Below are 57,170 nucleotides of genomic sequence, written 5' to 3' on the forward strand. Positions count from 1 at the left end.
TTCGCGCCCTGTCCGCCGGACGGCGGACCGATCCGGCTTTAAGCCGTAACTTGAAGCCACCGCCTTTAGGCGGTGGAGTATTCACGAGCAGCAAATGCCGCAATTCACCATCGAGACGACGTACCACCTGCCAGTGTTCCGGCATTCAACCTATTTGGCTGAGACACCCGACGTCGCGTGCCGATTTGCCATCGAGGACACTGACTGGTCGGGTCAGCGGGAGGATTGCGAGTCCTCGGGCGAAACCCATGTCACCGCCATATGGGAGGGTGCCGGTGCCGCGTATCGTGGACAGGCCATTCCGGTTCCTGCACATTTTGGGGAAGCGGTGCAGCGCAAGGCCGCACAATTCGAACTCATGCTGGGCTTGCTCAAGATCATTGTCGGCGATGCTAAGGCCCGCCGACCGACGCCGCCGGGGTGGCTCGGCAAGGCCGAATGGGCGATCGCGCGCGGCGAAGCGATCCTCGCGGGCGCCCGCGATCCAGTTGAACCCGGAGATGCGAAGGACTTGCCATGAGCATTTCCGACCATGCCCGCAGCAACTTCCAGACGCTGCTTCGTGCCGCCGGCGACGGCAACCTCGCGTTGATGGAATGCGCCGACGCGGCGACCGGGCAGCGGCGTTATGTAATCTGCGCGGTCGGGCGGGAGGGCGCGGACTACGTGTTCACGCCGTTCGGTCATCTTGCCGACGGCAATCCCTATGATGCCTACCTGCCGCCCGATCCCGACGACGCCAAAGGTTTCCGAGAGACGTCGGAGCCTGACGGCGGAATATGATCGAGATCGGTTGATACCGGCAAGCGCTCCACCTCATGGCGGGGCGCTTGTTTCATTTTAGCTTCGGCGGGACCTGAGAGGGAGAGGCGGGCCGGGATGGGTTTGAATCCGTGCGGTCCAGAGAGAGCGCCGCGCGGCTCGGTCCTGTCCCGCTCTCCCGAGGTTCACACCATGTACATGATCTCGCCCGCTGCGACGGTTCCAACCGCCGCGCCGCTCCCGCTCGCCCAAACCCGTGCAGCCGGCGCTATCTTCGCCGCCGCCGGCCTGCTGCTTCCCCGTCTCGAACGCGGCGAGTGCATCGACGCGACAAAGCTGCGCTCGGCGATGGAAGCCGCATTCGGCGCCTCCGACGCCGCCGGCGCCTGGGACTGGAAGCAGGCCTACGATGCCTGCGAGGCCGCAACGGTCCTTTTCCTCCGCAAGTACGGAAAGGCGCTCTCCCGCAAAGCCGAATCTCCGGCTGCACGGCTGTCCGCTTTGTCGAAGATCGCAGGGCTCATGCCGACGCATACGCGCCGGTCCGAAGAAGCACAGACCTTCCAGCAGTTCTCGACGCCGATTCCGCTCGGCCTGGTCGCCGCAACGGCCGCCGCCATCACGCCCGGCGACCGTGTGCTGGAGCCTTCCGCCGGCACCGGGCTGCTCGCCATCCTGGCCGAGATAGCCGGCGCCTCGCTCATCCTCAACGAGCTTGCCAAGACGCGCGCGGCACTTCTCTCCCGCCTCTTTCCGGCCGTCTCCGCCAGCCGCTTCGACGCCGCCCAGATCGACGACCATCTCGATCCCGGCGCCGTGCCGAGCGTGGTGCTGATGAACCCGCCCTTTTCGGTCATGGCCAAAGTCGAGGGCCGCATGGCCGACGCGGCCTTGCGGCACATCGCCTCGGCGCTGGCGCGCCTTGCGCCCGGTGGGCGGCTGGTGACGATCACTGGGGCGAGCTTCGCGGCCGACAGTCCGGCCTGGACCCCGGCCTTCACTCGCCTGCAGGAACGTGGCCGCGTCGTCTTCTCCGCCGCCATCGACGGCTCGGCCTACGCCAAGCATGGCACGACCTTTCCGACACGCCTCACCGTCATCGACAAGCTGCCGGCGGACGATCCCACCGTCTTCCCGGATGCTCCCGGCATCGCTCCGGATGCGGCAACGCTCCTCACGTGGATTGAGGAGCGCCTTCCCGCGCGGCCGCCGGTCGTGATGGCCGCCGTTTCGAGCGTGGCATCGGCGGTCGCCGCGCCCCGCACCGTGCACGGCTATCTCAAACGCTCGGCGAGAACCACGCCACGCATGTCGATCGCCGAACCGGAAGCCATCGACCTCGCTTATGAGGCTGTCGACTGGCAGGCGGCCGAGGGGGGTCAGATCAGCGACGCCATCTATGAGGCCTACCAGCTTCAGGCGATCCGCATCCCCGGCTCGCGGGCTCACCCCACCCAGCTCGTTCAATCGGCGGCCATGGCCTCGGTGGCGCCACCCAAGCCGAGCTACCGGCCGCGCCTGCCGAAGAACGTCCTTGACCTGCTCTCGGACGCGCAGCTCGAGACCGTCATCTATGCCGGCGAGGCTCATGCCGAGTATCTCGCCGGCGCCTGGACGTTCGACGATACCTTTGACGTGGTTAGCGCCGCGGCCGATGACACCGCGGGTGCCGTGCGCTTCCGGCAAGGCTTCATGATCGGCGACGGTACGGGGGTAGGCAAGGGCCGCGAATCCGCCGCCGTAATCCTAGACAATTGGATGCAGGGCCGTCGTAAGGCGGTCTGGATCTCCAAGTCCGACAAGCTCATCGAGGATGCGCAGCGCGACTGGTCCGCGCTCGGCATGGAGCGCTTGCTGGTCACCCCGCTCTCCCGCTTCCCGCAAGGCAGGCCGGTCACGCTGGTGGAAGGCGTCCTATTCACCACCTATGCCACGCTACGCTCAGACGATCGCGGCGAGAAGGTTTCGCGGGTCAAACAAATCGTCGAATGGTTGGGTCCGGATTTCGATGGGGTCATCATTTTCGACGAGGCGCACGCCATGCAAAACGCCGGTGGCGGCAAGGGCGAACGCGGCGACGCCGCTCCCTCCCATCAAGGCCGTGCCGGCCTGAGGCTACAGCACGCCCTGCCGAATGCCCGCATCGTCTATGTGTCGGCGACTGGCGCCACCACCGTGCACAATCTCGCCTATGCCCAGCGGCTCGGCCTCTGGGGCGGCGAGCATTTTCCATTCTCGACCCGCGCCGAGTTCGTCGAGGCGATCGAGGCCGGCGGCGTGGCGGCTATGGAAGTGCTGGCACGCGACCTCAGGGCACTCGGCCTCTATTCGGCCCGCTCGCTCTCATTCAACGGCGTCGAATACGAACTGCTCGAGCATGAGCTGACGCCCGAACAGGTCCGCATCTATGACGCGTACGCTGGGGCCTTCGGCGTCATCCACAACAATCTCGATGCGGCGATGCAGGCGGCCAACATCACTGGCAGCACCGGCACGCTCAATGCCCAGGCCAAGTCGGCCGCGCGCAGCGCTTTTGAAAGCGCCAAGCAGCGCTTCTTCGGTCATTTGTTGACCAGCATGAAGACGCCGACCCTGATCCGCTCCATCACCCGCGATCTGGAGGAGGGCCATGCGGCCGTTGTCCAGATCGTCTCGACGGGCGAGGCGCTCATGGAACGGCGGCTGGCCGAGCTGCCGACTGAGGAATGGAACGACGTCCGAGTCGACATCACGCCGCGCGAATACGTCCTCGACTATCTCGCCCATTCCTTCCCGGTGCAGCTCTATGAGCCCTTCACCGACTCCGAAGGCAATCTGTCGTCGCGCCCGGTCTACCGCGATGGCCAGCCCGTCGAGAGCCGCGAGGCGGTCGCCCGGCGCGACGAGCTGATTGTCAAACTCGCCAGCTTGACGCCTGTCCCCGGCGCGCTCGACCAGATCGTCCAGCATTTCGGCACGGACATCGTGGCCGAAGTCACAGGCCGCTCGCGGCGCATTGTCCGCAAGGGCGAGTGCCTGATCGTAGAGAACCGCGCCGGCTCGGCCAACCTAGCCGAGGCACAGGCCCTCATGGACGATCACAAGCGCGTTCTGGTCTTCTCCGATGCCGGTGGCACCGGCAGGTCGTACCATGCCGACCTCTCGGCCCGGAACAGGCGCCTGCGCGTGCACTACCTGCTCGAAGCCGGCTGGAAGGCCGACACCGCCATTCAGGGCCTGGGCCGCACGCACCGCACCAATCAGGCGCAGCCGCCGCTATTCCGGCCGATCTCAACCAATGTGAAGGCGGAAAAGCGCTTCCTCTCGACGATCGCGCGGAGGCTCGATACGCTCGGCGCAATCACGCGCGGCCAGCGCCAGGCGGGCGGCCAGGGCCTGTTCCGACCAGAGGACAATCTGGAAAGCCACTATGCCCGCGATGCGCTACGGCAACTCTATCTGCTGATCGTACGCGGCAAGGTCGAGGGCTGCTCGCTCGAGCGTTTCGAGGCGGCGACGGGTCTCAAGCTGATGGATGCCAATGGCATCAAGGACGAGTTGCCGCCGATCACCACCTTCCTCAATCGCCTGCTCGCACTGACCATCGAGTTGCAGGGCGTGCTGTTCGGTGCCTTCGAGCAACTGCTGGCGGCGCGCATCGAGGGCGCGATCGCGTCAGGCACCTACGATGCCGGGCTGGAGACCCTGCAGGCCGAAAACTTCGTCGTCACCGATCGGCAGGTGATCTACACCCATCCGCGCACCGGCGCAGAAACGCGCCTGCTCACGATCACCGAACGCAAGCGCAATCGGCCAGTCACAATCGATGCGGCGCTCCATCACCTTTGCGATCCGCGTGCCTTACGGCTCATCAACGAGCAATCGGGCCGCGCCGCCGTGCAGATCCCGACCCCCAGCGTCATGCTCGACGATGGCGAGGTTGAGCGACGTGTCCGCCTGATCCGGCCGATGGAAGGCCAGAACATGCCGCTTAAGGCCATGGGCGAAACACGCTGGATAGAGGCCGACCGCGAGGCGTTCATAACTGCCTGGACGGCCGAAATCGCCGGGGTGCCGGAGTTTTCGGACTCGGTCTTGCACATGGTCACCGGCCTGCTGCTGCCGATCTGGAAGCGCCTGCCCAGCGAGTCGACCCGCGTTTATCGACTTCAGACCGACGAGGGCGAGCGCCTCATCGGCCGCCGCGTCTCGCCGGCATGGGCCGCCAACGCCTCTGCGACGAACGTGGTTGCGCTATCGCCGGAGCAGGCGTTTGCGGCTCTGATGGACGGCTCGACCATCCTCGATCTTGCCGAGGATCTCCAGCTTCGCCGCAGCCGCGTCATGGGCGCATGGCGCATCGAATTGTCCGGCTTCACCGACATGATGCGCGAACGCCTCACCGCCTACGGTCTCTTCCACGAGATCATTTCGTGGAAGCTCAGGATGTTCGTGCCGATCGACGCCAACGGGCTCGCCGTGCTGGAGCGCGTGCTCGACCGCTTCCCAATCGAGCGGGTCAATGAGCGGGAGGCTGCATGATTCCGCGTCACGCTGCATCCGACCTCGCACACCGCCTCGGCGAATATGCCGAGGCGGTGTGCCGCCACTACCTCTCCAATGGCCGTCGCCAGGGCAACTATTGGACCGTCGGCGACGTCCGCAATTCGCCGGGCCGCTCGATGTTCGTGCGTCTGCAGCCATCCCCGAAGGGACCGCCAGGCAAATGGACCGACGCCGCTACCGGCGAGCATGGCGACCTGCTCGATGTCATCCGTGAATCCTTGGCTCTCGTCGACTTCAAGGACGTGGTCGGCGAGGCGCGGGCCTTCCTCGCCATACCGCCTTCTGAGCCACTACGGCCTAAAGAGGCGACGACGCGCCTTCCAACTCCGATCGGATCTCCGGAAGCGGCTCGCCGACTTGTCGCCATGTCGAAGCCCATTATCGGCACCCTCGTGGAAACGTATTTGCGTGGACGTGCCATTACGACTTTGCACGGAACCGCAGCCTTGCAGTTCCATCCACACTGCTACTACCGGCCCGACGATCATGGAGCTACCGAGACCTGGCCGGCGATGATCGCCGCGGTTACCGACCTCGATGGACGTCTGACCGGCGCGCACCGCACCTGGCTAGCCCCGGACGGCACCGGCAAGGCACCCGTCGACACGCCGCGTCGGGCAATGGGTGACCTTCTCGGTCATGCCGTCCGCTTCGGCGTACCCGGCAGCGTTATGGCGGCAGGCGAAGGCATCGAGACGACGCTATCGCTCAGATGCGTCTTGCCCGACATGGCGATGGCGGCAGCACTCTCGGCAGCCCATCTTGCTGCCATCCTGTTCCCGCCGAACCTGCAGCGGCTCTATGTCATCCGCGACAACGATCCGGCCGGTGACGGTGCCCGAGACAGCCTGTTCGAGCGCGCGACGGACGCCGGAATCGAGGCAATCGTGCTGTCGCCGGAGACGGAGGACTTCAACGAAGACCTCCGCCATTTCGGACTTGCCGACTTCCGGGCCTCGATTGCGGACCAGCTCATGCGCAAAGATCGTATCCGCTATCTGACACAGGCGGCATGAGCCGTGAGGGGAAGCGCGCGGCGCACGGTGCCGGTGCGGCGCATGGATGCGTAGCCCGCCGGCAGAGAACCGCGACCCGGCCTTCGAGAGGGCGATCGGGCCCACGAACTGGCCGGCCAGGCAATGGCGGCGGCCGACTATTTTCCGGCGGCGCACGACTACTCGCGAATGGCAGCGATTGGGCGCGACGCCTTTCCATCGCGATGCAAAATAGCCGGCCGCCGCCATCCTCCGCTGCGCTCCGGCCCTCCGCTTCGCTTCGGGTGTCGGGCCAACCCGCCCGTGGGCTCTCGTCGCCATGAAGGCCGCGAGGGTCGCGGTCAAACCGAAGGGAGCTTCCCATGAGCGAGCACGACGACATTGAACCGCACCACGCCGCTTCTTCAACCGATCACATCCTCACCGAACTCCAGCTCTATGGCTGGCGCCCATTTGCGGACGAGCCCGATCCGCGACCGCTCCCCGGTGGCGACCACGTGGCCGGAGCCGTGGCCGACATCTTTGACGCCCTCATCGGCACCCTGGCCGACACGCGCCTCGAACCCGACCTTGATGACCTGCTCTGGTCCGTCACCAATGTCTTCCACCGAGCTGCACAACGGGTCGAGCGGCAACTGGACGACAACGAGCAGGCCCAGCGCCGCCTGCAGCGCGAACAGGACGGCAGCGAGATCAAGGCGGTTGAACTCGAGACACTCACCGCCCAGGGCCAAACCATGATCGAACGGCGCGATGCCTTCGAGCTTATGCGTGACCAGGCCGCCGACCATTACGATCAGTACACCGGCTCGGCCTGGCGACCGCGCACGGGATCGATGATCAACCACCACCATCTCACCGCCGCAATGATCGATAGCCGCGACTTCCTCGCGGCCAGGCGGCGCGCGGAAACCGAGGTCATGTTGCCCGCTGGCCCCAAGATCGCCTTCTCCGGCGGCGATACCGCCGATCACGAGCTGATCTGGGCAAAGCTCGACCAAATCCGTGCCAAGCACCCCGACATGGTGCTGATGCACGGCGGATCACCGAAAGGCGCCGAAAAGATCGCCGCCCGCTGGGCCGATCATCGCAAGGTTCCGCAGGTCGCCTTCAAGCCCGACTGGAGCAAACATGCCAAGGCGGCTCCTTTCAAGCGCAACGACCAGATGTTGGCGGTCATGCCGATCGGCGTCATCATCTTTCCGGGCACCGGCATTCAGGAGAACCTCGCGGACAAGGCCCGCAAGCTCGGCATCCCGGTCTATCGATTAGGCGGCTCGTGAGCGCCGCCTTTTTGACCCACCGAAATCTCAGTCCAGGTTTGGTCACCGCTATTCCACAATCTCACCGAAGTGGAAGTACGTCTTTCACGACGCGAACGGCGGCTTCGCGCCCAATCTCAGTCATAGAGGCAACCTTTGCCATAGCCCATAAGCGGACATCGCGGTTGACAATGCTGGAGGTCATGTTCGCGCCATGTTCCGACCTACGCGGGGACAAGGGTGAACGTCTCATCTCAACCATTCCGATACATTCCAGTCCAAACGGACGAACGCGCGTCTCGGGTTCGCAATGAGCCTAGCTTGCATCAAATCGAGGCAAACTACGTTGTCGGAACCGACGCTGATGGTGCGACCTCAACGGCTCAGGGCATCCAGCGCCCTTTGTGCCGCGATGAGGTCGACGATTGGGTACCTAGTGTTAAATGTGTGGACCACCGCTTGCAGACGCCTCGCGGCCTCATGGACACGACCTTGACGTGCCAGAACTGGTGCTAGTTGCGTTGCGGCGCGAAGCTCGAAGAGTTTCGCTTGCTGCCGACGGGCAGTGGCAATTGCTGTTTCGAATAGGTGCGCGGCACCCGTCAGGTCATCTCTGGCCGCGGCGATTTGGCCACGAAGGCGAATACATTCTGCTAGGTAGCTCGCCTCGTCGGTATCGAAAACGAGGGTATCGACATCATCAAGCATTTGCGATGCGTCTTCGATGCGACCGGCCCGCAGGAGAAGATCACAAAGTTCGCATGTTTTCTCAGGCGTATGAAATACGACGCCCTGCCCACGCCAAAGAACCATGCTCTCCCGGACGTCATCGATGCCGGCATCCAGTTCACCTAAATGCGAGCGGGCATGGCCACGCCACCTTATGGCGCTACTTCGACGCGCGGTGTAGCCATGTCGTTCGCAAATCTCGATGATCTTCGTAGCGTTCTCAAGGAGTTCCTCGTATTGACCGACCAGTGCACACAAATCGCACTGAGCGAGAAGATGCCAGGCTAAGTCGAAGGGCCTGTCGAATTGGTCAACATTTCGAAGTAAGCGCTCGTTCTCTTCGACTGCAACATCGATGAAGCCCAAAATGATCAGCGAACCACTAAGATAGTCCTGGGTAGAGACACGTTGATCCGCACCGGCGAACAAAATACGACGACTTGGGTCAACACGATCAATCAGATCTAAGGCATTCCGCAAAGCCTCCGCTGCCTGCGGTTGTTCTCCCCGGTTGAAATGAGCAATCCCCTTGGTTGCCCAAAGACCACTCAGATAGGCCGTTGGAAGGAGATCGGCACAGTTTGCGAGCTGCTCTTCGGCCAGGGTCAGGTAATCGTGATTGCGCCCAGTGGCATAAAAAAACGGAGCGAGTGAAAGCGCAACGTCACATTGCAATTCGACCAAAGCAGTGTTCGCGGCGGCAAGACGTGCATCTTCAAGCGTCTTCCCAAGGCGCTCAGAACGATACCCTTCAGCCTGCATCAAGGCATTGGCCATCGCAAGGTGGAGACGTGTCATCCGTTCGGCGCCGCCGGACACATCGCCAAGTCTCCTGCTGCAGTCAATGGCACTGGCAAAGTGCGACACGGCTTCCCGAGTGGCAGCTCTGGCCACGGCGGCCCCTCCCGCTTTTTGCCAGTGATCGAGCGCGCCCGCCCAATCCCCAGCTTCCTGTAGGTGGTGGGCGAGGAGCTCGGGTTGCGCTTCAGTGATCTCGGGCCACTTTTCCTCCAACACGTCTGCGACACGCTTATGTATCTCCTGGCGCTTGCCGCGCAGCAGCGTGCCATACGCTGCGTCCTGAACGAGCGCATGCTTGAAGAGGTAAGTGGCCAGTGGCCGTGTCCCTCGGCAGAACACCAGACCGGCGCCGACGAGTTGATCCAGTGCGCCATTTAGATCAGCGGCATTTCGCTGTGCGACCGCTGCCAGCAATTCGTAGGAGAACTCCCGACCGAGAACCGCGCCGACCTGAGTGACTTCCTTGACGGTTGAGCCGAGGCGATCGAGCCGCGCCATCAACGAGGCATGCAGCGTGGCGGGAACGTTCGACGCCGTCGCAGCAGCACTTGAGAGCACTGTCCTGGCGTTGCCGCCCTCCAACACCGCCTTGGTCAGCTCCTCGACGAACAGTGGCACCCCATCAGTGCGCTCGATGATCTCCGCGACAACGTCGCTCGGCAGCTCCCCGGTGCCGATGACCCGCTGGACCAGCGCGGCGCCGTCACGACGGTCGAGCCGGTTGAGGACAAGAACAGTGACGTGCGCCTGCCCGGTCCAAGGCGGTTGAAACTCGGGGCGGAACGTGAGGAGAAGCAGCACTGGCAGGCGCTGCACCCGCTCGACTACCAGGTCGAGCAGCTCGCGCGAGCTGGGGTCGATCCAGTGGACATCCTCGAAGAGCATCAGCACCGGACCTTGTCGCGCTAGGTCTTCGAGCTGCCGGAGCAGCGCATCGAAGGTCTCCTCTTTCTTACGCTGGGGCGTCAGTTGGAGAGGCGGGAAACGGCCTTCGGTCGGCAACGACAGCAGCTCGGCCAGCAGCGCCACGTCCTCCGGCGAGGCCGGGGCAAGCAGCGCCGCAAGCTTATCCAGCTTGCTCTCAGGTGGGTCGTCGCGCTCCAACCCGGCGGCACGTTCTAGCTGCGCAATGGTCGGGTGGAGCGCGCTGTCTTGATGGTGCGGCGAACAGAAATAGCGCAAGCGCGTGTGTGGCTCCTTCTGGATCCGCTCCTGCAAGGTGACGGTGAGGCGCGACTTTCCGATGCCGGGCTCGCCTGAGAGCAGCACCACACGACCTTCACCACTTTTCGCGCGATGCCAGTGGCGCTGTAACAGCTCAACTTCCTCCTCACGCCCGACCAGCGGCGTGGGCGTCGTCCCATGCAGCGCCTCGAACCGGCTTTCGACAGCGCTTTCACGAAACACTTGATAGGGATGGATCGGCTCCGGAAAGCCTTTCACCTCGACCGCGCCAAGATCGCGATATTCGAAAAGATCGCCGACCAGCTGCCGCGTTTGCGGCCCGATCACGACCGCGTCGGGTTCGGCAAGAGCTTGCAGGCGAGCGGCGAGGTTCGGGGTCTCGCCCACGACGCCGCGCTCTTGCCCTTCGCCGGCGGTGATCAGATCGCCAACGACGACCTGTCCGGTGCCAATGCCGATACGAACCCGCAATGGCTCGGGCTCTGGCAGTCGCCTAACGGCATTGACGAGAGCAAGGCCAGCGCGCACCGCCTGCTCGGCGGCGTTCTCGTTCGCCTGCGGGTAGCCGAAATACACCAAGATTCCGTCGCCCATATATTTGGCGACAAAGCCGCCGAAGTGGACGACCGTATCGGCGACGCAGCGGTGATACGCTCCGATGGTCTCACGCAGATCCTCGGGATCCAGACGCGTCGCCAGAGCCGTCGAGCCGACGAGATCCACGAACATGACGGTCAGCTGTCGACGCTCCGCGCTTGGCTCTCGGGTGCGGCTCTGAGCCGCGATGTCATCGGTGCTCGTGTCGGGATGGCTCGACGATGGCCCCAGCCCCACTACCGCCTTGCGGAATCGCTTGCGATGACCGAGGAGCATACCGAGCTTCTCGAGGTCGGCATCAGTCAGCTCTGGCAGGACTTCCGCGTCAATCGCGTTGTCGCGAAATGCCTGCTCGTATTGCTGGAGGCCGAGGCCTCGCAACCAAGCGGCAACATCCACACAGCTCTCCCAAGGCTGAATTCGGGTCCCTCAGCCGCAATATTAACTCAGATGCCAGGGAAATGCTGTAGACTCGGATTTCCGTCGAAGCTGGAGGTCCCTTTCGAAGAATTGGGGGCTTGGAGTCCGACATGGTTACCGCTGCGGTGACGCTTTTGACAGCAAAGCGTTAGGTGATCGCGGAAGCCCATGGGCTTAGGCCCATCGGTCTCGCTGTCGTCGTCTAACTCGTGAACGGGCAGATAGGCGTTCTGGCATACACGCGGCAGTCGAGGGCTTCATTGCGTTCGCGAAGCTTCTGCCGTTCCAGGGCGAGAAGCCCCGTCTGGTGCGCACCGTGACCAACTGCTCACCGACGAACTGCTTGCACCAGTCGCTATCCCCAGGGAGGGAGATGGACAGTTCCTGCCGGGTGCCTGGCCCAGCCTCCAGCTCCTCGTCCGTTGGTTGGGGCAGGCGACGGAAGCGATAGGTCTCGGCCTTGAAGGTCGAGCCTGCGACGGTCCACAGCTTTGCGCCGCGCCGCACTCTGCCAGTGCCAGCCGGGAGGAGGAGACGGCGCTACTCGCCATCTGCGGCTTTGGCATCCTCCTAGTCAGCGTTCATCCAATGGTGCAAACTCAACGTGGGTTCGTCGCCAACGTCGATTTGGAAGTAGATGCCGTCGTAAGCTGAGGGCTTAGTTCGAGGGAAAGGCTCTTGTCAGAATGCTCGAATTTGGCGAGCAGACCTCCTATCGGAAGGCAGATCGGATCACACGAGTTCCGGTGCACGGATATGAGCTGGTGACCTACAGCTTCGGCGCCGGCGAGGAGGTGCTGTTCTGCCTGAATGGCGGTCCCGGCGCTCCCTGCGACTACATCCGCGACAGTCACTCCCGGCTTGGCGGCGGTCGCTATCGCGTCGTTTGCTACGACCAGCTCGGGTGCGGCGCCTCGGACAGGCCTGACGACAACAGCCTCTGGACGCTGGAACGCTACGTCGAGGAGGTCGAGATCGTCCGCACGACCCTGGACCTCGGCAAGGTCCATTTGTTAGGACAGTCTTGGGGTACGATGCTCGGCATCGAATATGCGCTGTCGTATCCCGATGCGTTCAAGACATTGATCCTTGTCGATAGTGCCGCGAATATTCCCCACCTCCTTGGAGAATTCGACAGGCTCCGTGGCGCGCTCGGTAGCGAAACCGTCGCCATGATGCTGCGACATGAGGCCGAGGGCACTCTCGACCATCCAGAATACAAGGCTGCCATCGAGATCCTGACCTATCGTCATATCTACCGACTGCAGATCTGGCCGGAAGCTCTGCTGCGTTCGGGAGCAGACCTCAACCCGGCTCCCTTCAAGACCATCCAGGGACCCAACGTTTTTTACTTCACGGGCAGCATCAGAAACTGGAACCGGGTTGATCAGCTGCCTCGCATCACCCAGCCGGCGCTTGTGTTGTGCGGCCTGCATGACGCGCTGACGCCTGCCTGCTCGCGGCTGATCCACCAAGCGCTGCCGAACAGCCGGATCACCATCTTCTCCAACAGCGCGCATATGCCTTTCTGGGAGGAGCCGGAGGCTTACTTCGCGGTGCTTCAGTCCTTCCTCGACGATCACGCGGATTGAGTAGCATGCGAATGCGCGGCGTGTGCGCGACCAACAAAAGCGCAGCGTGAACGTCTGGGTTGGGTCAGGGCCTGCGCTATGACGTCGTTGAAGGAAGGTCCGATAGGGTAGGGGTGGTCTTTCGTGTCGGGTACCAAACGCTAGATTTGACCACTAGGTGGCCGGGCGGATGTTCTGGTTGATGTGGAAAAGGTTGGCAGGGTCGAACTTGCCCTTTAGCGCGACGAGGCGCGGGTAATTGTCGCCGAAGCTCGCCTGGACGCGCTCTTCGCCTTCGTCATCCATCATGAAGTTGGGATACGCGCCGCCGAGGTCGAACGGATGCACAGCTTTCCAGTAGTCGGTGGCCCATTTCTTGAGGACTGGCGCCATTCCCGGATCGGGATCTATCCCGGCGATCACCATGGACCAGGTCACATCACGAGCGTTCCAGGCGCTGTCGCCCTTGCCTCGGCGATGCACCGCCCCGTCGATTGGGTAAAGATGCATGCACGACGCCGGGCCGGCCCTGCTTGCATGCAGGAGATGGGCATCGATGGCGGCATCTGGCAGCGCTCGGACAAAGTCGCCCTTCCAATACCATTGCTGTCCGGCCGGATAGAGCGCGTCGAATAAGGTCTGCAACCCCGTGTAAGGAATCGGGCCCGCCCAGTCGATGAGTGGCTTGGGGAGAGCCGCCCGGATGGCATTGACGGCCGCTTCGCCACCCTCGCCGTTATGCGCGACAAGGAGGACGCACATCTTCTTGTTCCAGTGCTCCTGCGGGAATGGATCGCCGCCGGGCACCGATTGCAGTCCGAGGAAGATGTAGAAATCCTCCGGAGCATTCGCCTGGAAATCGCGATACCAGCGCATAATCTCCGCGGCATCACCAAGGTCGAAGACGATCGGTCCGCCATAGAGCATTTTCGCCGGGTGCGTGCGAAACAGGAAGCTGGTCACGATGCCGAAATTGCCGCCGCCTCCGCGAAGCGCCCACAAGAGATCCATGTTCCCCGTTTCACTCGCTGTTATGAAACTTCCGTTGGCCAGCACCACGTCGCCTTCGATAAGATTGTCGACGGCAAGCCCATACTGCCGGCTGAGGTAGCCGTGGCCGCCGCTCAGCGTCAGACCGGCGACCCCCGTGGTCGAGATGATGCCGAACGGCACTGCCTGGCCAAAGGCGTGGGTAGCATGATCCACGTCGCCTGTCGTGCAACAGGCCCGACCCGCACCGTGCGGTTCTGTGGATCGACGCGAACGCCCTTCATCGTCGAGAGGTCGATCACGAGGCCGTCGTCGACACCGCCGAACCCCGGTCCGTTGTGACCGCCGCCGCGGATTGCTATCGGGAGTTGGCTGTCGCGGCCGAAGTTCACCGCAGCAATCACATCGGCGACGTCCATGCAGCGAGCAATTAGAAGAGGCCGCTTGTCGATCATGCCATTATAGAGCTTGCGAGCTTCATCATAGTCGGCATCGCGACCGATTAGCGTGCCTCGGAGATCCTGCGCGAATTTGGCAATTGCACCGCGGTTCATTCCACCCCCCGAGAAATCCCAATACCGAGTTTCCGAGTTCGGATCGAAGGTTGATCAGATAGTTTCTGGCTCGCCGCCTCCCGGCACGGCCCGCCTAGCTGACAATGTTGACCGGCAGCCGTCGCTTACGAATAACGCCTACTTTGCCCGAAAATTAGCGCTTGGTCCAAGGGAATTCGTGAAATGAGGCCTCATCGCAACTAAGCTGATCCTTAGTGCGGCATGGTGCTACGGCTACCTTCGCGCTAGTTTAGCATGGTGACATGGGCAAAACGCTCGATGCAGACGATCGAAGACTGGCTGAGCCAGCTCGGCCTCGGCAAATACCTGGAGGCGTTCGTCCAAAACGACGTCGACCTGCGAGCGCTCCCTCATGTCACTGAACGCGACCTCCAGGAGCTTGGTGTCTCACTGGGGCATCGCAAAATTATCCTGGCTGCTGTTACCGGACTTGCTCAGCCAAATCTCACCGGGTCCCTGGTCCCTTCACCTTCTCCTGCGGGTTCGGAACTTCAGGCCAGCGACCTCCCTCAGGAACCGACTGCAGACCGGCGGCTGCTTAGTGTGCTCTTCTGTGACCTGGTCGGGTCGACTGCGCTATCTGCCCAACTCGACCCCGAAGACATGCATGAGCTTACGCGGCGCTATCAGGACAGTGTTGCAGGCGCGATCACGCGCTTTGGAGGCTACGTCGCGAAATATCTAGGGGACGGCGTGCTTGCATATTTTGGATGGCCCATGGCTTACGAGGACCATGCCGAGCGTGCCATTCGTGCAGGCCTTGAGGCCCTCGCTGCAGTCGAGGCCTTCCAGTCCCCCAGCGGCGAGCAATTGAAGGCGCGGATCGGCATTGCATCGGGGCACGTGGTCGTCGGCGATATCGCCGGCAGCAGCGCAAACGAGCGGGCCTCAATCGCAGGAGATACTCCGAATCTCGCAGCTCGCCTGCAAGCTGCTGCTGCGCCTGGCCAGATCGTGGTGGCAGACGCCACGCGGCGGCTCGCGGGGCAATCCTTCGAGATCGAGAGTCTCGGCGCGCAGGAATTGAAAGGCTTTCGATTGCCTATTGCCCTGTTTGCGGTCCACGGCGAACGAGAAGTGGAAAGCCGTTTCGATGCCGCGCAAACTAGTGCGCGCTCAAAATTCGTTGGCCGCAGCAGTGAAATTGGAATGCTGCTGGATCGCTGGGAATTGGCTAAAAACGGCCAAGGCCAAGCAGTCTTTGTATCGGGAGAGGCGGGAATCGGGAAATCGCGCCTCGTCGACGCGCTTCAGGAACGGTTGCATGAGAACCAGCCCGAGTTAATACGACTGCAATGTTCGCCGTATCACTCCACCTCGGCCTTCTATCCCATCATTCAGCGCCTGAGCCGGCTGGCAGGTCTTTCAGCCGCCGACGAACCTCTGATTCGAGCCGAGAAGTTGCGCGCAATTGTTCAACGTTACGGCGAAGATCCCTCAGAAGTCGGCTCGATATATGCCGAGCTGCTCTCGCTGGACCTAGCCAGTGAATTCACGCCGCTCGATCTCTCCGCCCAACAGCGCAAAGAACTGATCGTCCGCACACTGGCGAACCGGGTGCTGCTCGCGGCAAAGATGGCGCCCGTTTTGTTTGTTGTTGAGGATGCTCACTGGATCGATCCGTCGACCAATGAATTTCTCACAGAGGTTGTCCGTCGCATGCATGGCGCGGCCGTCCTTGTCGTCGTAACGCACCGGCCCGAATGGACGCCGACCTGGGCCACGGGGCTAGTGCACGTGACGACGCTGGCCATTGGTCGGCTGACGAAGCAACAGATGCGCGAGCTGATCGACTCGATGCTCGCAGACGTTCCGGATCAGCTTGCCGACAGGATCGTGGAGCGAACGGATGGTGTGCCGCTATTCGCGGAAGAATTGACACGTTCGATTCTGGAAAGCGGAAAGGCGGCGTCTCTCAACGTTGAGATTCCCGACAGTCTGCAGGGATCTCTCATGGCCCGACTTGACCGTTTGACAGCGGCCGCCAAGGAGGTGGTGCAAATCGCCTCTGTCATAGGCCGGGAATTTGACCGCGGCCTTCTTTCCAAGGTTGCCGGTCTCGATGACCCAACTCTCGGCGAAGCGCTCAATCAGCTCATGTCTACCCAGCTCGTTGTCGTCGGCGGTGTGGTGCGAGACGCGCTGGTATTCCGACATGCCCTCATTCAGGATACGGCATACCAATCGCTGCTCAGCAAAAGGCGCCGTCAATATCATGAAGCCATCGCTAATGCGCTCATCGACGCATATCCGGATCTCATCGTCACCCAACCCGAGCTCATCGCCCAGCATTATGTCAAGGCACAGCAAGGTGCGCTCGCGCTGCCATACTGGATGAAGGCCGGTGAACGGGCGTTAGGGCAATCAGCCAACTATGAGGCGGTCGATCACTTTCAGAACGCTGTCGCCATCGCGGAGCACCTGCCGGGAGGACCGCCCCGGCAAAAGGAAGTGCTCGAGGCGACCCTAAAGCTCGGCGAGGCACTGAGTGCCGCAGGCCGCTTGTCGGACTCAGTGGCAAAATACAAGCTGACCGCGCACTTGGCTCGCGAGACCCATGACACGAAGGCGTTCGTTCGTTCTGCTCTTGGTTTTGACGGCGCCCAGTTCCTGTCTTCGAAGCGGCTAGACGAATCGCTTCAGCTGCTCACTGAAGCAATGGGTATGCTCGAGCCCGATGATCGGAGGTCGCGGAGCCAGCTCCTCAGCCGCCTCGCGCGTGCATATTTTTACCTCAGCGACAGCAAGAACAGCGCCAAATGTCACGCAGAAGGGGTCAACTTGGCTCGGCAACTAGGCGACCAAGCTTCGCTTTTTGAACTTTCTGTCCTGCCTTTCTTAACGCCCCGGACAGTGAAGTCCGCGGCAGAGGCAACTCAACTAATGGCGCGGGTAGATGAGATAAAGCGCCTCGCGGCCGGCATCAACGACGATGACCTGCGCGGCCGCGCTCTCGCGCTTGACGTCTACGTCTCGACTGAGCTTGGCGACCGCGCGCGCGCCGATCAAGCCGTGGACGGGCTGGAAGACTTGGGAACGTTGCGCCAACGGCTCAACATTCTATGGCTTGCGTGGAACGCGAGGGCGATGATGGCCATCCTCGATGGAAGGTTCATCACCGCCGAGAAGCTGGCTGGAGAAGCGTTGAGTCTGGGCAGACAGACGCATGGCGCGGAAGTCGAAGGCGTCTATGGCATGCAGATGTTCACGATCCGACGCGAACAGAATCGCCTGTCAGAGGTGGCTCCGGTGATGAAGAATCTCATCGATGAAAATCCGGATGAGACCACATGGTTGCCAGGGTTTGCGCTGGTTGCGGCCGATTTGGGCTATCGGGACGCAGCGCAACGCAGGTTGAGTGAACTAGCGCGTGCTAATTTCGCAATGCCGCCGGATGGAAAGCGAAGCGCATCGCTCTCATTCGTGGCTGAGGTTGCTGTTAGTCTGGGCGACACGGAGGCGGCACGGACAATCTACAACCTTATGCTCGCCTACAAGGATATGACGATCACGGCAGGGGTCGCAACAGTCTGCTTTGGAGCGGCAAGTCGCTATCTAGGAATGTTGTCGGCATCGCTAGGCGACTTTGGGAAGGCCGCCGAGCACTTCGAGCATGCGATGGATATGAACGCAGCCAGCGAATCACGACCTTGGCTGGCGCATTCCCAGGCTGAATATGCGAACTTGCTTATGAAAAGAGGTAGCAAGAAAGCGATTGAGAGGGCAATGTCACTTTCGGAGCAAGCCTCGGTGACTGCGGCTGAACTGGGTATGGTCCGTTTGCAGAAGAGGCTGGAGTCAACGCTTCACTAGGTAGGCTCTCATGCCTCGCTGCATCACCACGGTTGAGAAGGAGCATGCTCATGCCACGCTACGTCATCGAAAGGGAGTTCGCGGAACAGCTCAACCTCACAAAGGAGGGAATTGAGAGTGTCAATTTGATCAATGACCAGGAAGGCGTGCAGTGGATTTTCTCGTTCCTCAGCGCCGACAAGAAAAAGAGCTATTGCCTTTACGAGGCGCCTAACCCGGAGGCTATTCGGGCTGCGGCACGAAGGAACAACATCCCCGCAGACGCGATCATTGAAATTGGTGGCGAGATTGGGCCGAATATGTTCTCGTAGCACAATCCTGCCCGGCAAAAACGTCGCGATTACGCCAAAAGCCGGAGGCCGCTTTGGTAATGCACCTGAGCATCCGCTTTCCGACCGATTGACCGTAGGGAATACGCCGAGGTGGCATCGTAGCGGAATGTCCGCTTCTTCGCACCCTTGACCTAAAACCAGTCGGTCATCTTCCGGCCCAACTTCGGTCATTCGAAACTGGCGGCCGATGACCACCCCGGCGCAATGTGGGCGGCTTTCCGCCGAACGGGGAAATCAGTCTTCGACACGCTTCGAGCCGAGGTGCAGCGTTCGCGAGGAATGGCGCGGGCGGCTTCGGAGATCGTCCGTCACTTCCAGGAGCACAGTACCACCCCTCCATACGACGCTGATCCTTGGTCCGGCCGACGGCCTGATGCCATCAACCCGCAAGGGGTCGGACTACGCGAAGCGTGCCGCCGCTCCAGCTTCGCCTTCGCGGTGATCGCGGCCATCGGCCGAACACATCGGGCGCCTGTCAGCGGGGGATGGTCCTCCGCTTCAAGCAGGAGCGGGATCGATGTCCTTCACCGACGCACATGCATTCGCCTTCAGCCTCGCCGCCACTCTCATGGTCGCCATCATCATCTTTCGTGCTGGCGACGGCACTCTCTCGGTCGTGCCCGCGAACGAGTATGACGGCGACGACACCGCCATCATCAGCGAAATCGACCCGTTCGCCCCATGACGGGGCGAACGTTGCCCTTGGCGAAGCAAGAGCTTTGGCAGTTTTCGGCCGTGGTTTTCGTTGCTATCTTCTGCACTGCGCCGAGGTGGTGGTGGAAGGCGCAATCACCAGAGATCTCTCTCGGAGACACCACCATGATCATCCTTGGCATTTTCCTCTGTATCGCGGCCATCGGCATCTTGTGCTGGTTGCTCTTTACGCTTGCTATCTTCGTCCTCCCGTTGTTCGTCGGGGTCAGCGCAGGCACTTGGGCATTCAACACCGGTGCCGGCTGGCTTGGCGCGATCCTCGTCGGCAGCCTCGCGGCCGGGTTGACGCTCGGCGTCGTCCAAATCCTCCTCGGCGTTATCAGGCCCATGTGGGCCAAGCTGGCGATCACGCTGGTCTTCATCGCGCCTGCGATGGTTGCCGGCTACCATGCTACTCATGGCATCGCGAAGCACATGATACCTTCGGAAACCTGGCAGATCGTCTTTTCCGTCATTGGCGCGACCGCCGTCGGCGTCACGGCATATCTCCGGGTCGCGGGCATGACAGCCGCCGACCAATCCGGCAGGGACGTGGTTCGAGCCTAGACCCGCGCGGGCGAGGCGGGTGGACCAGACCGACGAAGGCCTAGCCACCTCATTGTCGGTGGTTGGAGCAATCGGGTTCCATGCCAGGATCGAGCGGCCACGTGCCGGCGCGGCCCCGTCTGTGGACTTGGACTCTCTTCGGTCGATGCCCATGGCAGGCCGACCGGTCGGTAGCAGGACGGCAGCGCGGGCGGTGGCGGCGGGGTTGCAGGTGCGCGGGATCTGTGAATGGAATGCGTGGGCGATGCCGGTGAAGCCTGTAGCGATCTGCCGGAGGCGCGTTGCACGCCAACGTCTCCGTTGCCAATCTGTCCCAAGAGCGCTCCAAACGGCCTCTTCAATGGGTTGATCTGGCCGAAGGACGGCTGAAGCCTCGACCGCCTAGGCCGCAACGGCGCGTCTCGACTTTCTTCCCCTGCCGGCTCCCACCCCATGCCGCAAGCGCATGGGGACCCCGAGCGCCGCCATTCCTCGCGTGACAAGAAAGCCGTTCCTGCGCCGTCCTCCGCGTTGCTCCGGTCGCAAGCGATGCGTCGTCGGTCGCCTCCGGCCAACCGATCGCCATCGAGGCCGCATGGTGCGGGCTCGGGAACAGAAAACGGAGACTTACAATGGCTACCATCGGCACCTTCAAGAAGACCACCGCGAACGAGTTCATCGGCGAAATCGTCACCCTCAGCGTCCAGGCCAAGAACGTGCGCATCGCCCCAGACACACGCGCCACTGGCGAGAACGCTCCCAGCCACCGGGTGCTGGTCGGCCGCGCCGAGATCGGCGCCGCATGGTCGAAGACCTCCAACGAGGGCCGCGACTATCTGGGTCTCAAGCTCGACGATCCGAGCTTCAACGCCCCGATCTACGCCAACCTCTTCGACGATGAGGAAGGTGAGGGCTTTTCGCTCATCTGGTCCCGCCCGAACGCGCGGCGGGGTGACTGAGGACCCGCGCAGGCCCCGGCCGGAAGGTCGGGGCCTTCGTCCGCGGACGTCCGGGTGGTTCCTTAAGCCGAGAGCGATGCCGAAACCGCATCGCCTGATGCTGATCAACCATCCTCCGCCGGCAGAATTGTTTCTATAAAATGCAGGCTCACTTTGTGAAGACGAGGGCAAGCGATGATCGAGCCGTTTGATGACACCGCGCCGACGGGTGACGAACTCACCGAATACGATCGGGAACACGTCAAGCTCTATGTACGCCTGCTTGACGCCGCCGACGACGGCGCCGACTGGCGCGAGGTGGTCGAAATCCTCTTCGGCATTGATCTGACGAAGGAGCCGCAACGCGCCCGGCGCATCCACGACAGCCATCTGGCGCGAGCGCGCTGGATGGCGCGTGCAGGCTACCGTCATCTCTTGCGTCGACCCGGCAACTAGAACCACAGCGCCTGTGGTTCGCGGGTGATGCCGAAGTGGCAGCACCCGATGCCCGGCAAGGGTCTTCCGCCAATCGCTACAACCCGGAATCGTTTGGAGGCGGGGTCTACGCGTTGTTTGCGAGGAGCTCTTGGATGAGGCCGGATACGTCGCATTGGCGAGACAATGCCAGCTATGATTATTTCGATACATTACCCATCGAAGGGCTCGCCTGGGAGTGTCTGCGGCGTCACGAACCCTATCAACGGCACTACCAAGCGCTCCTGACCACAAGAGCCGAAAAAGCACCCTTCCACCCTGAGACACAGCGGCTGTGGGGGTTACGATTTCCCGGCCAGGCCGGATTTGTCCGCCTTGGCGCAAGACGTTCTGTGGTCGCCTGACGTCGATCCAGCTGTGGTTTCTCTCGTGCCGGCGCCGGAATTCCTGTCGTCCTTGCGATCGGCGCCGTTGACCGGCCTGGGTGTGGTCCACGACAGCCCGGAAGGACGCCACACTGTCCATAGTGCAGGTGTCGCGACCCAACTTCTCCTTCTGCCAGGCAGTGACCCGCACAGCCAACTGGCGGCGTTGATTCCGTTGGACGCAGAAACGTTAGGACGGATCGAAACACTCACCCGTTTCTGGCGTGCCTGGCAGGGGCGCCCAACGGCTTCGGACACGCGTATGACGCCACAGCAGCGCCGCCGTTGCCGTCTGATGATGCAGGCCGCTGACGGCCGTGCGAACGGCGCGAGCTACCGCGACATTGCGATTGCGTTCTACGGACACAAGCGCATCGCCGCCGATCCTTGGAAGACCTCGGCGTTGCGCGATGCGGTGATCGGCCTGGTCGAGGGCGCCACCGCCATGATCGGCGGCGGCTATTTGCAGATCCTGCGTCATCGCCGCCGATCGTAGCGGTTGTGACACTGGACAGGGGGGTGGGATTTTAGCCTCCCTCAACTTCCCCATCCCTTGCGAAGCCCATTCTCCGCCACCGTGGTCGCCGTCCACCGCTGAACGCCAGCGGCTGCCCAAAACCCCACGGAGGTCCGACCCATGCGACCCGATATCGCCGTTCTGCCGCCGCGCTTCCTGCGCACCAAGGAAGCCGCGGATTTCCTCAGCCTGTCCGCCCGCACGCTCGAAAAGCACCGGACCTATGGCACTGGTCCTTCCTACCGCAAGCTCGGCGGCCGTGTTGTCTATGCCGTGGACGATCTTCAGGCCTGGGCCGAACGCGGCGCTGTCACCTCTACATCCGATCCGCGTGGGTTGGTCCTGCCCGCCAAGCGTCACACACCGACGCCGCCGGCGCATGGCGGACGATACGCACGCTGACCGCGCGCGGATTTCCAAATGGTGGCGCGAAACCAAACCCTTTCGGAGCGCGGGCAGCTCGACCTGTTCCGAGCGCTGCCTGGCGACTTCGCCCCACGAGACGCGCAGGATCTCATGGCCTATCCGTTCTTCTCCCTTTCCAAGACCCATCGCGTCGCGCCGATCGACTTCACGGCCGGCAACGTCACGGTCCGGGTCGAAGCCGTACCCGATCATGGGATGGCGACCATCTGGGACGCCGACATCCTGATCTGGGCCGCGAGCCAGATCGTCGAGGCGCGCGACGCCGGCCTTCGCACCTCGCGGCTGATGGCCACCACCCCCTATGAGATCCTCATGTTCGTCGGCCGCGGCAAGAGCCTGCGCGACTATCAGCGCCTGAAGGCGGGGCTTGATCGTCTGCAGTCGACCACCGTCTCGACGACGATCCGTCAGCCCGCCGAAGGCCGGCGTCACCGCTTCTCATGGATCAATGAGTGGCAGGAGCGCATTGACCGCCATGGCAAACCCGCGGGGATCGAGTTGATCGTCCCCGACTGGTTCTACCAGGCAGTCCTCGATGACGCGCTCGTGCTGACGATCGATCGCGCCTATTTCGACCTGACTGGCGGGCTTGAGCGCTGGCTCTATCGGCTGGTGCGCAAGCATGGCGGACGCCAGCGCGACGGCTGGCGCTTCGACTTCCGCCACCTTCATCAGAAATCCGGCAGCCTCTCACCCTACAAGCGCTTCGCCTTCGATCTGCGCGACATCATCCGCCGCCAGCCGCTACCCGGCTACACGCTTGCGCTCGAAGTAGAGATTGGCGGCCGGGTGCTGCTCGCCTTCGAGCGGATCGGCTCCTGTGGAGGGCCTGTGGACGGCCTCGTGCTATCAGGAACCGGACCTATCGTGCCATCGGGAACCGCAGGCTCGTGCTATCAGGAACCCAAACGGGGTCTAACCCTAGGAAACCAAAACCGAAATCGCGCCCTTAACTTAGACTCTAACCCAGAATCTAACCTTGAAGCGCGTACGCGCGATGTGCAGAGGCTCGTCCGGCGAGCCAACCACGCACTCAGCGTAACCACCAACAAAACCCCGAACACGTCGACGGTTTCTGGCGGTCGCAACACGGCAACCAGCGTCTCCGAAGCCCCCAATCCACCTCTTGATCCGCGCTCGGGAGCCACCCGATGATCGCCGCACTCCTCAATCGAAAGAGCTGTGTCGGCAAGGCAACTTTGACGCTGCTTCTCGCCGGTGAATTGACCTGCAAGGGAAATCAATTCGCGACCTTCGTCGTGCGCCCGACCACCGACATGACGACTCAGGAGCGCGCACGCATCGCCGCTTTCGAGCACGACTTCATCGTCCCCAACACGCTGCGCGCGCGGCTCGCGCGCGCATTTCCCACCGCATCAGGAGAACCGAAATGATTGGCATTGCGGCTCCCCGCATGCGCGGCGCGTTCCCGTCCACGCACCACGCTACCGACAATCTCATCCATGTCGAACTGACCTGGGTCGAGAAGAGGATCGAGAACTGGATACGGTTCGGCACGCACGTCCACGAACAGATTGTTGATCGTCGCCGGCGCATCCTGTTCTATCGCCCCGGCACGGTCTTTGCGTTCGTGCGCTGGGCCGCGAACGATTTTGGAACGATCATCTCGCGCATCGATATCGTGCGTGCGGTAGCACCTGGCGAAGCCTATCAGACACTGCCCTTCGTGCGCCCCGGCGGCGATATCCTGCTGAAGGTCGAGAGCTGGCCCAAGGTCGAGAGCGTGCTGCAGGCGATCGACGCCATCCAGCGCCTCGACATCGAGCCCGAGTTGGTGTCGCCCGATCATTGGCGGCACATCCACAACCGGATAACCGCCGGCCACACGCCGCGCAGCTACACATTCGACCAACATCGCGCCTTCCTGCTGCGCAAGAGGACCGAGCCGTGACGCGCGCCGGGATCATCCTCGCTAGCGTTCTCGCAACCATGGGCGTCGGCTATCCCGCCCTTACTTCGATGCCCACGAAGCTCATCTGGAATGCGTCAGCCAGCGCACCGATCGGCTTCTACACGATCGACTTCGACGGACCCTTCGAGGTCACCGATCTTGTCGCCGTCAACGCGCCCGAGCCACTCGCGGACTTCCTCACTGATCGCGGCTATCTGCCGAGGGGCGTGCCCCTGTTGAAGCGCATCCTTGGCGTGTCCGGGCAACGAGTCTGTCGCTCGAATCTGACCATCACTGTCGATGGTATCGAGGCGGGCGCGGCGCTCGAGCGTGATCGGGCCGGCCGAGACCTGCCGGTCTGGAAGGGCTGCCGCCGCGTCTCGACCGGGGAAGTCTTCCTGATGAACCGGCAGGTCCGCGACAGCCTCGACGGACGTTACTTCGGCCTCCTCTCCACCAGTCAGATCATCGGCCGCGCCGTCCCACTGTGGACAGACGAGGACGGCCGCGGCCGCTTCGAAGGGCGCGCGCCAACGCGGTGAGCGCGCGACCGGCGGCGCGCGTCGTGCCGCCAGCCTTCATCACCGCACCACTGAAAACAGGAGCCTGACATGCAACAGATTGGAGAGTTCACGCGCCAGAAGACTGGCTATAGCGGGCGCATCCACACGCTCAGCCTCAACCTCGAGATCGCCATTGTGGCGGCAGAGGCGAGCGAAACGGAGAATGCGCCTGACTACCGCGTTCACGCCGGAAGCGAGGACGGCCCCGAGATCGGCGCCGGCTGGAAACGCTCCAGCGAAAAGGCCGGCGACTATGTCTCGATCCAGCTCGACGGCCCGACCTTTGCGCAGCCGATACGCGCGAACCTCTTTCGCAATGGTGACGACAAAACGTCCTGGTCGCTGCACTGGGCGCGCCCGCGCGACCGCAGCGAGAAGGATTGAACGATGCGCGCTCGCCGTTCGTCGACGAGCCATCGCGGTGCCCGGCGGCTTCGTGCTGCCCGGCGCATGGCTCTGCTCCTCCTTTGCGGCCTGTCCGTCGCGACCGTCATGCCGGCGGCGACAGTGGCGCAGGACTTGGCCGTCGCGCGGTCGTCCCAACTCGATCCGTTCGGCGCGCATATCGCAGAAGCCTCGCACCGCTTCGGCGTTCCGACCGCGTTGATACGCGCCATCATGCGCAAGGAGAGTGCGGACGATGTGCGCGCCGTCTCCAGCGCAGGCGCCCGCGGCTTGATGCAGATCATGCCCGGCACATGGGATGATCTGCGCGCCCGCTGGTCGCTTGGCCGCGATCCATTCGATCCCCGCGACAATATCCTGGCCGGAACGGCGTATCTGCGCGAACTGCACGATCGCTACGGCTCACCGGGGTTTTTGGCCGCCTACAACGCGGGACCTGCACGCTACGAAGCCTACCTCACTGGGCGTCCGTTGCCGGCCGAGACCCGCGCCTATGTCGCAGCACTTGCCCCGCTTGCCGGAGGTCGCGCAACCACCCGCCCTTTCGCAGTCACGTCTGTCGAGGCCATTCCGTGGAAACACGGCTCGCTCTTCGTCGGTCAGCCGGATCGCATACAAGCTGTCGCTCTCGTGCCGACCGAGCGACCACCAAATGACGCGAACTCCGCACCCACCGTGCGCGATGTCTCCGCCATCGTGCCGCTGTCCGAAGGCCTCTTCGTGGCGCGCGCGGGCGAAGGGGTCCAGCCATGAGCGCGCACGGGCGTCTTCGCGCAGCCGCAAGTTCCAGCGCACCGTGGCGTGGATGGAGGCGGAAGGTGGGCAGAGCAACCGGAAGATGGCGAGATAAAAGGCCGCGAGGTGCGGCGTCGATCGGTCGTGTTGTTTCAATGGGTTATGCAGGATTTCCGCGAGGTGCTAACAGGCGGTGCACCTCGCCAGAACTCCGATTTACCCGTGATTTCCGTGTCTTGACACGATGTGCGGATCTTCGCCATGAACGGTGAGGATGGTTTCCGAATCCGGCCCGGCCGCATCCGCTCATCGGGCGCCCAGCGGGCCAGGCCCTTCATCGCGCAGGCGCTTGCCGCCGCCCAGAAGGCCGGCGCTCGTATCTCTCGCACCGGCCGGATCAGTTCGGGCAATCGCTCGACCTTCGGGCGTGGCCGCTCGGCGAGTGTGCGTGCCAATCGTCTCCTCACCAGCCGCTCGCGAGCCGTGATCATCAAGACACGGCTAGTGCGTCATCACGCGCGCGCAGCGCCGCTTGCCGCCCATCTCACCTATCTGGGCCGAGAGGGCGTCACCCGGGACGGGGAGAAGGCAAGGCTGTTCGGGCCGGGGGCCGGGGAGGTGGATGGCGGTGCTTTCGCCGCGCGGTGTGGCGATGATCGGCACCACTTCCGCTTCATCGTCTCGCCGGAAGATGCCATCGACATGGCGGACCTCAAATCCTTCGCCCGCGATCTGATGGGGCAGATGGAAAAGGACCTCGGCACGAAACTCGATTGGGCGGGCGTCGATCACTGGAACACCGACAACCCGCACCTTCACATCATCCTGCGTGGCCAGACTGAAGACGGGCAGGATCTTGTGATCTCCCGCGATTACATCAAAGAAGGGATGCGCGCCCGTGCCGCCGATCTCGTTACCCAGGAGCTCGGCCCGCGCACCGATCTCGACATCTATCGCAATCTGCAGCGTCAGGTCGAGGCCGAACGTTGGACCCAGCTTGACCGGCAGCTTGTTCGCGATGGCCGCGACGCAGGCGTTGTCGACCTTGCCTCCGCTGCGAACGCTCAGCCCGATGAGTATCACGTGCTGAAGGTCGGGCGGGTGCGCAAGCTCGAAACCCTTGGCCTTGCCGAACAGGTCGGCCCGGGCCAATGGATGATCGACGACAAGGCCGAGGCGACGCTGCGCGAGCTTGGCGACCGCGGCGACATCATCAAGCGTATGCACCGCGCCCTGACGGAACAGGGTATTGAGCGCGGCTCCGCGAACTATGTGCTGGCAGCGGAGCGCCTCGACACGCCGATCGTCGGTCGCTTGGTCGCGCGCGGCCTCGATGATGAGCTGAAGGGCAGCGCCTACGCCGTGGTCGATGGCACCGACGGCCGCACACATCACATCAAGCTATTTGACCTCGATGCCGCCGGCGACAGCGCTCCGGGTTCGATCGTCGAAGTGCGCAAGTTCCAAGACGCGCAGGGACATGGACGCGCAGCACTCGCTGTCCGTTCCGATCTCAACATTGAGCAGCAGGTTACCGCCGCCGGCGCAACTTGGCTTGACCGCCAGAACATCGCCCGCGAACCGATTGCACTATCCGAAGGCGGCTTCGGCGCCGAGGTGCGGCAGGCGATGCAGCGCCGTGCCGACCACCTCGTCCAACAGGGCCTCGGCGAGCGGCATGGCCAACGCACAACCTTCACCCGCAACCTGATCGAGACGCTGCGTCGCCGCGAGTTGGGGGCGCTCGGCGCAAAGCTCTCGGCCGAAAACGGCCAGCCCTTCAACCGCGCCCGCGGCGGCGAGTTCGTAGCCGGTTCCTATCGGCAACGCTTCACGCTCGCGTCGGGCCGCTTTGCCATGATCGATGACGGCCTCGGTTTCCAACTGGTGCCCTGGACGCCGTCCCTGGAAAAACATCTTGGCCGCCACGTCTCTGGTGTCGCTCGCAATGAGGACGGCATCGACTGGAGTTTTGGCCGCAAGCGAGGCCTCGGCCTCTAACCTAAATTTGAAGAAAGGACCACGGCCATGTCCGCCACCAAAATACTCTGGGGCCAGATCCTCGCGGTCTTGATGATCGTGCTGATCACCACCTGGAGCGCGACGGAGTGGGTGGCCTGGCGCCTGGCATTCCAGCCCGAGCTCGGCAGGCCATGGTTCCGTTTCCTGGGCTTTCCGTTTTACCTTCCGCCGTCATTCTTCTGGTGGTGGTATGGCTTCGATGCCTATGCGCCGTCGATCTTCGTGGAGGGAGCCTTTATCGCGGCTTCCGGCGGTTTCGCCTGCGTCGCCGTCGCCGTCGGCATGTCGGTCTGGCGGGCTCGCGAGGCCAAGAAGGTCGAGACCTACGGCTCCGCCCGCTGGGCCGACAAGCAGGAGGTCAAGGCAACTGGCCTTCTCGGCTCCGATGGAGTGGTGCTTGGGCGGTTTGACGGCGCCTATCTGCGCCACGACGGACCGGAGCACGTGCTGTGCTTTGCGCCCACACGTTCGGGCAAGGGCGTCGGCCTCGTCGTCCCGTCGTTGCTGACCTGGCCGAGCTCCGCCGTCGTCCACGACATCAAGGGCGAAAACTGGCAACTCACCGCGGGTTTTCGCGCCAGGCATGGCCGGGTCCTGCTGTTTGATCCGACCAATCCGAAATCCTCATCCTACAACCCGCTGCTTGAGGTGCGTCGCGGCGAATGGGAAGTCCGCGACGTCCAGAACATCGCCGACATCCTGGTCGATCCCGAAGGCTCGCTCGAGCGGCGAAACCATTGGGAGAAAACCAGCCATGCCCTGCTGGTCGGCGCGATCTTGCATGTGCTTTACGCCGAGACGGACAAGACGCTTGCCGGCGTCGCCGGCTTTCTTTCCGATCCGAAGCGTCCGATCGAATCGACGCTGTCGGCGATGATGAAAACAGCGCATCTGGGTGAGGGCGGTCCGCACCCGGTCATCGCCAGCGCCGCGCGGGAGCTCTTGAACAAATCAGACAACGAGCGCTCCGGCGTGCTCTCCACCGCCATGTCGTTCCTTGGCCTCTATCGCGATCCTGTCGTGGCCGAGGTGACCCGCCGCTGCGACTGGTGTATCACCGACCTTGTCGACGACAAGCATCCGACGACGCTCTACCTCGTCGTACCGCCGTCCGACATCAACCGGACCAAGCCGCTCATTCGCCTGATCCTCAATCAGATCGGTCGCCGCCTGACTGAAGATCTTCAGGTGAGGGCGCAAGGGCACCGGCTCCTCCTGATGCTCGACGAATTTCCGGCGCTTAGCCGCCTCGACTTCTTCGAGTCGGCGCTCGCCTTCATGGCCGGCTACGGGCTGAAAAGCTTCCTGATCGCTCAATCCCTCAATCAGATCGAGAGGGCGTACGGCGCCAACAACTCGATCCTCGACAACTGTCACGTCCGGGTGAGCTTTGCCACCAATGATGAGCGCACCGCCAAGCGGGTGTCCGACGCGCTTGGGACAGCGACCGAGATGAGGGCCATGAGGAACTATGCTGGCCACCGGCTGTCGCCGTGGCTCGGTCATCTCATGGTCTCCCGCTCCGAGACGGCTCGCCCGCTGCTCACGCCGGGTGAAGTGATGCAGCTGCCATCCACCGACGAGATTGTCATGGTCTCGGGTGCGCCGCCGATCCGCGCCAAAAAGGCGCGCTATCATGAGGATGCTCGGTTCCGGGAACGGATCCTGCCGCCACCGGTGCTGACGGCGGCGGCAGAGGAGGGGAGGCCCGACGACTGGACGAAACTGCCTCTGCCTTTCCGTCCGCAGATTGCTGAAGCCACGTCGGCGCCGTCGGCCAAGGATGACGACACAACTGAGTCCGAGCATCGTCGGCAACCTGAGCTCAGTCGCGTCGAGCAGGTCGTGGAGCCTTCGACCGAGAACGAATTCGAGATCGATCACCAGGACGACGTGGAAGACAGTGTTGCCCGCAATCGTCGACTGACGCGCCTCATGCAGGGCATTGCGCGGCAGGCGTCGCTCGACCCCGGTGACGGCGTGGATATGTGAGGCCCCCATGGTAAAGCCACCCCGCAAACAACGCCTGTCCGTCTATCTCGATCCGAAGGTCATGAGCAGGCTGGCCGAACATGCGGCGCGCCGAGATTTTTCGCGGTCGCTCGTCGCGGAAGCGGCCATCGAATCGTTCCTCTCACCCGATGCCGCCGAGCGACAGGAGGCGGCGATCACCAAGCGGCTCGATCAGCTCGATCGCCGTATGACACGCCAGGAGCGCGATGTCGCGATTGCCGTGGAGACGCTCGCGGTTTTCGTCCGCTTCTGGCTAGCGACAACAACGGCGTTGCCCGAGCCCGCGGCGCAGGCGGCCCACGCCAAGGCTGGCGAGCGCTATGATGCCTTTGTCACCGCACTCGGCCGGCGCCTGGCGAAAGGTCCAAAGCTTCGACAGGAAATCTCCGAGGATGTCGATGGCCGCCTAGACTCACACCAGCCCGGCAGGCCCGTGGGCTAAATGGACGGGCGGACTGAGATTTTGCTAGCCTCGATCAGTATTTTTCGTTGAAAATTATAGTCTTTATGCTATAAGGCGAGCGCAAATGGAAAACCAAAAGCCCACGGTATGGATGGGATCGTCGAAGGATGACCTGCGCGAGTTTCCGGTCGAAGTTCGCCGGTTGATGGGTGTCGCAATCAACGACGCCCAGAATGGTGAGGAGCACCCGGCTGTCAAAGCCCTGAAAGGGTTTGGGGGCCGCAGCATCCTCGAGGTGGTCGACGACTTCGACGGAGATACCTACCGCGCGGTCTACACCGTCCGTTTCGCTGGCGTGATCTACGTCCTTCATTGCTTCCAGAAGAAGTCGAAGAAGGGCAGGGAGACACCCAGGCATGAAATCGATCTCGTGACAGTGCGATTGAACGCGGCCGAGGCGCACTACCGCGAAAACCATGGGAAAGGAACAAAGTCATGACAGAAGACATCACCGCCGAAGTGAGCAGCGGCAACGTGTTTGCGGACCTCGGCTTTGACAATCCCGAAGAGGAATTGCTCAAGGCCAAGCTGGCCCGCGAGATCCGCGCCATTATCAAGCGCCGGCGCCTGACCCAGGCGAAGTCGGCTGAACTGCTCGGAATGAAGCAGCCCGACGTCTCCGCGATCGTCACCGGGCGCACGGGTAAGTTTTCGATAGACAGGCTGGTTCGCTGTCTGGACCGGCTCGACTACAAGGTCGACGTGGTGGTTCGCCACAAGCCTCGACGGTCAACTCGTGCTGAAGCCGCTTGATCAGACGGCTTTGCCGACGAGCGGACAATTGACGGCGAGCGCCGCCCTTCCTGAAGATCGTCAGCCTTGACTACAGGTCGGCACCGCCAATCTCCTGTATTTGCACGCTACGCCACTATGGCTCGACATAGGTGTTGAAACCACTCGAGATGTGGCTCTCTTAATCATCCCCGTCCAGGGGCCGTCCATGTTCCCCCGGATCGAAACGGGGACAGGATGGCAGCTTCGCCTCACAATCCAGAAGGTCTGGCGCGCGGCGCACGCATGCTGCGCACAGCGCTCGGGCCTGCGATCGCGCGCTATCTCGACGATGCGAGCATCGTCGAAGTGATGCTCAACCCCGATGGGCGTCTGTGGATCGATCGCCTGTCCGAGGGCCTATCCGATACGGGCGAACGTTTGTCGGCGGCGGACGGCGAGCGCATCGTTCGCCTCGTTGCTCATCATGTCGGTGCCGAAGTTCATGCCGGCGCCCCACGCGTCTCGGCCGAGCTGCCCGAGACGGGGGAGAGGTTCGAGGGGCTTCTTCCTCCCGTCGTCGCGGCGCCCGCCTTCGCGATCCGTAAGCCCGCCGTCGCCATCTTCACCCTCGAAGATTATGTCGCGACCGGGATCATGTCGGCGCAGCAGGCGGACGCGCTGCGCCAGGGCGTTGCCAACCGCGCGAACATCCTCGTTGCTGGCGGCACATCCACGGGCAAGACCACGCTGATCAACGCGCTGCTGGCCGAGGTGGCCAAGACCGCTGATCGCGTCGTCATCATCGAGGATACGCGCGAGCTGCAATGCGCCGCGCCCAATCTCGTGGCGATGCGCACCAGAGATGGCGTCGCGTCACTCTCCGATCTCGTTCGTTCGTCGCTGCGCCTGCGCCCCGACCGCATTCCCGTCGGCGAGGTGCGCGGGGCCGAGGCGCTCGAGTTGCTCAAGGCCTGGGGCACCGGCCCCCCCGGCGGCCTCGGGACGATCCACGCCGGCAGCGCCATCGGCGCGCTGCGGCGGATGGAACAGCTCATCCAGGAAGCCGTGGTCACGGTTCCACGCGCGCTGATCGCCGAGACAATCGACGTGGTTGCCGTCCTTTCCGGCCGCGGCTCCGCGCGCCGTCTGTCCGAACTCGCCCGTGTCGATGGCCTGCGCCCGGACGGTGATTACCAGGTCGCGCCGGCCGTCATCGAGGGCGACGACAGCCCGACCTTGCTCATCCAAAGCCCTGAAGGAGAAAATCCGTGATCCAACGCCTGCGCCTCGCGCGCCATCGTCTCGCCATGACCGTTTCCGTTGCCACGATTTCGCTGGTGATGGCCGCGCCCGCTCATGCCTCCGGTTCGTCGATGCCGTGGGAACAGCCGCTGCAACAGATCCTCCAGTCGATCGAAGGCCCGGTCGCCAAGATCATGGCGGTGATCATCATCATCGTCACCGGCCTGACGCTCGCCTTCGGCGACACGGCGGGCGGATTCCGCCGGCTCATCCAGATCGTGTTCGGCCTGTCCATCGCCTTCGCGGCGTCGAGTTTCTTCCTGTCGTTCTTCTCGTTCGGCGGCGGAGCGCTGGTCTGATGGCGGGTTCTGTCGAACAGGGCGGTTCAATGCCGGACTACGCAGTGCCGGGTTATGCGGTCCTCGTGCACCGGGCGCTGACCGAGCCGATCCTGCTCGGTGGCGCCCCGCGCGCCATCGCGATCATGAACGGGACGCTCGCCGGCGCCGTGGGGTTGGGGCTGCGTCTGTGGCTCGTCGGCCTCGCCATCTGGGCGATCGGCCATGTTGCCGCCGTCTGGGCCGCCAAGCGCGATCCGCTTTTCGTCGACGTCGTTCGCCGGCACCTGCGCATCCCGGCGCATCTCACGGTCTGAGGGGGGGCCATTGGATGATGAATCTTGCCGAATATCGCAATCGTAGCAGCCGGCTCGCCGACTTCCTGCCCTGGGTGGCATTGGTCGGCGCCGGCGTCGTCCTCAACAAGGACGGCAGCTTCCAGCGCACCGCGCGCTTTCGCGGTCCTGATCTCGACAGCGCCGTGCCGGCCGAACTGGTCGCCGTCGCCGGCCGGCTCAACAATGCCTTCCGCCGGCTCGGGTCCGGCTGGGCGATCTTCGTGGAGGCGCAGCGTCATGCCTCGACCCGCTATCCCGACAGCCGCTTTCCGGATGCGGCCTCCAACCTGGTCGATGCGGAACGAAAGGCGGGATTCGAGGAGGCCGGCGCGCATTTCGAGTCCAGCTACTTCCTGACGATTACCTATCTTGCGCCCGCCGAAGACGCGGCGCGCGCGGAAAGCTGGCTCTATGAAGGGCGTGAGAAGAAGGGTATGGACCCCCATGAGGTGCTGACCGGGTTCGCCGATCGCAGCGACCGCGTCCTGCGCCTTGTCGAAGCCTTCATGCCGGAGTGCCGCTGGCTCGATGACGCCGAGACGCTGACCTATCTGCATGGTTGCGTCTCGACCAATCGCCACCGTGTCCGCGTTCCCGAAACGCCGATGTATCTCGACGCCATGCTGGCCGACCAGCCGCTAACCGGCGGGCTTGAGCCGCGGCTTGGCGCGTCGCACCTGCGCATTCTCACGGTCACGGGTTTCCCGACCGCGACCACGCCGGGTCTGCTCGACGAACTGAATCGGCTGGCGTTCCCGTATCGCTGGTCGACACGCGCGATCCTGCTCGACAAGACCGATGCGACCAGGCTGCTGACAAAGATCCGGCGTCAATGGTTCGCCAAGCGCAAGTCGGTCGCGGCGATCCTGAAGGAAGTGATGACCAACGAGGCGTCCGTCCTCGTGGACACCGACGCCGCAAACAAGGCCGCCGACGCCGACATGGCGCTGCAGGAACTCGGCGCCGACTATGCCGGCATGGCCTATGTCACCGCAACGGTGACGGTGTGGGATGATGATCCCGGCACCGCCGACGAAAAACTGCGTCGGGTCGAAAAGGTCATCCAGGGTCGCGATTTCACAGCGATCATCGAAACCATCAACGCCGTCGACGCGTGGCTGGGCAGCCTGCCGGGTCACGTTTACGCCAACGTCCGTCAACCTCCCATCTCCACCCTCAATCTCGCCCACATCATCCCGCTTTCCGCGGTGTGGGCGGGCGAGGTGCGGGACGAGCATTTTGCAGCGCCCCCTCTGCTCTTCGGCAAGACCGAAGGCTCGACCCCGTTCCGGCTTTCGCTTCACGTCGGCGACGTCGGCCATACGCTGATCGTCGGCCCGACCGGCGCCGGCAAGTCCGTCCTTTTGGCTCTGATGGCGCTGCAGTTCCGCCGCTATGCAGGCTCGCAGGTTTTCGCCTTCGATTTCGGCGGCTCGATCCGCGCGGCGGCACTCGCCATGGGCGGCGACTGGCATGATCTCGGCGGCGATCTCAGCGATGGGGCGTACGACAGTGTCAGCCTTCAACCGCTCGCGCGTGTTCATCATGTCCCCGAGCGCGCCTGGGCCGCTGACTGGATCGTGGCGATCCTGGCACGCGAAGGTTTGACGATCACACCTGAGATCAAGGAGCATATCTGGACGGCGTTGACCTCGCTGGCCTCCGCGCCCGTCGAGGAGCGCACGATCACCGGTCTGGTCATGCTGTTGCAATCAAATGATCTCAAGCAGGCACTGCGCTCATACTGCGTGGGTGGTCCCTACGGACGCTTGCTCGATGCCGAGCGTGAGCAGCTCGGATCGGCGTCGGTCCAGGCATTCGAGACCGAAGGGCTGATCGGAACGGGTGCTGCGCCCGCGGTCCTGTCCTATCTCTTCCATCGCATCGAGGACCGGCTCGATGGCTCGCCAACCCTTCTCATCATTGACGAAGGTTGGCTTGCGCTTGACGATGACGGTTTCGCCGGCCAGCTCCGCGAATGGCTGAAGACGCTGCGCAAGAAGAACGCCAGCGTCATCTTCGCCACGCAGTCACTCAGCGACATCGATGGTGCGGCAATCGCGCCCGCGATTATAGAGAGCTGCCAGACCCGGCTTCTCCTGCCGAACGAGCGCGCCATCGAGCCGCAGATCACGGCGATCTATCGCCGCTTCGGCCTCAACGATCGGCAGATCGAGATCATCGCCCGGGCGATGCCGAAGCGCGACTACTACTGCCAGTCCCGTCGCGGCAACCGGCTGTTCGAGCTCGGCTTGTCCGATGTGGCACTCGCGCTTTGCGCTGTATCCGCAAAGACCGACCAGGCCGCGATCGCCCGCATCGTCGCCGAGCATGGCCGTGACGGGTTCCTCGCAACCTGGCTGACCCACCGTGGCGTCGGCTGGGCCGCTGAACTCGTTCCCGCCCTAACCAGCCCCGCCCTCACCAACAAGGAGAAGTTCCCATGAAACTGCGCCGCTCGCTTGGCATGCGGTTCGCTGCCGCCCTGCTTGTCGCTCCCGCCGCCGTCGCGCCAATGCTGGCGACGCCGGCACAAGCCTTGATCGTTTTCGATCCCTCGAACTATTCGCAAAACGTCCTGACGGCAGCGCGCTCGCTCGAGCAGATCACCAACCAGATCACCTCGCTTCAGAACCAAGCGCAGATGCTCATCAACCAAGCCCGCAATCTCGCCAGCCTGCCATTCTCCTCGCTCCAACAGCTCCAACAGTCCGTGCAGCGCACGCAGCAATTGCTCGGCCAGGCACAGAACATCGCTTATGACGTCGAGCAGATCGATCAGGCCTTCCAGCAGAAATACGGCAACGTCTCACTCTCGGCGTCGGATCAGCAACTCATCGCCGACGCGCGCTCGCGCTGGGGCAACACGGTTGGTGGGCTTCAGGACGCAATGCGTGTGCAGGCGGGCGTCGTCGGCAACATCGACACCAATCGAACGCAGATGTCGGCACTGGTCGGCCAGAGCCAGGGTGCGACCGGAGCGCTTCAGGCAACACAGGCCGGCAACCAGCTCCTTGCGCTTCAGGCGCAGCAGCTCGCCGATCTCACCGCTGTTGTCGCGGCGAACGGTCGGGCGCAGGCGTTGCAATCGGCCGAACAGGCCACCGCCGCCGACCAGGGCCGCGAGCAGCGCCGCCGCTTCCTGACGCAGGGCTCTGGCTACCAACCCGGCAGTGCGCAGATGTTCTATGGCAAGAACTGAGGCCGGCGCGATGGATGGCAAGATCTTCGCCCGCATCGGCGCGGTCGTCTTCATCGGTGTCGCTTTGACAGTGACCGCAATCGAGATGGGCAGCAAGGACGATGAGCCTGACGCCCTGGCGACGCGCGACCGTTCCATCGCGTCACAAGACCCGCTCGCGTCCGAATTGCGCCGCTGTTCCGCGATCGGCGAGGCCGGTCCTCGCGATCCCGGCTGCCTGAAAGCGTGGGCAGACAGCCGGCGCCGGTTTCTCGGTCAACGCGGCTCGGCAACCGCGCCTGTTCCGGCAGCGCCGACAACGCTGTTTCCGAATGTGCCGGCGTCAGGCGACCGGAAAGAAGGGCATCGGGGGGATGTGACCGCTCCGGCGATGCAGGTCGAGCCGCCTCGGCCGGAGATTCGCTGATATGGGCGGCATGGGGGTCATCGACCATTTCCTCGAAGTCTTCACGCGCTACATCGACAGCGGCTTCGGCCTGCTCGGCGGCGAGGTCGGCTTCATCGCCACGACGCTGATCGTCATCGATGTGACGCTGGCGGCGCTCTTCTGGTCCTGGGGTGCCGACGACGACATCATGGCGCGCCTCGTCAAGAAGACGCTCTTCGTCGGTGTCTTCGCCTACCTTATCTCCAACTGGAACAACCTCGCCCGCATCGTCTTTGAAAGCTTCGCCGGGCTTGGCCTAAAGGCTTCGGGTACGGGTTTTACCGTCAACGATCTCATGCGCCCGGGCAAGGTGGCGCAGACCGGGCTCGACGCCGGCCGGCCGTTGCTGGACTCGATCTCGAACCTGATGGGCTATTGGTCCTTCTTCGAGAACTTCATCCAGATCGCCTGCATGTTCTTCGCCTGGGCGCTGGTGCTGCTCGCCTTCTTCATCCTGGCAATCCAGCTTTTCGTCACGCTGATCGAGTTCAAGTTGACGACGCTCGCCGGTTTCGTGCTGATTCCCTTCGGTCTGTTCGGCAAATCCGCGTTCATGGCCGAGCGGGTGCTCGGCAACGTCATCTCGTCCGGCATCAAGGTGCTCGTGCTCGCCGTCATCATCGGCATCGGCTCGACCCTCTTTTCCGAGTTCACCTCGGGATTCGGCGGCAACACGCCGTCGATCGACGACGCCATGGCGATCGTACTGGCCGCGCTGTCGCTGCTCGGCCTTGGCATATTTGGACCCGGCATTGCCAACGGTCTCGTCTCCGGCGGTCCGCAGCTCGGCGCGGGTGCGGCGGTCGGCACCGGGCTCGCCGCCGGCGGCATGGCAGCAGTGGGCGCGGCGGCCGGCGGTGCAGTCATGTCTGGGGGTGCGGCTGTTGGCGGCGGCGCGGCCGCAGCGGCTCGCGGCGGGGCCGCGACAGCGGGCAGGGCATCCACAGCCTACGGCCTCGGCGCGGCCGGACAGTCAGGCTTTTCCGGCGTCGCATCCGGGCTCGGCGGTGTCATCAGCGCCGGTGCCCAAGGCGCCATCTCGCCGCTCAAGCGCGCGGCCAATCATGCGGCAGGCGGCGTGAAGCAGAGCTACCAGTCCGGCGCTCGCGCTGCCTTCGAGACGACGGGCGGATCCTCCACCGCCGGCACAATCGGCGCGAACGCGCCCGAAGCCGGCTCCGCTCCCGTCGCGTCCTCCGCCACCGAAAGTCAGCCTGCCTGGGCAAAGCGCATGAAGCGCTCGCAACTGATGACCCATGGCGTCCAGGCCGCCGCTCACGCCGTTCGCAGTGGCGACAGCCATGGCGGCGGCTCCTCGATCAACCTCTCTGAAAGTGACTGAGCATGTTCAAACGACCGTCCACGCACTACGGCAGATCCCCACAACCCGAGACGCCCTACCAGCGTGCTGCCCAGGTCTGGGACGAGCGCATCGGTTCGGCTCGCGTGCAGGCGCGCAACTGGCGCACCATGGCCTTCGCCTCCCTGGCGCTCGCCGCCGGCTTCTCCACAGCACTCGTCTGGCAATCCGCCAACGGCTCGATCGTCCCCTGGGTAGTGCAGGTCGATCGTCTCGGCCAGGCGCAGGCTGTGGGACCCGCCGCCGCCGACTATCAGCCCAACGATCCGCAGATTGCCTTCTACCTGGCGCACTTCATCGAACAGGTGAGGTCGATCCCCGCCGATCCGGTCATCGTGCGGCAGAACTGGCTGCGCGCCTATGACTTCGCGACGCAGGGCGGGGCGCTGGCTCTCAACGACTATGCGCGCGCCAATGACCCGTTCACCAAGGTCGGCAAGCAGCAGGTCGCCGTCGACGTGTCGTCGGTAATCCGCGCATCGCCGGTGAGCTTCCGCATCGCCTGGGTCGAACGTCGCTATCAGGACAGCTCACTCGCTTCCACGGAGCGCTGGTCCGCCATTCTCACCATTGTCGTGCAGCCCCCGCGCGACGCCGACACGCTGCGGAAGAACCCCCTTGGAATCTACGTCAACGCCATCAACTGGTCGAAGGAGCTTGGACAATGACGGCCGCACTCTGCAAAGCCGCCCCCTGGGGGCGTCCGGCTTTCCTCATCCACGCAATGCCGGCCTTCCGCAAAATGGCCTTCCCGGCATTCCTGCTTTGCACTTCGGTGCTTACTGGCTGTGCCACCAGGCAGAAGCCGCCGGAGATATCCTATGATGATCCGGTCCCGGCCGTGCAATCCGTCGATCCGCCCCCGCCCGTCAAGGTGGTCGAGCTGTCAAAGCCGCTGCCGCTTCCAGGCCAGTTGAAGCTGCTCGGCAAGGCCGCAAAGCCGGAGCCGGAACCGACCGATCCGACCGCGCGCGTGAACCTTGCCAATGCCGCCGCGCGCGTCCAGCCTGTGCGCAACGGCTTCATCAACTCGATGCAGGTCTATCCGTTCGTCGATGGCGCGCTCTATCAGGTCTATGCCTCGCCGGGGCAGATCACCGACATCGCGCTCCAGCCCGGCGAGCAACTTGTCGGCTCCGGTCCCGTCGCCGCCGGCGACACCGTGCGCTGGATCATCGGCGATACCGAGAGCGGTACGGGCGGGGCCAAGCAGGTCCACCTCCTCGTCAAGCCGACGCGCGCCGACCTTCTCACCAATCTCGTCATCAATACCGATCGGCGTACCTATCACATGGAACTGCGCTCGACGCCGTCGACCTATATGGCGTCGGTTTCCTGGCAATACCCGCAGGACCAACTCATCGCCTTGCGCAGACAGAACCAGCAGGCTGAGGCTGCACAGCCGGTCTCGACAGGCATCGATCTTTCTCGCGTCAATTTCCGCTACGAGGTGACTGGCGATCGCGCACCGTGGCGGCCGCTGCGCGCCTTCGACGATGGCAAGCAGGTGTTCATCGAGTTCCCGCGAGGCATCGGCCAGGGCGAGATGCCGCCACTCTTCGTGGTCGGGCCGGAAGGCGACACGTCCGAGTTGGTCAACTACCGGGTGCGTGGCAACTACATGATCGTCGACCGGCTGTTTGCCGCCGCCGAGTTGCGGTTCGGCGCAGGCAAGAACCAGCAGCGCATCCGCATCTCCCGCACCGATGGGGTGAGGAGCAGTCGATTTTCATGGATGCGTGGTCCTGGTGAGACCCCGCCAGCGACGTACCTCCGAACAGACAGGGGAGGGTCGCCATCGTGAGCGACAGATTGGGTCCCGGGAAGGAAGGCCGGGGGCCGGCGGATGAAGCCCGGCCGGAGGCGTCGGTCGAAGATGACGCCCGGCCGTTGACAGGCGAGCCGGCCGCCGCGATGCGGCTGCGCGCCGAGCCGCCGCGCGTGACGCGTCTGTCCCGCAAAGCGCTGGCCGGGTTGGGGCTCGCCGCAAGCCTGACTGTCGGCGGGGCGCTGATCTACGCGCTGCAGAACCGTCAGCAAGGCCGGGGGCAGGAGCTGTATTCAACCGACAATCGCTCGACGCCCGATGGGCTCGCCGGCCTGCCAAAGGACTATGCGGGCGTTCCGAAGCTTGGCCCACCGCTTCCCGGCGATCTTGGCCGCCCGATCCTCGCCGCACAGAATGGCGGCCCCGCGCTGTCGACAGGCCCCATCGGCCCGGACCCGGAGGAGCAGCGCCGGAAGCAGGAACTGGAAGCGGCGAGGACCGCGCGTCTGTTTGCGTCCACGCAAACGCGGCCCGCAAGCGACGCGACCGCCGCTCAGCCTGGAAGAGGCACGACAGGCACCATGCCACAGACCGACCTCGCCAGCCTTGGCCTCGCGCCGCAACCTGCGACGCCCTTGGCGCAGGATCGCCAACTCGCGTTCCTCAATCAGCCGCCGGACAAGCGAACCGTCTCGTCGGACCGTGTTGCGGCGCCGGCGTCGAAGAACGTCCTGCAGGCAGGCGCCGTCATCGCAACCGCCCTCATCACCGGTATCCGTTCCGACCTGCCGGGTCAGATCACCGCGCAGGTGACAGAGAATGTCTATGACAGCCCCACCGGCCACATCCTTCTCATTCCGCAGGGGACGCGTCTCATCGGCCAGTATGACAATGGCGTCGGCTTCGGCCAGCGTCGCATGTTGCTGGTCTGGACCAGGCTGATTTTTCCTAACGGCCGCTCCATCGTTCTGGAACGTGAGCCTGGAGCGGATGCGGAAGGCTATGCTGGCCTCGAGGATGGCGTCGACTATCACTGGGGCGAGTTGTTCAAGGCAGCCGCGCTCTCCACGGTTCTGAGCATCGGCGCGCAAGCAGGCTCATCGGGCCAGGAGAGCAACATTATGCGCGCTCTTCGTCAGGGTGCTTCCGATAGCATAAGCCAGACAGGCCAGCAGATCGTCCAGCGACAGCTCAACATAGCGCCGACACTCACCATCCGACCGGGATACCCGGTGCGCGTCATCGTCACCCGCGATCTTGTGCTCGAATCTTACGGAGGCTGAAATGGCCAAGTTGAAACTGGGGCCAATCGCTGACGACAAGCCTGTCAAGGTCATGGTGGAACTACCCGCGGCATTGCACCGTGATCTGACCGCTTATGCCGAGATCCTCGGCCGCGAAGCGGGGCAACGGCCCGCCGATGCGCCGCGCCTCATCGTTGCGATGTTGGAGCGGTTCATTGCGACGGATCGAGGCTTTGCCAGGGCAAAGCGTTCGGAGGGTGGTTAGAGGCGGGACGACTGAAGTCAAACCGGGTCAGTCGCACCTCCCAGTCATGGCGTGACGTCAGAAATCGCGCCGCGGCGTTCCGTACTTCGTACATTGACAGGGGTAGGGGGGCGCGTTGCTGTTACCATGTTTCTTGCTGTCCCAACCAGCCGCAAAAGCGCGCGCTTTGGGTTCGATTCCAGCCACACTGCCTTGATCGAACTGACGCTGCTCTGGCCACGGATCGGTTTCCACACCGTGGCGTCGATGGCGACTGTCCTGGCAAAACCCTCGCCCGCCAGAGTCACGCCTTGACCGAGTTGCACCTTGAGGATGACCGTTGCTTCGCTGGCGCGACATATCTGGACAGTGGGGCCACCATTCGCAGCGATATGCTCCAGCAAACGCAGATCCCGGGGGGATCCGCCTGAAACCAGCAGACACGTATCTGCAAGATCTGACCATGTGACCGCAGGCCTTTCAGCAAGCGGATGGTAGCAGGGCAGCAGAACGAACAAGCGCTCGTGCGCAAATATTTCGCTACGGCACAATGCGGCGTTCTCCAGGCCATGCGTGAAGACGATGTCGAGGCGCCGGCGGCGTATTGCCGCCAGACACTGTTCATGGGGAACGTCCTCGATGGCGATGCTCACGCCAGGATGTAAGCTGCGAAATCGATCGACAAGGCGCGCCACGAACGCCCGGCCTATCTGGCCGCACAACCCTATCTTGACTGTTTTGGCATCATCCTGGTCGTCACGACCAACTCCGGCCAAGGCATCTTGCAAGCCCTCATAATGAGCCCGGACGAGGTCAGTCCAGGCCCGGCCTCCTTCGGTCAGCCGAACGCCATGGACGTCGCGATCAAACAACTGCATGTCCAGCAATTGCTCAAGAGCAACGATGTTGCGGCTGACACAGGATTCCCGCACTCTGAGAACTCTTGCGGCCTGCCTGAGGCTACCATGATCGACAGCTGCGAAGACATGGTCCAAACGGCGGAGCGTATTGTTGACCTGTCCCAAGGCGCAGGAGCCTATTCCTGCGCGGCGGCGACGCTAACGGGCAGGGTCGGACACAAGCTCGTTTCGTAGACGTACTCGTGCGGAATGGCCGGAGTGGCCATCTGGGAGAGGTACCGGTTCAGGTTTTCCTCGCTATTGCTCGCCGCGAGGCTACAGAAATTTCCGCTGTTCCACGTCAGGGAGCAGTAGCTGAAATGTGCGCGTATTGCGTCAGCCATCTCTGCCAAAGTCACTTCATTGCCGAACATCGTATCCAGAACGAGGGTTTGCTTCTTCTCGATTTCGTCTGGCGGAAAATAGCGCGCCTTGAAGCCGAAATCCTTCTGGTATTCGCGACGCCTGTAGTCCGGCTCCTCGGTTGCCCGGAACTTCTCGACGAAGACGAAGATTCCGTCCTGCTTGAGGTGCTGGGTCACGAACTCGATCTGTCCCGTTCTGTTTGGCGAGTACATCTGGAAGGTCGTATCTTCGAGAATGATATCGAACCCGTGAGCGAAATTTGCCAATCGCGGATCCGAACTCAGGACGTCCTTCGTCAACTTGTGGAAGGGACCGACGAAAAAGTCGGCGTGTGGCGGTTGGCCATAAGCCATGAAGCATTTGTAATTCTCCGCGTTCGGACTGCACGACAGTGTGCGTATTTGTCCCTCCGACAGTTCGGATAGTGTTCTTGCCATCGTGCCTTCCGCTGTTCCAAGGCTGTATAGCGAAAGCGGAGCGCCACGGTGCCGTGCGTATTTCAGCACTGCATAGGCCATCCGGCACTCCTCTTCCAATCTGTAAGGAATGCTGCCGTGATAGTGCTGGTCGAAAAAACCTTGTCGTGCCGCATGCAGGCTGACCAGGCCGCGCAGCAGTTCATCGCTCGGCAGGAGGCGGGCGTCGGCCACGGGCTTGCGTATTGGCATCCCGCTCTTGCCAGCGGCGGTCGCCGCGAAAAAGCCGGCGAGTCCGTTGATCCGTGGGCCATGGTCGCACTCAGCCAGAAAGTCGTCGAGTCCACGCATCGCAGTATGCCTCCAGCACCGTTCTGTTGGTGAGATGCCGATACGTCGATGGGGGAAATTCCACTAAGATAAGTGTGGTCTAATATTTCACCGGGCTCAAGTATTGGCTGAGCCAACTGGTAGGCCTGCCGGATACAGGCGGCTTTCACTCGTTTGCCATTTTTTCGCTAAAGTCACATCTTCTACCAATCCAGAGTTATTTGCGTGTTGTTCAGCAACCCATGGTTCGCCACATCATGCAACGACTGGCCATTCGCCAGTAAGGAGGCTGTCGATACGTGAATACTCTTGCCCTCGACCCGACCGAGAATCGCCGTTCACGGCACCAATCGCTTGACCACAAGTATGAGAGTTGGGGGAGCGTGCGGGCGGACGTAGTCAAAAGAACCGGGCTTGAGCGTCAGGAGACAAGAATCCTCCAGCCAAACCATGTGTTCTTGATGAACCTGAAGGGCACGGCGTGCCGCGGAGAAGACATCGTGGATGGGCGCCGGATTGCCTTTTTGCCGCGCCGGGCCGGTTCGATAATCTTCATGCCCGCGGGCAGTGATTGGAATGGGTGGGACGAGGGGGACGCGACCGCTTCCTACCTCCTGGTCTCAATTGAAAGAGGGTTCGCCGATGATGTGTTTGCGGGAATGGCTCGCCATCGCCCGGCGGTGCTGCCGCCTTCGATCGGATTTCGGGACGGCACTGTAGAGTTGGCTTTGCAGAGGATTGCCTTGGAGCTCAAGCAGCCTGACCCCATCAGCGCAACGATGGTGGAGTGCCAGGCCACGCAATTGCTCGGGCAAATGTTAAGGTTGAACGGCTTCCATCAGGAACCGGTAAAAGGCGGTTTGTCATCGTTCGATCTCAAGCGAGCGGTGGCAATGATCGAGGCGTTGTCGGACGGCAGACCGACGCTCGCCGATTTGGCAAAGGAGGTTGGGGTTAGCCGGTTCCATTTCTGGAGGGCCTTCAAGCAGTCGACAGGCATGACCCCGCACGCATTCATTGCGCAGCGACGGTTGGAGCAGTCCGCGGACATGCTGCGATCGACCAATCTGTCGGCGACGGAAATCGCGATGGAATGTGGTTTCGGCAGTTCGAGCCATTTCGCGACCGCCTTTAAGCGGGCTTTCGGTGCGGGCCCGACGGAATTTCGTCGTAAGTGCAGAATCTAGGTCGCCGCCTGTCGGTTCTCAGCAAGTATCGGAAATCCCCAACATCACAGTAAAGCAGGCTTGGCGGAAGAAGGTATCCATCGGCGGTCAGCCCGGGATACGCCGCTCATGTCAAACCTGGTTCGAAATCGTCATGCCAAAGGACGGGCCGACCGGTCCAATCCCTGCCTCGGTCTGGCCAGCACGCTATCGGCGGCCGTTGCCCGAAACGGCTTCTACATCGCCTCCGCCTGGATTCTCGTCGAGCGAGGGTACGGAACCGCCGGCGTCGCGACGTTCCTTGCGATCGTCAGCGTTGTCGAATTCATTGCGAGCCCTTTGGCCGGCGTAGCGGCGGATCGATTTGACAGGCGATGCTTGAACGTTGCGGCAGACCTCAGCCGCTTCCTCGTTATGCTGGCTACCGCTTGCGCGCTCCTCTACATGGACGTGTTGCTGATCATCTGCCTGTCAGCGGCCCTCTTTTCGTTTTGCGACCGTGTCGCGCTAACGAGCTCTCAATCAATGATCCCCGTGATAGCTGACGGCCGCGATCTTGTAGCCACGAATTCCGCCGTCTTCTTTGTCATGCAGCTCGGCAACCTCGGCGCAGCTCTACTTGCCGGGCCGTTGCTGCATGAGCGCTCCCCAGCCCTGCCATTCACCGTTCTTGCTGCCTTCTTCCTGTTTTCAGCGGGCTGCCTGACCAGGATGCGGCTGGAACCGGCTTCGCGTGATATCCGCATCGCCAAAATCTCGGCAGCCCAAATCGATCCGAGCCTGCGTCGTCTCATTGTCGTCTATGCGCTTCTCTATACCAGCGCGGTGCTTGTCAGCGTCATGGGATCGAGCTTCGTCTTCCAGGAGCAGAAGGGTACTGCCGTGGATTTCGGCTACCTCGAGGCTGCATGGTCGGCGGGCTCACTGATCGGTGCGGTCTCTTTATTCCGGATTGAAAGAGCGATGAGTACCCACGCGCGGCATCTCATGCTTTTGGGCTTAACGGCGCTGGTCCTCATGGCGCTGACATCTCTGCGCACGCCTTGGACAGTGATCCTTTTTGCCGCGCTCGGATTTCTGTACAATCTTGGACGCGTCAGCGTTGAAGTCACATTGCAGTCGCGAGTGTCGGTCTATCTGTTGGGCCGGGCAAAAGGCATTATGCACAGTGTGGCCGTGGCGCTCGGATTACTCGTCTTCGGCATCGCCGCCGCTGTAGGAGATCGAGCATTTCCTTCGACGATTTTCTTCAGCTTCGGAGTGGTGCTCCTCATCAGTATTTCGTGTTTGAGCGTCGGTGTAATTCAGACACAAGAAAAAGGTGAATCGTGAGGTGGAAGAGCTAACAGCAGGCGTAAATGCGAAACAGGCAGTCCTGGGGTCGCTGACGGCACTCTACCCCTGGATGAGCCCATACCATTCCCGGCCGATCCGCGATTATGCGTTTCGCCTGTTCGAGGCGCCAGTTACCAAGTCCGTGCCAGAAATCCGCTTTCGCGCCTTCACCAAACTACTCGACATCATCAGGAAGGCAGCGACACGAAACGGGTTGTCTGCCGACACCGCCTTGGAAATCTGCAGGGATTTCGAAAGGCGCCGCGTGTTGCAGACAGGCCCTCATTTGTTTCTCCTCATGGAACCAGAAGCCTATTACACGCATATCTTCAGCCTCCTTGGTCTCTCGGCGCATGACTGTTCGACCTATGTTTCCTACGCCGTTTCGACGGTGAACCTCGTTGAAAAACCACGCAAGGGACCAGGCTGGCTCACCGTTGACGGCAAGTCTGTCAACGTCTTTGGCCTCAGCCGAAGTCGCATGATCGGATACAGCCTGCTAGCCGGGCCGGGACCCTATAGGTTCGAGTTGTTACCGAGGGAGCCGAACACTGAGGGCGACGCGCTCACGCTGCTTCGTAGCCTTCTGCCGAAGACGCAATTCGAGCGGCCGGCGCATGCCATCAAGGCAGCCAATCTCATCCTTTGGCCAAAAATGTTCGGAGGCCGCTTTGCTTTCCTGCAGATCGACGACGAGGATGTCGCTGACCTGGTGGCCGACCATCTGTCGGACGAAAATTCCTGGCTACGCATGAGACTACTGGAAGACCCGAAGTTCGCCTCCAATATCCTGGCCGGTCTCGACGGGCTTGCGTCCGGCCCCTGGAGTGGCTGGCTCGCGCGCGGTACCGATTTCTTCTGGCTCTATGAAAATGGCAAACGCCTTCCGCTGCGCCTGATCGCCCGAGAACTCATAGATCCTGCGACCGGTATGAGGGTGGCGTCCTTCACAGCCCCCGACATCCTCGGGCGGCTGGCAAACCGCAGCCTTATCCCGAATCTATTGCTGATGTTTCTGGTTTTGTCGATCCTTCCCGGCGTGCGTGCGCTTGGAGGCAGCTATCAGCCGATGTACTACCCCCTGATGCGCTATGTCGTCTGCCGGGCGCTCGAGGCCGCAGGCGTGGATGAAGATCTTCGGCAAGCTCTCGCAACCGACGACGTACCGGGTGCTTGGGGACATCGGGTAATTGAGTGTGACGATGATCCGCTCGAGCTATTCCTAAATAGCAGGAACGGCGGGATGAGTGATGTTATCGACTGTTTAGGCGACATTTCCTTCGCCGAGGCATGTGGAAGCATGAAAGGCTTCGTATCAGACCCGTCGTGGCATGAACTTCACAGCCGGCTGCGGAACGGGCTGATTGCGCCGACCGATGAGGAATGGGCCTTTTCCTGAATGTTCTACGCGCTTCCAGCAACTGGCATGTGTAATGCCGGTTGCGGATGGCTGCTTCGCGCCTCGCTCTCCATGGACTCAATTCAAACTCGCACCAAAAGCAGACACTGCATCAGAAACAGCTAACAGAAAGCAATGACTGATACGAGGCTGGCACAATTAAACGACTGATATTGCAACATTATCATTCGTTCTTACATCGCGACAGGTGTGGCGGTTTTAAACGCAAACGGTTGCCAAAAGCGCCGCCATGATTCATCGTGCTTGCGATGTTTCTGCGTCCCAAACCCTCTCCGCGCCTCCGCCGGCAGGAGCGGTTTTCCGGCGCTTGGCGGCAGCGGCTGGCGCTTGAGGCGGCCGGGGCAACAGCGAAGCAAGCGGGCGTCGGTCGGCTGAGATGGCAGGCTGCTACCGGCTATGGTACGCGGGCTCTGATCGAGACCGCCATCGGAAGGTACAAGGCACTAATCGGACGACGCTTGCGGGCTCGTTCGTTCGCCGCTCAGCAGACCGAGGTTGCCGTCGGTTGCAGCGTGCTCGACCGCATGCTGGCGTGTGCACGCCCGGAATCTGTCCGGCATCAAGTCCGGCAGGTATAACCGGCAACATCAAGACCGAAATGCGTTCGATTTCATATCCGCGTACCAACGCCGCATCTATATGGCCGAGTTGGCGCTGCGGAGTATCGGCGGCGATATCTTTAGCAGCCGTTTACCGGAGCGCGATAGGTCATTGTGTATGCAATACCGTCGGATGACGTAAGGAACCGCCGTGCCGCACAGAGCAGCAGCCCTAGCCGGCCGTTCTACGCCCCGCCTGCATCGTTTCATGAGCGTGATGCTCGAACTGGCTCCGGGCGTTCTCGTGCCGCGTCAGGAAACAGAGTTGCTCGGACAGAGCGCGCTCGCGATTCTTCGCGATCGCGCGCCCGGCCCGATGGTGATCGACATGTGCTGCGGCTCCGGCAACCTTGCTCTGGCGATCGCGGCGGAAGTTCCGTCGGCCCGCGTCTGGGGGGTGGACGTGACTGACAGCACGGTCGCGCTCGCCCGTAGCAATGCCGAACGCTTGGCCCTTCAGGACCGGGTCACCATCCGGAAAGGGGATCTGTTCGGTGCGCTGGAGGGCGATGGGCTTATCGGCGCGGCGGACATGATTGTCTGCAATCCGCCCTATATCTCGACCGCGCGCCTCGAAGGCGAGAGCGCGCATCTGCTTGAGGGCGAGCCGCGCGAGGCCTTCGACGGCGGGCCTTACGGCATCTCGATCCACCAGCGGCTGATCCGGGACGCAATCGATTTCCTCAAGCCTGGTGGCTGGCTGCTGTTCGAGTTCGGGCGGGGGCAGGACCGCCAGGTGGCTGCGCTGATAGCCAGAGCCAAGGCCTATGAACCCGTGACATTCGCCAAGGATGAGGTCGGAATGCCGCGTGTCGCACTCCTCCGGAAGCGGGAGAACGGTGCGCCCGCGATCTCATCCTCCGCGAGTTTGGCATGAGCCAGATTCGTCCCCTGCAGGCTGCGGATATTCCGGCCGTCGTCGGGCTCTTTCAAAGAACCTTCCGGGACGGTGGAAAGCCGCCGCCTCCGGCGCTCGAGACTTATCTGCGCTGGCACTATCTCGAAGGCCCGGTCTGCGATCCGGAGATCGCGTCTCTCGTCCATATTGCGAGCGAAGGCGACATTTCAGGCTTTGTCGGCGTGAATGTGCTGCCGATGAGGCATGGCCAGCGCAAGCTGCGCGCCGCCATCTGTGGTTCGCTCATGGTCGAACCGCGGGCGAACGACCCGATGGCCGGCGCAAGGCTGCTCAGGACATTCCTGGCCGGGCCGCAGGACATCTCCTTCAGCGAAACCGCAAATGCCCTCTCGACGCAGATGTGGACGAAACTGCGCGGGGTCGCCCTGCCGCAATACAGCCTGGACTGGATCCGGGTTATCCGGCCTTCGGCCTTCCTGCTCGATCTAGCCTCGCGGCGAGCCGGCGCCGTGCGCTTGCTTGACCCGCTCGCGCGCGGACTCGATCGCTATCTTCGCGGACGGATGCAGGAGAACGAGATGCGCTGGTCCGGGGTCCCGGAACTCTGGAATGGCAAGGGCGGCCTCATGGTTGCCGAAATCGATCATGCCGGTTTTGCGGCTCTTTTGGACCCGTTGACGCGGCAGTTCCCGCTCCGCCCCGACTGGAGCGCGGAGCAGCTTGCGCATATCCTCGCGGAGGCTTCCCAGAAGCCGGACTATGGCGAGGCCGTGTTCGCGTCCGTCTCCTCCCCCAGCGGGGCTCTGGTCGGCGCCTTCCTCTATCACACCCGCCCGGGCAGGATGGCGCGCGTGCTGCAGGTTCTGGCCCTGCCGGGGCAAGCTGGTTCCGTCGTCGACTGCTTGATTGGCGATGCAGCGCGGCGCGGCGCCGCCGGCCTGCGCGGCCGGACGCAACCCGCCCTGCTGGCAGCGATGCTGGGTCGGCGGGTCGCCTTCACTCAACCGGCCTCGACCGTGGTGCATTCGCGCGACGAGGAGCTGGTGAACGCGTTCCTGAGCTCGCAAGGCTTCTTCAACGGGCTGGCCGGCGAGCACTGGAATCGCCTGGCCGGGGAGCGGTTCGAATAGACCGTCATTGCGCGCGCGGCGACATAATCCCGATGGTCGCGCCGATCTCAGCAGGCGATTTCCTCGACGGGGCGGACGAGCTGCGGGCCAAGGTGCAGATAGCGCGTCGCCCGGCGCTTGGCGGCGATATCGGCCCAGACGCGTTCGACCTCGACCGTAGTCAGCTTCGCGGCGGCGCCGACCTCCACGGCTGAAAGGCCGTTATTCAGGCCGAAGAGGCAAATATCCATGCGGTCATAGGGCAGGGAGAAGTAGAACTCTTCCTGCGTCTGCTCGAGGGAATAGGTGTCGGTCGTCGGCGCCCTGCGGCAGATTTCCTCGGGAATGCCGAGATGGGCGGCAAGCGCATAGACCTGGCTCTTGTAGAGATGGGCGATCGGTTTGACGTCAGCCGCGCCGTCGCCATTCTTCACGAAGAAGCCTTGGTCGTATTCGAGCCGGTTCGGCGTGCCGAGCACGGCGAAATTCAGCCGGTCGGCGTGATAGTACTCGATCTGTTTGCGCGTGCGCTGCTTCATGTTGGTGGCGGCGACGATGCCGAGATAGACCGCCGGCGACATGCGCAGCTTCGTCTGCCGGCCTTCGGGGTCCTGCACCACCAGCGAGGAGATGTTGTAGCCTTCGCCGGCGAGCGAATTGGCGATGACGATCTTTGAGGCCCAGCCCGGCCCGTATTCCGGCACCAGCTCGCGGATGAAGGCATCCCGCCGCTCATAACAACCCATCGCGTGCAGCGTCGGGCCGATATCCTCCACGATCGCTTCGACGCCGAAGGTTTCGGCGGCCAGCCGGCCGAGGCGGAGGCTGTCGGGATCGGAGTCACTTTCCGGCATGAACAGGCAGAAGACGTTCTTCGCGCCGACGGCGCGGGCGGCGAGCGCGACCGAGACGCTGGAATCGATGCCGCCAGAGAGGCCGAGCACGAGCCCGCGCTTGCGCATGCCGCGTAGCAGCTCGCGCAACCCGGCGACGATGCGATCGGTTTCCGCAGCGTTGTCGAGCGTCAGCGCGTCGGCCGAGAAGGCGGGACGGCTCGGGGCGAGGGAGAGGTTCATTCTGCAGTCCCCAACGTTTCGGCCGCCAGCCTTCGGCTGACCTTTCCGGTATCGGTTTTCGGCAACTCGCGGCGGAACTCGATGAGCTTCGGCACCATGAAATCCTCGAGATGAACGGCGCAGTAGCGAATGATGTCCCGTTCGCTCAGGGTCTCGTCCGAGAGAACGACGAGGGCGGCAATGGCGTGGCCGAGCACCGGATCCGGCACGCCGGTCACCACGGCTTCCACGATGCCGGGATGGGCATGCAGCACAGTTTCGACTTCCTTCGGGGCGACCTTTTCGCCGCGCGTCTTGATGATGTCGTCCTTACGGCCAACGAAATAGAGGAAGCCGTCCTTGTCCGTCCGGAACAGGTCGCCGGTGTGGAGCCGCTTTTCCCAGGGATGCGGCCCGGGACGCAGCATCTGCTCCGTGGCCACGTCGTTGCGCCAATAGCCCTGCATGACATGCGGGCCGCGGATGACCAACTCGCCCGCCACGCCCGGTGGCACGCGGTTGCCCTCATCGTCGACGACGATCGCTTCCGTGTTGGGAATAGCGATGCCGACGGAACCCGGCCGGCGGTCCAGCTCCTCCGGGGGCAGGTAGGTGCAGCGCTTGCACTCCGTCAGACCGTACATGGAATAGAGCCGCACGGCGGGGAACAGCTCGCGCAGCCGGGCGATATGCACCGGCGGCAGGGCGGCGGCGGTGTTCGAGATATAGCGCAGGCTCGGCAGGAAACCCGGCGCCAAATCGCGCATCTGCAGGATCAGCGCCGCCATCGTCGGCACCAGCGGGAAACCGGTGACCTTCTCGGCGCGGATGCGCTCGAAAATGGCCTGCGGAAAGGCGAAGGATTTTTCGAGGACGAGGGTCGCGCCGAGCTTCATCGCCATCAGCAGCTGATAGAGGCCGTAGTCGAAAGCCAGGGGCAGGACATTGAGGATGATGTCGTCAGGGGTGTTGCGCAGATAGGTCGTGATGGATTCGGCCGCGGCATCGATATTGCGATGCGTCATCATCACGCCCTTGGGGCGGCCGGTGGAGCCCGAGGTGTAGATCAGCATGGCGAGGTCGATGTCGATCCCGCCATGGCGAACGGGCACGGGCGCGACCTTGAGACAATCCTCGAAGGAGGCAGCGCCATCCGGCGTATGGCTGGATGGCGCTTGCGTCGACGCGACGAAGAGCGGCCGGTCCGACAGCGCACGCGCCTGGATCACGACAGGCCTCAGCTTGGCCTGGGTCAGGATCGCCGCAGCCTCGCAATCGTCGATGACATAAGCGAGCTTGTCGGCCTTGGTGGAGGCGTTGATCGGGCTGAAGGTCGCGCCCGCCTTGAGAACCGCGAAGATCGAGACGGCGGCTTCCCAGCAATTGTCCATGAAGACGAGAACGCGGTCGCCGCGCTGCACGCCATTCGCGGCGAGAGCGGTCGCGAGCCGGTTCGACAGATCGTCGAGCTCGTCATAGCGCAACCGCTTCCGGTCGGTGACAAGCGCCGTCTTCGCGCCATGCGCGGCCGCGTTCGTGATGAGGAATTGCTCGACCCGCATGAGCTCGGGCCTTCCGCTGCCAGCCGTCACGCCGCGACGAGCGATGCGGTCTTCGCTGTGATGAAGGCCGTGATGCGCGCCAGTGAATCGAGGTTGGCCGGCACGATATCGGCGTCCGCAACTGTGATTCCGCAATGGTCCTCGATAAAGGCCACCAGTTCCAGAACGCCGGTCGAATCGATGATGCCGTTCTCGATCAGCGAGTCCGTATCGGCGAGGGCGTGGGTGGTGTCGCCGAACAGGAAGTTCTCGATGACAAAGGCCTTCACTGCGTCTCGGATCGTATCGGTCATGTCGTTCGCTTTCCTTGGTGGTGTCAGGCGGCCTTTGCGTTGCAAATGCCTGTGCCGGTGAAAGTCGTCAGCCACAGCTGCGTCGACAGGATGCCGACAAAGGCCGCGTTGTCGCGAAAGCCGGAGGCCGGCTGGCGGCTGCATTTCTCATGTAGTTTTGCCACTGCCTTCGGATTGAAGAGCCCGCCGGCGCTGACTGCGGCGTCGCCAAGGGCCGACTGGACATAGTCCCTCGTGGCCGGACCAACGAAGGACTGGCTGTCCGGTGCGCGATAGGGCTGTTTGGTCCGCCGGCCGATGGCGGCCGGCAGCAGGTCTTTGGTCGCCTCCCGGAGAATATGCTTCTCTACGAGCCCCTTCAGCTTCATCTCGGGAGGAAGGCCGGCGGCAAACTCGACCAGATGATGGTCGAGGAAGGGAAAGCGGCCCTCGATGCCGTGGGCCATCGCCATGCGGTCGCCCTGGCTGGACAGGATATAGCCGGGGAGAAGGAAGCGGGCTTCCAGATATTGCGCCTGATGCACGGGATGCCAGCGGGCGAACGCCTCGGGCAGCCGCGCGGCGAGCTCCTCGGCGGCGTCATATCCGGACAATGTGGCACGCAGATCGCCCGAGTAGAACAGCTTCGTCGCCGCCGTGCCGTCGAACCTCGGCCGATGGGAGAACAGCGGATCGTCGAGCGCCGCGCCGCTAGCCCCGAAGAAGGAGAACAGGTACTCGGCCGATTGCTGCCTCAGGCCCGGAAGATAGGGGTAGAGCTTGCGGAACAGATGCGGCCGGATGCGGGAGCCGGGCTGTCTCGCGCAAAAGCGCCGAACCCTGGCCTCCTTGAAAATATCGTAGCCGGCAAAGACTTCGTCGGCGCCTTCGCCCGTCAGCACTACTTTCAAGCCGGCCTCGCGCACGAGGCTCGAGAGCTTGTAGAGCGGGGCAGGGGCAGTGCGCAGGATCGGCCGCTCCGTGAAGCGGATAACGTCAGGGAAGACGGCGGCGATATCGCCTTCCCCGCAGGCGACGGCGCTGTGATGCGTGCCGAGCGCACGGGCCATCTCGAGCTGGAAGGGGCTCTCGTCATGTTCGGCGCTATCGAAGGTGACCGAGAAAGTCCTGAGGCCACCCGGCGCCATGCCCGCCGCCAGCGCCGATGTGATGGAGGAATCGAGGCCGCCAGAGAGATAGGCGCCGACTGGCACATCGGCGCGCATGCGGATGCGGGTCGCCTCCGTCAGGAGGGCGCTCAGTTCCTCGGCCGCGGCACGCTCGTCCCGGTGCCGGGGCGGCGCGTCCCGGTCGGGATACTCCAGACTCCAGTAGGGCCGCGTCGAGACGCTGCCCTCTTGCACGATCATCAGGCTTGCCGGTTCGAGCTCGTAGATATTGCGGAAGGCCGTGCGCGGCGCGATCGGGGCCCAGAGCGTGAAGATCTGGTCGAGTGCGACCGGATCAATCTCGGCCGCGACGCCCGGGGCCTGGAGGAGCGCCTTGACCTCCGAGGCGAAGTAAAGCCGTTCGCCCTGCCTTGTATAGAAGAGCGGCCGGACCCCCATGCGGTCGCGCGCCAGAACCATGCGGCGGCGGCGGCCGTCCCAGAGCGCAAAGGCGAAATCGCCATTGAGCGCGGAGACGCAATCCTCCCCCATCTCGTCATAGAGATGCAGGATCACTTCGGTGTCGCTGGCTGTCCGGAAATGGCGGCCTTTCGCGCGAAGCTGCTCGCGCAGTTCCACATAGTTGAAGATCTCGCCGTTGAAGGCGATCGTCAGATCGCCCGTCGCATCGGACATGGGCTGCTGGCCGTCCCCCAGGCCGACGATGGACAGCCGCGCATGGCCGAGGCCGGCCGCCTTTGTGGTGAAGAACCCCTGCTCATCGGGGCCGCGATGCGCAATGGCAGCCGTCATCCTTTCAAGGAGCGCCCTCCCATCCCGGACAGTGCCGAAATAACCGCTAAAACCGCACATGCCGAGATATTTCCGAGTCCACCAGCGCAGCTCGGACTATAGCCGCCAAGATACCGGTAGGTGTTAAACATCTGGGACTATTCATGAGAATGGTAAATTTTGAGCGGCCGCCGACGGCTGATTTCTTGCGTGAGCATTGGATCTGCCGCGAGATGAAGGCAATGACGCGGCGTTGGTGCGCGGATATGAAATCGAACGCATTTCGGTCTTGATGTTGCCGGTTATACCTGCCGGACTTGATGCCGGACAGATTCCGGGCGTGCACACGCCAGCATGCGGTCGAGCACGCTGCAACCGACGGCAACCTCGGTCTGCTGAGCGGCGAACGAACGAGCCCGCAAGCGTCGTCCGATTAGGCCTTGTACCTTCCGATGGCGGTCTCGATCAGAGCCCGCGTACCATAGCCGGTAGCAGCCTGCCATCTCAGCCGACCGTCGCTTGCGATCGCGATAATGGGCTTGTGCCGTTGACCAAGCGGTCCGGTATCACCGCTTTCCACTGCCGTCGACCGAGGTGGAATGACGACGTTCGCGGTGCTGCTATGCTGCAGGATCATCTGATAGGTTGGCTTGCCATCATAGGCCGCCTTAGGCGATGAATGGAAAACGGCCAAATGTTCCTGGTCTGTGCTCGAAAAGTCGCATAAACGGTGGGAAATCTCCAGAAACCCGGAACTCAGCCCCATTCACGGCCTCAGCTCTAACCACTCTACCCCATGCTCTGCGCGACGGAGAAGAAGGGCTATCTGGTTTCAGGGCAACGCCGCGCGGGTCGGTGGATGAGGCGCGTCTACAGCGCCACACCGTGCGTTTGGCGTCGGTAGGTGCCGTTTGGCCAACCGCACACGCGCGCCGCCTCCGTTCTCTTGAATAAATTCGATGCCGGCAATGGAGTGCCTCACGAAAGCATTCGAGGTTGTTGCGATGTGGGCTACGCAATCCTCTTCGAAATCCACAACCGCAACTCGCGAGACGCCTTCGACCGGCTCAGCTTGGCTCCAGCCGAGTATTCTTTGCGCCCTGCATTGCTATTCAACAGACTGCCAGTGTCAACCGCTAACCGCTTTGCAATGGCCAGACCGGTTATATTCTGCTGCCAAGCGCACTCGAGATGGTAATACCAAGCCGCAACCTATTTTGAAGCTAGACCGGCCTCCACCAATCGCCGGAATGCTTCTGATCTGGTGGGAAGATCTGGCTGAGTGCGACGCCATTCGTCTACGCGAGCAAGTAAGTCGGTCGAGAGCCGCAACTCGAAGCGTTCAGTTTTGTTGTCGAGAGGATCAGGAACGTTTGACAATGGCGGTGTCCGTAATGTACGGTATGTACGTAATGTGGTTCACTCTTGTTGGCCGAACGTCGTGCTCCAACACGTCGTTCGGCCTGGCCACAACCCAAGCTGTCTGGAGCTCGGATCATGGCTGATTCCGACAATACCACGACTTTGTCTCTCGTCACCCGCAGGAGAGCAATTGTGGGAACGACAATTGCGGATGCGAGACCAAGCCTAACCGCGTTTGCTTACACAGAGATCTAGGCGCGAGCCGGATCAGTTGGTCCTGCGGTAGCGCGTGGTGCGGAGGTCGGCAGGCTCATGAGGGAACTGAATGGGTGTTCTGTCAGCAGCACCGCCTGGAGCAAACCCATCGGAAACATTGGATATCGGTCTGCAACCAAGTTGTGTGATGGTGCGGCCATAACGATCCGGCAACCCATCAGGCAGGCTAGGATCGCGCAGGTCGGAAGGGGGATCGTGCAGATAGCGAATTGACTACTCCGCGACATTGCCGAACGAAACGCGAGGCTGCCAATCGAGCAACCGCATCAAACAGAAACCATACCGCCAAATTCACTATCAAGCCCGAGGATTTAAGAGCCGGACACCTTCACCCCTCTGCCCTACGGATAAGAATTCGACGCCCGCTTTTGTCAGGGCCGCTTCAATTGCCTGCAAAGTGCTTATCCGGGAATCCACCTTGCCGTTTTCCAACCGGACCAGCGCGTTAAGGGAAACAATAGCCTTGTCAGCGAGTTCCTGCTGAGACCAACCCAGCAAAGCTCGTGCGGCTCGAATCTGTCGTGGACTGACCATGCGTCCACAATCGGCAGGCAGATATTCTTTGCCACTAATAGGGTTATTTCACACCCTATAAGGTATATTAAATGGCGATTCGGCTTTCAGATAACATCGACGCGAAAACCCGGAGCGTACGCGAGAGACTCTTTATCCGACTGACTTGTGGAGGATCAAAAG

Annotated in this window: 53 protein-coding genes and 2 pseudogenes (1 of these 55 running past the window's edge); 44 read left to right on the top strand and 11 right to left on the bottom strand. The window is 62.8% G+C overall.

Going from position 1 to position 57,170, the window contains the following annotated elements; genetic code table 11:
• The first annotated feature begins 94 nt into the window (after positions 1–94).
• The 5 genes from NKJ06_RS07990 to NKJ06_RS08010 all read left to right on the top strand — a co-directional run bounded on the left by NKJ06_RS07990 (position 95) and on the right by NKJ06_RS08010 (position 7,585).
• On the top strand, positions 95–520 hold the full coding sequence (locus tag NKJ06_RS07990; RefSeq protein WP_352809531.1) for a hypothetical protein: 426 nt from the start codon (positions 95–97) through the stop codon (positions 518–520).
• The gene (locus NKJ06_RS07995; RefSeq protein WP_352809533.1) at positions 517–783 is read left to right on the top strand and encodes a DUF6117 family protein; all 267 of its coding nucleotides are present in this window, start codon (positions 517–519) and stop codon (positions 781–783) included. Before NKJ06_RS07990 ends, NKJ06_RS07995 begins: the two co-directional genes overlap by 4 nt.
• A gap of 171 nt (positions 784–954) precedes the next feature.
• Positions 955–5,283 (top strand): strawberry notch-like NTP hydrolase domain-containing protein, encoded by a 4,329-nt coding sequence (locus tag NKJ06_RS08000; protein WP_352809535.1) that lies wholly within the window; start codon positions 955–957, stop codon positions 5,281–5,283.
• Positions 5,283–6,323 (top strand): DUF7146 domain-containing protein, encoded by a 1,041-nt coding sequence (locus NKJ06_RS08005; protein ID WP_502905598.1) that lies wholly within the window; start codon positions 5,283–5,285, stop codon positions 6,321–6,323. Before NKJ06_RS08000 ends, NKJ06_RS08005 begins: the two co-directional genes overlap by 1 nt.
• 341 nt (positions 6,324–6,664) lie before the next feature.
• Positions 6,665–7,585, top strand: a complete 921-nt coding sequence (locus NKJ06_RS08010) for a DUF2493 domain-containing protein (protein ID WP_352809537.1) — start codon at positions 6,665–6,667, stop codon at positions 7,583–7,585.
• A gap of 354 nt (positions 7,586–7,939) precedes the next feature.
• Here the strand turns inward: NKJ06_RS08010 and NKJ06_RS08015 are convergent, their stop codons facing one another.
• Complete coding sequence (locus tag NKJ06_RS08015) at positions 7,940–11,275, bottom strand: AAA family ATPase (protein ID WP_352809538.1); 3,336 nt, start codon at positions 11,273–11,275, stop codon at positions 7,940–7,942.
• 707 nt (positions 11,276–11,982) lie between these two features.
• Between NKJ06_RS08015 and NKJ06_RS08020 the strand changes: the two genes are divergently transcribed.
• The gene (locus NKJ06_RS08020; protein ID WP_352809540.1) at positions 11,983–12,888 is read left to right on the top strand and encodes a proline iminopeptidase-family hydrolase; all 906 of its coding nucleotides are present in this window, start codon (positions 11,983–11,985) and stop codon (positions 12,886–12,888) included.
• A 153-nt stretch (positions 12,889–13,041) separates the two neighbouring features.
• On the opposite strand, the gene NKJ06_RS08025 is transcribed toward NKJ06_RS08020, so the two are convergent.
• Together NKJ06_RS08025 and NKJ06_RS08030 are read right to left on the bottom strand one after the other, a co-directional pair.
• Positions 13,042–14,073 (bottom strand): FAD-binding oxidoreductase, encoded by a 1,032-nt coding sequence (locus tag NKJ06_RS08025; RefSeq protein WP_352809542.1) that lies wholly within the window; start codon positions 14,071–14,073, stop codon positions 13,042–13,044.
• The gene (locus NKJ06_RS08030) at positions 13,998–14,411 is read right to left on the bottom strand and encodes an FAD-binding oxidoreductase (protein WP_352809544.1); all 414 of its coding nucleotides are present in this window, start codon (positions 14,409–14,411) and stop codon (positions 13,998–14,000) included. The genes NKJ06_RS08025 and NKJ06_RS08030 overlap by 76 nt, the downstream gene beginning before the upstream one ends.
• 279 nt (positions 14,412–14,690) lie before the next feature.
• Here NKJ06_RS08030 and NKJ06_RS08035 point away from each other — a divergent pair, with 279 nt between their 5' ends.
• The 31 genes from NKJ06_RS08035 to NKJ06_RS08185 all read left to right on the top strand — a co-directional run bounded on the left by NKJ06_RS08035 (position 14,691) and on the right by NKJ06_RS08185 (position 41,568).
• On the top strand, positions 14,691–18,245 hold the full coding sequence (locus tag NKJ06_RS08035; RefSeq protein ID WP_352809546.1) for an adenylate/guanylate cyclase domain-containing protein: 3,555 nt from the start codon (positions 14,691–14,693) through the stop codon (positions 18,243–18,245).
• 50 nt (positions 18,246–18,295) lie between these two features.
• On the top strand, positions 18,296–18,556 hold the full coding sequence (locus tag NKJ06_RS08040) for a DUF4242 domain-containing protein (protein WP_352809548.1): 261 nt from the start codon (positions 18,296–18,298) through the stop codon (positions 18,554–18,556).
• A 538-nt stretch (positions 18,557–19,094) separates the two neighbouring features.
• Entirely contained in the window at positions 19,095–19,262 is a 168-nt protein-coding gene (locus NKJ06_RS08045) for a hypothetical protein (RefSeq protein ID WP_352809550.1), read from the top strand.
• Positions 19,263–19,396: 134 nt separating this feature from the next.
• Positions 19,397–19,837: a hypothetical protein gene (locus NKJ06_RS08050; RefSeq protein WP_352809552.1), complete on the top strand. Its 441-nt coding sequence runs from the start codon at positions 19,397–19,399 to the stop codon at positions 19,835–19,837.
• Between the two features lie 611 nt (positions 19,838–20,448).
• Positions 20,449–20,775, top strand: coding sequence for a DUF736 domain-containing protein (locus NKJ06_RS08055; protein WP_352809554.1), 327 nt, complete (start codon positions 20,449–20,451; stop codon positions 20,773–20,775).
• Positions 20,776–20,949: 174 nt separating this feature from the next.
• A complete protein-coding gene (locus tag NKJ06_RS08060) occupies positions 20,950–21,210 on the top strand; it encodes a DNA -binding domain-containing protein (RefSeq protein ID WP_352809556.1) in 261 nt (86 codons plus the stop codon).
• Positions 21,211–21,344: 134 nt separating this feature from the next.
• Complete coding sequence (locus tag NKJ06_RS08065) at positions 21,345–21,593, top strand: transcriptional regulator domain-containing protein (protein WP_008877977.1); 249 nt, start codon at positions 21,345–21,347, stop codon at positions 21,591–21,593.
• Positions 21,565–22,110 carry a DUF2285 domain-containing protein gene (locus tag NKJ06_RS08070; protein ID WP_352809558.1) on the top strand — a complete coding sequence of 182 codons (546 nt, stop codon included), beginning with the start codon at positions 21,565–21,567 and terminating at the stop codon, positions 22,108–22,110. The genes NKJ06_RS08065 and NKJ06_RS08070 overlap by 29 nt, the downstream gene beginning before the upstream one ends.
• Before the next feature lie 141 nt (positions 22,111–22,251).
• Complete coding sequence (locus NKJ06_RS08075; RefSeq protein WP_352677189.1) at positions 22,252–22,533, top strand: helix-turn-helix transcriptional regulator; 282 nt, start codon at positions 22,252–22,254, stop codon at positions 22,531–22,533.
• A gap of 18 nt (positions 22,534–22,551) precedes the next feature.
• On the top strand, positions 22,552–23,712 hold the full coding sequence (locus tag NKJ06_RS08080) for a replication initiator protein A (RefSeq protein WP_352809559.1): 1,161 nt from the start codon (positions 22,552–22,554) through the stop codon (positions 23,710–23,712).
• The gene (locus NKJ06_RS08085; RefSeq protein ID WP_352809560.1) at positions 23,709–23,951 is read left to right on the top strand and encodes a hypothetical protein; all 243 of its coding nucleotides are present in this window, start codon (positions 23,709–23,711) and stop codon (positions 23,949–23,951) included. Before NKJ06_RS08080 ends, NKJ06_RS08085 begins: the two co-directional genes overlap by 4 nt.
• Positions 23,948–24,469, top strand: a complete 522-nt coding sequence (locus NKJ06_RS08090; protein WP_352809561.1) for a DUF2840 domain-containing protein — start codon at positions 23,948–23,950, stop codon at positions 24,467–24,469. Before NKJ06_RS08085 ends, NKJ06_RS08090 begins: the two co-directional genes overlap by 4 nt.
• Positions 24,466–25,011 carry a S26 family signal peptidase gene (locus NKJ06_RS08095; protein WP_352809563.1) on the top strand — a complete coding sequence of 182 codons (546 nt, stop codon included), beginning with the start codon at positions 24,466–24,468 and terminating at the stop codon, positions 25,009–25,011. Before NKJ06_RS08090 ends, NKJ06_RS08095 begins: the two co-directional genes overlap by 4 nt.
• Before the next feature lie 69 nt (positions 25,012–25,080).
• Positions 25,081–25,416, top strand: coding sequence for a DUF736 domain-containing protein (locus tag NKJ06_RS08100; protein WP_352809564.1), 336 nt, complete (start codon positions 25,081–25,083; stop codon positions 25,414–25,416).
• 3 nt (positions 25,417–25,419) lie between these two features.
• Positions 25,420–26,190, top strand: coding sequence for a lytic transglycosylase domain-containing protein (locus NKJ06_RS08105; RefSeq protein ID WP_352809566.1), 771 nt, complete (start codon positions 25,420–25,422; stop codon positions 26,188–26,190).
• Between the two features lie 243 nt (positions 26,191–26,433).
• On the top strand, positions 26,434–28,173 hold the full coding sequence (locus NKJ06_RS08110) for a relaxase/mobilization nuclease domain-containing protein (protein WP_352809567.1): 1,740 nt from the start codon (positions 26,434–26,436) through the stop codon (positions 28,171–28,173).
• A gap of 27 nt (positions 28,174–28,200) precedes the next feature.
• Positions 28,201–30,186, top strand: a complete 1,986-nt coding sequence (locus tag NKJ06_RS08115; RefSeq protein WP_352809569.1) for a conjugal transfer protein TraG — start codon at positions 28,201–28,203, stop codon at positions 30,184–30,186.
• A 7-nt stretch (positions 30,187–30,193) separates the two neighbouring features.
• Entirely contained in the window at positions 30,194–30,649 is a 456-nt protein-coding gene (locus NKJ06_RS08120; RefSeq protein ID WP_352809570.1) for a CopG family transcriptional regulator, read from the top strand.
• Between the two features lie 85 nt (positions 30,650–30,734).
• On the top strand, positions 30,735–31,109 hold the full coding sequence (locus NKJ06_RS08125; RefSeq protein WP_502905597.1) for a type II toxin-antitoxin system RelE/ParE family toxin: 375 nt from the start codon (positions 30,735–30,737) through the stop codon (positions 31,107–31,109).
• Positions 31,106–31,423 (top strand): helix-turn-helix domain-containing protein, encoded by a 318-nt coding sequence (locus NKJ06_RS08130; RefSeq protein WP_023707464.1) that lies wholly within the window; start codon positions 31,106–31,108, stop codon positions 31,421–31,423. Before NKJ06_RS08125 ends, NKJ06_RS08130 begins: the two co-directional genes overlap by 4 nt.
• Positions 31,424–31,639: 216 nt before the next feature.
• Positions 31,640–32,656 (top strand): P-type conjugative transfer ATPase TrbB, encoded by a 1,017-nt coding sequence (trbB, locus tag NKJ06_RS08135; protein ID WP_352809571.1) that lies wholly within the window; start codon positions 31,640–31,642, stop codon positions 32,654–32,656.
• A 35-nt stretch (positions 32,657–32,691) separates the two neighbouring features.
• A complete protein-coding gene (locus NKJ06_RS08140) occupies positions 32,692–32,985 on the top strand; it encodes a TrbC/VirB2 family type IV secretion system protein (RefSeq protein ID WP_352809619.1) in 294 nt (97 codons plus the stop codon).
• Positions 32,985–33,281 carry a VirB3 family type IV secretion system protein gene (locus NKJ06_RS08145; RefSeq protein WP_352809572.1) on the top strand — a complete coding sequence of 99 codons (297 nt, stop codon included), beginning with the start codon at positions 32,985–32,987 and terminating at the stop codon, positions 33,279–33,281. The genes NKJ06_RS08140 and NKJ06_RS08145 overlap by 1 nt, the downstream gene beginning before the upstream one ends.
• A 14-nt stretch (positions 33,282–33,295) precedes the next feature.
• Complete coding sequence (gene trbE / locus NKJ06_RS08150) at positions 33,296–35,749, top strand: conjugal transfer protein TrbE (protein WP_352809573.1); 2,454 nt, start codon at positions 33,296–33,298, stop codon at positions 35,747–35,749.
• Positions 35,746–36,504 (top strand): P-type conjugative transfer protein TrbJ, encoded by a 759-nt coding sequence (trbJ, locus tag NKJ06_RS08155; RefSeq protein WP_352809574.1) that lies wholly within the window; start codon positions 35,746–35,748, stop codon positions 36,502–36,504. The genes trbE and trbJ overlap by 4 nt, the downstream gene beginning before the upstream one ends.
• Entirely contained in the window at positions 36,491–36,910 is a 420-nt protein-coding gene (gene trbK-alt / locus NKJ06_RS08160) for a putative entry exclusion protein TrbK-alt (RefSeq protein ID WP_352809575.1), read from the top strand. Before trbJ ends, trbK-alt begins: the two co-directional genes overlap by 14 nt.
• Position 36,911: 1 nt before the next feature.
• Positions 36,912–38,273, top strand: coding sequence for a P-type conjugative transfer protein TrbL (trbL, locus tag NKJ06_RS08165; protein ID WP_352809576.1), 1,362 nt, complete (start codon positions 36,912–36,914; stop codon positions 38,271–38,273).
• A gap of 2 nt (positions 38,274–38,275) precedes the next feature.
• Positions 38,276–38,959, top strand: coding sequence for a conjugal transfer protein TrbF (gene trbF, locus NKJ06_RS08170; protein WP_352809577.1), 684 nt, complete (start codon positions 38,276–38,278; stop codon positions 38,957–38,959).
• Positions 38,956–40,095 (top strand): P-type conjugative transfer protein TrbG, encoded by a 1,140-nt coding sequence (gene trbG / locus NKJ06_RS08175; protein ID WP_352809578.1) that lies wholly within the window; start codon positions 38,956–38,958, stop codon positions 40,093–40,095. Before trbF ends, trbG begins: the two co-directional genes overlap by 4 nt.
• Positions 40,092–41,342, top strand: a complete 1,251-nt coding sequence (locus tag NKJ06_RS08180; RefSeq protein WP_352809579.1) for a TraB/TrbI/VirB10 family type IV secretion system protein — start codon at positions 40,092–40,094, stop codon at positions 41,340–41,342. Before trbG ends, NKJ06_RS08180 begins: the two co-directional genes overlap by 4 nt.
• Before the next feature lies 1 nt (position 41,343).
• The gene (locus NKJ06_RS08185; RefSeq protein WP_023673788.1) at positions 41,344–41,568 is read left to right on the top strand and encodes a DUF2274 domain-containing protein; all 225 of its coding nucleotides are present in this window, start codon (positions 41,344–41,346) and stop codon (positions 41,566–41,568) included.
• 44 nt (positions 41,569–41,612) lie between these two features.
• Here the strand turns inward: NKJ06_RS08185 and NKJ06_RS08190 are convergent, their stop codons facing one another.
• Both NKJ06_RS08190 and NKJ06_RS08195 read right to left on the bottom strand, forming a co-directional pair.
• Positions 41,613–42,572, bottom strand: coding sequence for a LysR family transcriptional regulator (locus tag NKJ06_RS08190; protein ID WP_352809580.1), 960 nt, complete (start codon positions 42,570–42,572; stop codon positions 41,613–41,615).
• A gap of 11 nt (positions 42,573–42,583) precedes the next feature.
• Positions 42,584–43,579: a class I SAM-dependent methyltransferase gene (locus NKJ06_RS08195; protein WP_352809581.1), complete on the bottom strand. Its 996-nt coding sequence runs from the start codon at positions 43,577–43,579 to the stop codon at positions 42,584–42,586.
• A gap of 278 nt (positions 43,580–43,857) precedes the next feature.
• Between NKJ06_RS08195 and NKJ06_RS08200 the strand changes: the two genes are divergently transcribed.
• The 6 genes and pseudogenes from NKJ06_RS08200 (at position 43,858) to NKJ06_RS08225 (ending at position 50,067) form a co-directional block, all read left to right on the top strand.
• Positions 43,858–44,745 carry a helix-turn-helix transcriptional regulator gene (locus NKJ06_RS08200; RefSeq protein WP_352809582.1) on the top strand — a complete coding sequence of 296 codons (888 nt, stop codon included), beginning with the start codon at positions 43,858–43,860 and terminating at the stop codon, positions 44,743–44,745.
• A 108-nt stretch (positions 44,746–44,853) separates the two neighbouring features.
• Positions 44,854–46,056 carry an MFS transporter gene (locus tag NKJ06_RS08205; RefSeq protein ID WP_352809583.1) on the top strand — a complete coding sequence of 401 codons (1,203 nt, stop codon included), beginning with the start codon at positions 44,854–44,856 and terminating at the stop codon, positions 46,054–46,056.
• Between the two features lies 1 nt (position 46,057).
• On the top strand, positions 46,058–47,458 hold the full coding sequence (locus tag NKJ06_RS08210; protein WP_352809585.1) for a hypothetical protein: 1,401 nt from the start codon (positions 46,058–46,060) through the stop codon (positions 47,456–47,458).
• A gap of 383 nt (positions 47,459–47,841) precedes the next feature.
• Positions 47,842–48,057, top strand: a pseudogene (locus NKJ06_RS08215) (IS5/IS1182 family transposase); the annotation flags it as partial.
• Positions 48,058–48,286: 229 nt separating this feature from the next.
• Entirely contained in the window at positions 48,287–48,955 is a 669-nt protein-coding gene (locus NKJ06_RS08220) for a N5-glutamine methyltransferase family protein (RefSeq protein WP_352809586.1), read from the top strand.
• A complete protein-coding gene (locus NKJ06_RS08225; RefSeq protein WP_352809588.1) occupies positions 48,952–50,067 on the top strand; it encodes a hypothetical protein in 1,116 nt (371 codons plus the stop codon). Before NKJ06_RS08220 ends, NKJ06_RS08225 begins: the two co-directional genes overlap by 4 nt.
• A gap of 47 nt (positions 50,068–50,114) precedes the next feature.
• Here the strand turns inward: NKJ06_RS08225 and nadE are convergent, their stop codons facing one another.
• From nadE to NKJ06_RS08255, 6 genes and pseudogenes are all read right to left on the bottom strand, one after another.
• Positions 50,115–51,122: an NAD(+) synthase gene (gene nadE, locus NKJ06_RS08230; protein WP_352809589.1), complete on the bottom strand. Its 1,008-nt coding sequence runs from the start codon at positions 51,120–51,122 to the stop codon at positions 50,115–50,117.
• On the bottom strand, positions 51,119–52,663 hold the full coding sequence (locus NKJ06_RS08235; protein WP_352627506.1) for a class I adenylate-forming enzyme family protein: 1,545 nt from the start codon (positions 52,661–52,663) through the stop codon (positions 51,119–51,121). The genes nadE and NKJ06_RS08235 overlap by 4 nt, the downstream gene beginning before the upstream one ends.
• A gap of 26 nt (positions 52,664–52,689) precedes the next feature.
• Entirely contained in the window at positions 52,690–52,956 is a 267-nt protein-coding gene (locus NKJ06_RS08240; protein WP_057144558.1) for an acyl carrier protein, read from the bottom strand.
• A 23-nt stretch (positions 52,957–52,979) separates the two neighbouring features.
• Positions 52,980–54,917 (bottom strand): asparagine synthase (glutamine-hydrolyzing), encoded by a 1,938-nt coding sequence (gene asnB / locus NKJ06_RS08245; RefSeq protein WP_352627508.1) that lies wholly within the window; start codon positions 54,915–54,917, stop codon positions 52,980–52,982.
• A gap of 221 nt (positions 54,918–55,138) precedes the next feature.
• Positions 55,139–55,500: pseudogene (locus NKJ06_RS08250) on the bottom strand (IS5/IS1182 family transposase); the annotation flags it as partial.
• A gap of 1,271 nt (positions 55,501–56,771) precedes the next feature.
• Positions 56,772–57,008 (bottom strand): helix-turn-helix domain-containing protein, encoded by a 237-nt coding sequence (locus NKJ06_RS08255; protein WP_023694075.1) that lies wholly within the window; start codon positions 57,006–57,008, stop codon positions 56,772–56,774.
• A 147-nt stretch (positions 57,009–57,155) separates the two neighbouring features.
• On the opposite strand from NKJ06_RS08255, the gene NKJ06_RS08260 reads away from it, so the two are divergent.
• Positions 57,156–57,170: the beginning of a helix-turn-helix domain-containing protein gene (locus tag NKJ06_RS08260; RefSeq protein WP_352809590.1), read on the top strand. It continues 516 nt past the right edge of the window; only the first 15 of its 531 coding nucleotides appear in the window; the start codon lies at positions 57,156–57,158; its stop codon lies beyond the right edge, outside the window.

Source organism: Mesorhizobium sp. M0293 (assembly GCF_040321735.1).
In the GTDB taxonomy this organism is placed as follows: domain Bacteria; phylum Pseudomonadota; class Alphaproteobacteria; order Rhizobiales; family Rhizobiaceae; genus Mesorhizobium.

Excerpts from the sequence above, each read along its gene's own strand:
- NKJ06_RS07990 (WP_352809531.1), top strand. The coding sequence starts at position 95 with ATGCCGCAATTCACCATCGAGACGACGTACCACCTGCCAGTGTTCCGG.
- NKJ06_RS07995 (WP_352809533.1), top strand. The coding sequence starts at position 517 with ATGAGCATTTCCGACCATGCCCGCAGCAACTTCCAGACGCTGCTTCGT.
- NKJ06_RS08000 (WP_352809535.1), top strand. The coding sequence starts at position 955 with ATGTACATGATCTCGCCCGCTGCGACGGTTCCAACCGCCGCGCCGCTC.
- NKJ06_RS08010 (WP_352809537.1), top strand. The coding sequence starts at position 6,665 with ATGAGCGAGCACGACGACATTGAACCGCACCACGCCGCTTCTTCAACC.
- NKJ06_RS08020 (WP_352809540.1), top strand. The coding sequence starts at position 11,983 with ATGCTCGAATTTGGCGAGCAGACCTCCTATCGGAAGGCAGATCGGATC.
- NKJ06_RS08030 (WP_352809544.1), bottom strand. The coding sequence starts at position 14,411 with ATGAACCGCGGTGCAATTGCCAAATTCGCGCAGGATCTCCGAGGCACG.
- NKJ06_RS08035 (WP_352809546.1), top strand. The coding sequence starts at position 14,691 with ATGCAGACGATCGAAGACTGGCTGAGCCAGCTCGGCCTCGGCAAATAC.
- NKJ06_RS08040 (WP_352809548.1), top strand. The coding sequence starts at position 18,296 with ATGCCACGCTACGTCATCGAAAGGGAGTTCGCGGAACAGCTCAACCTC.
- NKJ06_RS08045 (WP_352809550.1), top strand. The coding sequence starts at position 19,095 with ATGTCCTTCACCGACGCACATGCATTCGCCTTCAGCCTCGCCGCCACT.
- NKJ06_RS08050 (WP_352809552.1), top strand. The coding sequence starts at position 19,397 with ATGATCATCCTTGGCATTTTCCTCTGTATCGCGGCCATCGGCATCTTG.
- NKJ06_RS08055 (WP_352809554.1), top strand. The coding sequence starts at position 20,449 with ATGGCTACCATCGGCACCTTCAAGAAGACCACCGCGAACGAGTTCATC.
- NKJ06_RS08060 (WP_352809556.1), top strand. The coding sequence starts at position 20,950 with ATGATCGAGCCGTTTGATGACACCGCGCCGACGGGTGACGAACTCACC.
- NKJ06_RS08065 (WP_008877977.1), top strand. The coding sequence starts at position 21,345 with ATGAGGCCGGATACGTCGCATTGGCGAGACAATGCCAGCTATGATTAT.
- NKJ06_RS08075 (WP_352677189.1), top strand. The coding sequence starts at position 22,252 with ATGCGACCCGATATCGCCGTTCTGCCGCCGCGCTTCCTGCGCACCAAG.
- NKJ06_RS08080 (WP_352809559.1), top strand. The coding sequence starts at position 22,552 with ATGGTGGCGCGAAACCAAACCCTTTCGGAGCGCGGGCAGCTCGACCTG.
- NKJ06_RS08085 (WP_352809560.1), top strand. The coding sequence starts at position 23,709 with ATGATCGCCGCACTCCTCAATCGAAAGAGCTGTGTCGGCAAGGCAACT.
- NKJ06_RS08090 (WP_352809561.1), top strand. The coding sequence starts at position 23,948 with ATGATTGGCATTGCGGCTCCCCGCATGCGCGGCGCGTTCCCGTCCACG.
- NKJ06_RS08100 (WP_352809564.1), top strand. The coding sequence starts at position 25,081 with ATGCAACAGATTGGAGAGTTCACGCGCCAGAAGACTGGCTATAGCGGG.
- NKJ06_RS08105 (WP_352809566.1), top strand. The coding sequence starts at position 25,420 with ATGCGCGCTCGCCGTTCGTCGACGAGCCATCGCGGTGCCCGGCGGCTT.
- NKJ06_RS08110 (WP_352809567.1), top strand. The coding sequence starts at position 26,434 with ATGAACGGTGAGGATGGTTTCCGAATCCGGCCCGGCCGCATCCGCTCA.
- NKJ06_RS08115 (WP_352809569.1), top strand. The coding sequence starts at position 28,201 with ATGTCCGCCACCAAAATACTCTGGGGCCAGATCCTCGCGGTCTTGATG.
- NKJ06_RS08120 (WP_352809570.1), top strand. The coding sequence starts at position 30,194 with ATGGTAAAGCCACCCCGCAAACAACGCCTGTCCGTCTATCTCGATCCG.
- NKJ06_RS08125 (WP_502905597.1), top strand. The coding sequence starts at position 30,735 with ATGGAAAACCAAAAGCCCACGGTATGGATGGGATCGTCGAAGGATGAC.
- NKJ06_RS08130 (WP_023707464.1), top strand. The coding sequence starts at position 31,106 with ATGACAGAAGACATCACCGCCGAAGTGAGCAGCGGCAACGTGTTTGCG.
- trbB (WP_352809571.1), top strand. The coding sequence starts at position 31,640 with ATGGCAGCTTCGCCTCACAATCCAGAAGGTCTGGCGCGCGGCGCACGC.
- NKJ06_RS08140 (WP_352809619.1), top strand. The coding sequence starts at position 32,692 with ATGACCGTTTCCGTTGCCACGATTTCGCTGGTGATGGCCGCGCCCGCT.
- NKJ06_RS08145 (WP_352809572.1), top strand. The coding sequence starts at position 32,985 with ATGGCGGGTTCTGTCGAACAGGGCGGTTCAATGCCGGACTACGCAGTG.
- trbE (WP_352809573.1), top strand. The coding sequence starts at position 33,296 with ATGATGAATCTTGCCGAATATCGCAATCGTAGCAGCCGGCTCGCCGAC.
- trbJ (WP_352809574.1), top strand. The coding sequence starts at position 35,746 with ATGAAACTGCGCCGCTCGCTTGGCATGCGGTTCGCTGCCGCCCTGCTT.
- trbK-alt (WP_352809575.1), top strand. The coding sequence starts at position 36,491 with ATGGCAAGAACTGAGGCCGGCGCGATGGATGGCAAGATCTTCGCCCGC.
- trbL (WP_352809576.1), top strand. The coding sequence starts at position 36,912 with ATGGGCGGCATGGGGGTCATCGACCATTTCCTCGAAGTCTTCACGCGC.
- trbF (WP_352809577.1), top strand. The coding sequence starts at position 38,276 with ATGTTCAAACGACCGTCCACGCACTACGGCAGATCCCCACAACCCGAG.
- trbG (WP_352809578.1), top strand. The coding sequence starts at position 38,956 with ATGACGGCCGCACTCTGCAAAGCCGCCCCCTGGGGGCGTCCGGCTTTC.
- NKJ06_RS08185 (WP_023673788.1), top strand. The coding sequence starts at position 41,344 with ATGGCCAAGTTGAAACTGGGGCCAATCGCTGACGACAAGCCTGTCAAG.
- NKJ06_RS08195 (WP_352809581.1), bottom strand. The coding sequence starts at position 43,579 with ATGCGTGGACTCGACGACTTTCTGGCTGAGTGCGACCATGGCCCACGG.
- NKJ06_RS08205 (WP_352809583.1), top strand. The coding sequence starts at position 44,854 with ATGTCAAACCTGGTTCGAAATCGTCATGCCAAAGGACGGGCCGACCGG.
- NKJ06_RS08220 (WP_352809586.1), top strand. The coding sequence starts at position 48,287 with ATGAGCGTGATGCTCGAACTGGCTCCGGGCGTTCTCGTGCCGCGTCAG.
- NKJ06_RS08225 (WP_352809588.1), top strand. The coding sequence starts at position 48,952 with ATGAGCCAGATTCGTCCCCTGCAGGCTGCGGATATTCCGGCCGTCGTC.
- nadE (WP_352809589.1), bottom strand. The coding sequence starts at position 51,122 with ATGAACCTCTCCCTCGCCCCGAGCCGTCCCGCCTTCTCGGCCGACGCG.
- NKJ06_RS08235 (WP_352627506.1), bottom strand. The coding sequence starts at position 52,663 with ATGCGGGTCGAGCAATTCCTCATCACGAACGCGGCCGCGCATGGCGCG.
- NKJ06_RS08240 (WP_057144558.1), bottom strand. The coding sequence starts at position 52,956 with ATGACCGATACGATCCGAGACGCAGTGAAGGCCTTTGTCATCGAGAAC.
- asnB (WP_352627508.1), bottom strand. The coding sequence starts at position 54,917 with ATGTGCGGTTTTAGCGGTTATTTCGGCACTGTCCGGGATGGGAGGGCG.
- NKJ06_RS08255 (WP_023694075.1), bottom strand. The coding sequence starts at position 57,008 with ATGGTCAGTCCACGACAGATTCGAGCCGCACGAGCTTTGCTGGGTTGG.